The sequence below is a fragment of the Cryobacterium sp. genome (assembly GCF_026786305.1).
Classification (GTDB): Bacteria; Actinomycetota; Actinomycetes; order Actinomycetales; family Microbacteriaceae; genus Cryobacterium.
The window spans coordinates 1-47,853 of sequence record NZ_JAJAYI010000018.1; the positions used below are offsets into that span (position 1 = coordinate 1).

General features: G+C 65.0%; 54 protein-coding genes and 2 pseudogenes. 24 read left to right on the forward strand and 32 right to left on the reverse strand.

Annotated features, from left to right (window positions below; genetic code table 11):
- Positions 1-1,900: non-ribosomal peptide synthetase (locus tag LH475_RS01740; protein WP_297412719.1), on the reverse strand; the 1,900-nt coding region annotated here is incomplete at its 3' end.
- A 559-nt stretch (positions 1,901-2,459) separates the two neighbouring features.
- On the reverse strand, positions 2,460-3,107 hold the full coding sequence (locus LH475_RS01745) for a helix-turn-helix domain-containing protein (RefSeq protein ID WP_196844687.1): 648 nt from the start codon (positions 3,105-3,107) through the stop codon (positions 2,460-2,462).
- Positions 3,108-3,186: 79 nt separating this feature from the next.
- Between LH475_RS01745 and LH475_RS01750 the strand changes: the two genes are divergently transcribed.
- From LH475_RS01750 to LH475_RS01760, 3 genes are all read left to right on the forward strand, one after another.
- Complete coding sequence (locus LH475_RS01750) at positions 3,187-3,615, forward strand: nuclear transport factor 2 family protein (protein WP_297412720.1); 429 nt, start codon at positions 3,187-3,189, stop codon at positions 3,613-3,615.
- Positions 3,612-4,496 carry an SDR family oxidoreductase gene (locus LH475_RS01755; protein WP_196844685.1) on the forward strand — a complete coding sequence of 295 codons (885 nt, stop codon included), beginning with the start codon at positions 3,612-3,614 and terminating at the stop codon, positions 4,494-4,496. The genes LH475_RS01750 and LH475_RS01755 overlap by 4 nt, the downstream gene beginning before the upstream one ends.
- Positions 4,497-4,878: 382 nt before the next feature.
- Positions 4,879-6,342, forward strand: coding sequence for a cryptochrome/photolyase family protein (locus LH475_RS01760; protein ID WP_196844684.1), 1,464 nt, complete (start codon positions 4,879-4,881; stop codon positions 6,340-6,342).
- Positions 6,343-6,355: 13 nt separating this feature from the next.
- Here the strand turns inward: LH475_RS01760 and LH475_RS01765 are convergent, their stop codons facing one another.
- From LH475_RS01765 to LH475_RS01815, 12 genes are all read right to left on the reverse strand, one after another.
- Positions 6,356-7,066, reverse strand: coding sequence for an SDR family oxidoreductase (locus LH475_RS01765; protein ID WP_196844683.1), 711 nt, complete (start codon positions 7,064-7,066; stop codon positions 6,356-6,358).
- Positions 7,067-7,273: 207 nt separating this feature from the next.
- On the reverse strand, positions 7,274-9,715 hold the full coding sequence (locus LH475_RS01770; protein WP_297412721.1) for an HAD-IC family P-type ATPase: 2,442 nt from the start codon (positions 9,713-9,715) through the stop codon (positions 7,274-7,276).
- 396 nt (positions 9,716-10,111) lie between these two features.
- Positions 10,112-10,300, reverse strand: coding sequence for a Chromate resistance protein ChrB (locus tag LH475_RS14465; RefSeq protein WP_366145577.1), 189 nt, complete (start codon positions 10,298-10,300; stop codon positions 10,112-10,114).
- Between the two features lie 24 nt (positions 10,301-10,324).
- Positions 10,325-11,677, reverse strand: coding sequence for a multicopper oxidase family protein (locus LH475_RS01775; RefSeq protein ID WP_327012074.1), 1,353 nt, complete (start codon positions 11,675-11,677; stop codon positions 10,325-10,327).
- A gap of 107 nt (positions 11,678-11,784) precedes the next feature.
- Complete coding sequence (locus LH475_RS01780; RefSeq protein WP_297412722.1) at positions 11,785-12,018, reverse strand: SHOCT domain-containing protein; 234 nt, start codon at positions 12,016-12,018, stop codon at positions 11,785-11,787.
- 176 nt (positions 12,019-12,194) lie between these two features.
- Positions 12,195-13,121 (reverse strand): hypothetical protein, encoded by a 927-nt coding sequence (locus LH475_RS01785; protein WP_196843526.1) that lies wholly within the window; start codon positions 13,119-13,121, stop codon positions 12,195-12,197.
- Positions 13,122-13,152: 31 nt separating this feature from the next.
- Positions 13,153-13,785: a M23 family metallopeptidase gene (locus LH475_RS01790; protein WP_297412723.1), complete on the reverse strand. Its 633-nt coding sequence runs from the start codon at positions 13,783-13,785 to the stop codon at positions 13,153-13,155.
- Between the two features lie 34 nt (positions 13,786-13,819).
- Positions 13,820-14,617 carry a M23 family metallopeptidase gene (locus LH475_RS01795; protein WP_297412724.1) on the reverse strand — a complete coding sequence of 266 codons (798 nt, stop codon included), beginning with the start codon at positions 14,615-14,617 and terminating at the stop codon, positions 13,820-13,822.
- 197 nt (positions 14,618-14,814) lie between these two features.
- The gene (locus LH475_RS01800; protein ID WP_196843523.1) at positions 14,815-15,423 is read right to left on the reverse strand and encodes a DUF305 domain-containing protein; all 609 of its coding nucleotides are present in this window, start codon (positions 15,421-15,423) and stop codon (positions 14,815-14,817) included.
- Positions 15,424-15,518: 95 nt separating this feature from the next.
- On the reverse strand, positions 15,519-15,962 hold the full coding sequence (locus LH475_RS01805; RefSeq protein WP_196843522.1) for a hypothetical protein: 444 nt from the start codon (positions 15,960-15,962) through the stop codon (positions 15,519-15,521).
- Positions 15,963-16,299: 337 nt separating this feature from the next.
- The gene (locus LH475_RS01810) at positions 16,300-17,040 is read right to left on the reverse strand and encodes a DUF429 domain-containing protein (protein ID WP_196843521.1); all 741 of its coding nucleotides are present in this window, start codon (positions 17,038-17,040) and stop codon (positions 16,300-16,302) included.
- Positions 17,041-17,091: 51 nt separating this feature from the next.
- On the reverse strand, positions 17,092-17,313 hold the full coding sequence (locus LH475_RS01815; protein ID WP_297412725.1) for a hypothetical protein: 222 nt from the start codon (positions 17,311-17,313) through the stop codon (positions 17,092-17,094).
- Between the two features lie 80 nt (positions 17,314-17,393).
- Here LH475_RS01815 and LH475_RS01820 point away from each other — a divergent pair, with 80 nt between their 5' ends.
- Both LH475_RS01820 and LH475_RS01825 read left to right on the forward strand, forming a co-directional pair.
- Entirely contained in the window at positions 17,394-18,164 is a 771-nt protein-coding gene (locus tag LH475_RS01820) for a hypothetical protein (RefSeq protein ID WP_196843520.1), read from the forward strand.
- A 62-nt stretch (positions 18,165-18,226) separates the two neighbouring features.
- Positions 18,227-18,358 (forward strand): hypothetical protein, encoded by a 132-nt coding sequence (locus LH475_RS01825; RefSeq protein ID WP_297412726.1) that lies wholly within the window; start codon positions 18,227-18,229, stop codon positions 18,356-18,358.
- 123 nt (positions 18,359-18,481) lie between these two features.
- Here the strand turns inward: LH475_RS01825 and LH475_RS01830 are convergent.
- A pseudogene (locus LH475_RS01830) lies at positions 18,482-18,873 on the reverse strand (ABC transporter ATP-binding protein); the annotation flags it as partial.
- Positions 18,874-19,081: 208 nt separating this feature from the next.
- Here LH475_RS01830 and LH475_RS01835 point away from each other — a divergent pair.
- The 4 genes from LH475_RS01835 to LH475_RS01850 all read left to right on the forward strand — a co-directional run bounded on the left by LH475_RS01835 (position 19,082) and on the right by LH475_RS01850 (position 23,489).
- Positions 19,082-19,426, forward strand: a complete 345-nt coding sequence (locus LH475_RS01835; RefSeq protein WP_196843519.1) for an HPF/RaiA family ribosome-associated protein — start codon at positions 19,082-19,084, stop codon at positions 19,424-19,426.
- Between the two features lie 398 nt (positions 19,427-19,824).
- Positions 19,825-22,215 carry a trehalase-like domain-containing protein gene (locus LH475_RS01840; protein WP_297412727.1) on the forward strand — a complete coding sequence of 797 codons (2,391 nt, stop codon included), beginning with the start codon at positions 19,825-19,827 and terminating at the stop codon, positions 22,213-22,215.
- A gap of 59 nt (positions 22,216-22,274) precedes the next feature.
- Positions 22,275-22,958, forward strand: a complete 684-nt coding sequence (locus LH475_RS01845) for a TetR/AcrR family transcriptional regulator (protein WP_196843517.1) — start codon at positions 22,275-22,277, stop codon at positions 22,956-22,958.
- 12 nt (positions 22,959-22,970) lie between these two features.
- On the forward strand, positions 22,971-23,489 hold the full coding sequence (locus LH475_RS01850; protein WP_092107039.1) for a CarD family transcriptional regulator: 519 nt from the start codon (positions 22,971-22,973) through the stop codon (positions 23,487-23,489).
- A gap of 64 nt (positions 23,490-23,553) precedes the next feature.
- On the opposite strand, the gene LH475_RS01855 is transcribed toward LH475_RS01850, so the two are convergent.
- The 8 genes from LH475_RS01855 to LH475_RS01890 form a co-directional block, all read right to left on the reverse strand.
- Positions 23,554-24,831 carry a hypothetical protein gene (locus LH475_RS01855; protein WP_196843516.1) on the reverse strand — a complete coding sequence of 426 codons (1,278 nt, stop codon included), beginning with the start codon at positions 24,829-24,831 and terminating at the stop codon, positions 23,554-23,556.
- A 161-nt stretch (positions 24,832-24,992) separates the two neighbouring features.
- Positions 24,993-26,063: a YihY/virulence factor BrkB family protein gene (locus tag LH475_RS01860; RefSeq protein WP_297412728.1), complete on the reverse strand. Its 1,071-nt coding sequence runs from the start codon at positions 26,061-26,063 to the stop codon at positions 24,993-24,995.
- A 293-nt stretch (positions 26,064-26,356) separates the two neighbouring features.
- Positions 26,357-26,530 (reverse strand): CsbD family protein, encoded by a 174-nt coding sequence (locus LH475_RS01865; protein WP_297412729.1) that lies wholly within the window; start codon positions 26,528-26,530, stop codon positions 26,357-26,359.
- Positions 26,531-26,617: 87 nt separating this feature from the next.
- Positions 26,618-27,223: a hypothetical protein gene (locus LH475_RS01870; protein WP_196843513.1), complete on the reverse strand. Its 606-nt coding sequence runs from the start codon at positions 27,221-27,223 to the stop codon at positions 26,618-26,620.
- Entirely contained in the window at positions 27,220-27,828 is a 609-nt protein-coding gene (locus LH475_RS01875) for a DUF6286 domain-containing protein (protein ID WP_196843512.1), read from the reverse strand. The genes LH475_RS01870 and LH475_RS01875 overlap by 4 nt, the downstream gene beginning before the upstream one ends.
- Positions 27,825-28,148 carry a hypothetical protein gene (locus tag LH475_RS01880; protein WP_196843511.1) on the reverse strand — a complete coding sequence of 108 codons (324 nt, stop codon included), beginning with the start codon at positions 28,146-28,148 and terminating at the stop codon, positions 27,825-27,827. The genes LH475_RS01875 and LH475_RS01880 overlap by 4 nt, the downstream gene beginning before the upstream one ends.
- 125 nt (positions 28,149-28,273) lie before the next feature.
- Complete coding sequence (locus LH475_RS01885) at positions 28,274-28,468, reverse strand: DUF2273 domain-containing protein (protein ID WP_297412730.1); 195 nt, start codon at positions 28,466-28,468, stop codon at positions 28,274-28,276.
- The gene (locus LH475_RS01890) at positions 28,465-28,887 is read right to left on the reverse strand and encodes an Asp23/Gls24 family envelope stress response protein (RefSeq protein WP_196843555.1); all 423 of its coding nucleotides are present in this window, start codon (positions 28,885-28,887) and stop codon (positions 28,465-28,467) included. Before LH475_RS01890 ends, LH475_RS01885 begins: the two co-directional genes overlap by 4 nt.
- A 258-nt stretch (positions 28,888-29,145) precedes the next feature.
- On the opposite strand from LH475_RS01890, the gene LH475_RS01895 reads away from it, so the two are divergent.
- The 4 genes from LH475_RS01895 to LH475_RS01910 are packed head-to-tail and all read left to right on the forward strand — an operon-like array spanning position 29,146 to position 31,260.
- The gene (locus LH475_RS01895) at positions 29,146-29,664 is read left to right on the forward strand and encodes an RNA polymerase sigma factor (protein ID WP_196843554.1); all 519 of its coding nucleotides are present in this window, start codon (positions 29,146-29,148) and stop codon (positions 29,662-29,664) included.
- Positions 29,661-30,311: a hypothetical protein gene (locus tag LH475_RS01900; RefSeq protein ID WP_196843510.1), complete on the forward strand. Its 651-nt coding sequence runs from the start codon at positions 29,661-29,663 to the stop codon at positions 30,309-30,311. Before LH475_RS01895 ends, LH475_RS01900 begins: the two co-directional genes overlap by 4 nt.
- On the forward strand, positions 30,308-30,637 hold the full coding sequence (locus LH475_RS01905; RefSeq protein WP_196843509.1) for a hypothetical protein: 330 nt from the start codon (positions 30,308-30,310) through the stop codon (positions 30,635-30,637). The genes LH475_RS01900 and LH475_RS01905 overlap by 4 nt, the downstream gene beginning before the upstream one ends.
- Positions 30,638-30,678: 41 nt before the next feature.
- The gene (locus LH475_RS01910; protein ID WP_196843508.1) at positions 30,679-31,260 is read left to right on the forward strand and encodes a hypothetical protein; all 582 of its coding nucleotides are present in this window, start codon (positions 30,679-30,681) and stop codon (positions 31,258-31,260) included.
- Between the two features lie 36 nt (positions 31,261-31,296).
- On the opposite strand, the gene LH475_RS01915 is transcribed toward LH475_RS01910, so the two are convergent.
- A complete protein-coding gene (locus tag LH475_RS01915; protein WP_327012072.1) occupies positions 31,297-31,758 on the reverse strand; it encodes an Lrp/AsnC family transcriptional regulator in 462 nt (153 codons plus the stop codon).
- A gap of 172 nt (positions 31,759-31,930) precedes the next feature.
- On the opposite strand from LH475_RS01915, the gene ald reads away from it, so the two are divergent.
- Positions 31,931-33,046: an alanine dehydrogenase gene (gene ald / locus LH475_RS01920; RefSeq protein ID WP_196843506.1), complete on the forward strand. Its 1,116-nt coding sequence runs from the start codon at positions 31,931-31,933 to the stop codon at positions 33,044-33,046.
- Between the two features lie 116 nt (positions 33,047-33,162).
- Here the strand turns inward: ald and LH475_RS01925 are convergent, their stop codons facing one another.
- Positions 33,163-33,789, reverse strand: a complete 627-nt coding sequence (locus LH475_RS01925) for a LysE/ArgO family amino acid transporter (protein ID WP_196843553.1) — start codon at positions 33,787-33,789, stop codon at positions 33,163-33,165.
- Positions 33,790-33,863: 74 nt separating this feature from the next.
- Entirely contained in the window at positions 33,864-34,310 is a 447-nt protein-coding gene (locus LH475_RS01930; protein WP_196843505.1) for a MarR family transcriptional regulator, read from the reverse strand.
- A 57-nt stretch (positions 34,311-34,367) separates the two neighbouring features.
- On the opposite strand from LH475_RS01930, the gene LH475_RS01935 reads away from it, so the two are divergent.
- The 3 genes from LH475_RS01935 (at position 34,368) to LH475_RS01945 (ending at position 37,750) form a co-directional block, all read left to right on the forward strand.
- On the forward strand, positions 34,368-34,610 hold the full coding sequence (locus LH475_RS01935; protein WP_196843504.1) for a hypothetical protein: 243 nt from the start codon (positions 34,368-34,370) through the stop codon (positions 34,608-34,610).
- Positions 34,611-34,734: 124 nt separating this feature from the next.
- Positions 34,735-36,417, forward strand: a complete 1,683-nt coding sequence (locus tag LH475_RS01940; protein ID WP_297412731.1) for an aldehyde dehydrogenase family protein — start codon at positions 34,735-34,737, stop codon at positions 36,415-36,417.
- A gap of 46 nt (positions 36,418-36,463) precedes the next feature.
- Positions 36,464-37,750 (forward strand): GNAT family N-acetyltransferase, encoded by a 1,287-nt coding sequence (locus LH475_RS01945; protein ID WP_196843502.1) that lies wholly within the window; start codon positions 36,464-36,466, stop codon positions 37,748-37,750.
- Between the two features lie 224 nt (positions 37,751-37,974).
- Here LH475_RS01945 and LH475_RS01950 read toward each other — a convergent pair whose 3' ends face one another.
- Positions 37,975-38,439 (reverse strand): hypothetical protein, encoded by a 465-nt coding sequence (locus LH475_RS01950; protein WP_297412732.1) that lies wholly within the window; start codon positions 38,437-38,439, stop codon positions 37,975-37,977.
- 502 nt (positions 38,440-38,941) lie between these two features.
- Between LH475_RS01950 and LH475_RS01955 the strand changes: the two genes are divergently transcribed.
- The 5 genes from LH475_RS01955 (at position 38,942) to LH475_RS01975 (ending at position 42,827) form a co-directional block, all read left to right on the forward strand.
- Positions 38,942-39,904 carry a hypothetical protein gene (locus tag LH475_RS01955; RefSeq protein ID WP_297412733.1) on the forward strand — a complete coding sequence of 321 codons (963 nt, stop codon included), beginning with the start codon at positions 38,942-38,944 and terminating at the stop codon, positions 39,902-39,904.
- A gap of 259 nt (positions 39,905-40,163) precedes the next feature.
- Positions 40,164-40,379: a hypothetical protein gene (locus LH475_RS01960; RefSeq protein WP_196843499.1), complete on the forward strand. Its 216-nt coding sequence runs from the start codon at positions 40,164-40,166 to the stop codon at positions 40,377-40,379.
- Positions 40,376-41,443 (forward strand): ATP-binding cassette domain-containing protein, encoded by a 1,068-nt coding sequence (locus LH475_RS01965; RefSeq protein WP_297412734.1) that lies wholly within the window; start codon positions 40,376-40,378, stop codon positions 41,441-41,443. Before LH475_RS01960 ends, LH475_RS01965 begins: the two co-directional genes overlap by 4 nt.
- The gene (locus tag LH475_RS01970; RefSeq protein ID WP_196843497.1) at positions 41,440-42,387 is read left to right on the forward strand and encodes an ABC transporter permease; all 948 of its coding nucleotides are present in this window, start codon (positions 41,440-41,442) and stop codon (positions 42,385-42,387) included. The genes LH475_RS01965 and LH475_RS01970 overlap by 4 nt, the downstream gene beginning before the upstream one ends.
- A 35-nt stretch (positions 42,388-42,422) precedes the next feature.
- Positions 42,423-42,827, forward strand: a complete 405-nt coding sequence (locus tag LH475_RS01975) for a VOC family protein (protein ID WP_196843496.1) — start codon at positions 42,423-42,425, stop codon at positions 42,825-42,827.
- 89 nt (positions 42,828-42,916) lie between these two features.
- Here LH475_RS01975 and LH475_RS01980 read toward each other — a convergent pair whose 3' ends face one another.
- The gene (locus tag LH475_RS01980) at positions 42,917-43,768 is read right to left on the reverse strand and encodes a LysR family substrate-binding domain-containing protein (protein WP_196843495.1); all 852 of its coding nucleotides are present in this window, start codon (positions 43,766-43,768) and stop codon (positions 42,917-42,919) included.
- Between the two features lie 83 nt (positions 43,769-43,851).
- On the opposite strand from LH475_RS01980, the gene LH475_RS01985 reads away from it, so the two are divergent.
- Positions 43,852-44,289, forward strand: a complete 438-nt coding sequence (locus tag LH475_RS01985) for a DUF5997 family protein (RefSeq protein WP_196843494.1) — start codon at positions 43,852-43,854, stop codon at positions 44,287-44,289.
- A 113-nt stretch (positions 44,290-44,402) separates the two neighbouring features.
- Here the strand turns inward: LH475_RS01985 and LH475_RS01990 are convergent, their stop codons facing one another.
- A complete protein-coding gene (locus LH475_RS01990) occupies positions 44,403-45,065 on the reverse strand; it encodes an alpha/beta hydrolase-fold protein (RefSeq protein WP_196843493.1) in 663 nt (220 codons plus the stop codon).
- 129 nt (positions 45,066-45,194) lie between these two features.
- On the opposite strand from LH475_RS01990, the gene LH475_RS01995 reads away from it, so the two are divergent.
- Complete coding sequence (locus tag LH475_RS01995) at positions 45,195-45,779, forward strand: NUDIX hydrolase family protein (protein WP_196843492.1); 585 nt, start codon at positions 45,195-45,197, stop codon at positions 45,777-45,779.
- Between the two features lie 136 nt (positions 45,780-45,915).
- Here the strand turns inward: LH475_RS01995 and LH475_RS02000 are convergent, their stop codons facing one another.
- From LH475_RS02000 to LH475_RS02010, 3 genes and pseudogenes are all read right to left on the reverse strand, one after another.
- Positions 45,916-46,905 carry a nucleoside hydrolase gene (locus LH475_RS02000; RefSeq protein ID WP_297412735.1) on the reverse strand — a complete coding sequence of 330 codons (990 nt, stop codon included), beginning with the start codon at positions 46,903-46,905 and terminating at the stop codon, positions 45,916-45,918.
- Between the two features lie 96 nt (positions 46,906-47,001).
- On the reverse strand, positions 47,002-47,493 hold the full coding sequence (locus LH475_RS02005) for a GNAT family N-acetyltransferase (protein WP_196843490.1): 492 nt from the start codon (positions 47,491-47,493) through the stop codon (positions 47,002-47,004).
- Between the two features lie 118 nt (positions 47,494-47,611).
- Positions 47,612-47,853 (reverse strand): annotated as a pseudogene (locus tag LH475_RS02010) (hypothetical protein); the annotation flags it as partial.

Sequence of the window (47,853 nt, forward strand, 5' to 3'; positions counted from 1 at the left end):
CCGATGCCAGCTGGAAGCGGGCAAGGTTGTACCCCGCGACGGCGAGCAGCAGGTGCGCGCCACCCTGCAGAACGAACAGGTCGGCGTGAGTGCCGACGATGAGCACGATCGCGATCGCCCGCAGCACCGCGGGCGTCTCGAGACGCACCAGGCTGGTGACACGGGGACGAGTGCGCGGACCGACGGCCGCGTCTTGGGGTCCCGTGGGCCCGGCCGCGGCTTGCGCAATCGACTCGCCGTCGGCCGCTTCGGTGGCGAACACCGCCAACTCCCGAGCGGTGCGTGTCGGCCAGTCGCGGGGCAAGTCGCCGAGCATCGCCTCGAGCCGAAGCGACACCTCGATGTAGCTCAGGGAGTCGCCGCCGAGCCCGGCGAATGAATCATCCAGGCTCACCGCAGGGCGGGAGAGCATCGTCGAGAGGAGGTCGCGAATCTTCTCCGGCGAGACCGCGGCACCGCGGTTCGCGGCAGCGCCGGGCACCACGCTCGGTGCTGCGGCGGCACGATCCTGCAGCCCGGCAAATCGCACGAGCGCCGCGGTGTCGGGCTTGCCGCTCGAGGTACGCGGGAACTGCTGCACCGCATACGCGCCGATGGCGTGCATGGGCACGCCAACGAGCGCAGCGGCGCGCTCTCGCGCGCGCTGCGCCGTGCGATCCGACGTGGCGAAGAGGAGCAGCCGTTCCTCGGCACAGGCGGCGCGCACCTCGATTCCCTCGTCGGCGAGAAGCCGCTCGACCCGGTCAAGATCGACCCGCAACCCGAAAATCTTGACGAAGCGGTTCATTCGACCGACGATCTCATACAGTCCATCGTCGCGGCGGCGCGCGAGATCCCCCGTCGGCAATTCGTGCACGGTGCGACCGAGTTCGAAATCCGCCGGCGTCTCGGCATAACCGAGCATCACGTTCGGCCCCTCGTAGAAGAGCTCCCCTTCGTCCCCGTCCGGAGCATCCATACCGCCGACATCGATGCGGAAACTGCCACCCGGAATCGGTCGCCCGATCGCCCCGGCGGCGGCGGCGATGAATTCAGGAGGCAGAAAGGCCATCCGCGCTGTGGCTTCCGTCTGGCCGTACATTACGAACAGCTTGAATCCGCGTTCTTCGCCGAGACGGGCGAAACGACGAATCATCTCGGGCGCGAGTCGGCCACCTGCCTGGGTCAGGTAGCGCAGGCTCGGCACTGAGCGTTCGGCGAAACCGCTGGCCTCGAGTATCTCGAAGGTGTAGGGCACACCGGCAAACGAGGTGATCTGATGGGCGGATGCCTCCTGCCAGAACTCACCGTCGGTAACTGACCGCTCCGTGAGCATAACGCTCGCACCGGCGAGCAGGTGGCTGTTCACCACCGACAGTCCGTAGCAGTACTGCAGCGGTAACGTCGTCGCCGCGCGATCGCTCGGGCCGAGGCGCAGATATTCAGCGATGGATTCGGCGTTGCTGCGAACGTTGTCGACAGAGAGGCGCACGAGTTTTGGCGACCCGGTCGACCCTGACGTGCTCCCGAGCACGGCTAGGTCACGATGGAAGATGTGTCGGCTGCCCGGGTTTCGTTCCTTGAGCGTCCACCCCTGTGGGCCGTTGTGGGCGACGACATCGGGGCTGAACCGCTCGGTGAGGGCGGCTTTGTGGGACAGGCTCGCGTCGTCCGCGCCGCCGGAGACGAACAACACAGGGTGCCCGGCCTCGAGTGCGGCCAGATAGGTGACGATCGGCTCGAGCGCGTTGGCGGCGGCGATCATCACGAGGCGACGGGTCTCGCCGAGCTCAACCCTGCGCTTGCGAACCAGCAGGGAGAGTTCGGCGTAGTTGATGGTCGCGCCGTCGGCGACGAGGGCTGTAGCGTCAGGTCGGCCGTGGAGGAGAGACAGACCGCGAGCAGAGGCGATCGAGACCATGGATGAGTGATACCTTACGAGACGGACCAATGCTGCATCGGACTAAGGTAAGCATAACCTAACCACGGCCAGCGGTCGGCGCCCGCGAGTCGTCCCTCGCCAAGCATGCCGTGAAGACGACGACTGTCGGTCTTGGCCCGCGTCTGCAGCGTCTTCCGCAACCCGCCAATGCGACCAAACGTCGACTGCACCTCATGCCCATTGCCCAGACCTGAAACTACACGTCGTCCATGGCGGTACCACCTGGTTGCGCATCTCCGGTTCGAACGACCGCTGCGAACCGGAACCAACCTCGTCCACACATGCCAACCATGCTGTCGGTCCGACCTTATCGGTGATGAGCTGCGGCACCCGAGGTCCGACGCGGTCTCGCGAGCAGTCGGGCAGATTCCTTTGTCGGGTGCTGCGAAGAAGCGGGCCGGTGGCGTCAGGATTGACGTGTGAAGTGTCTCGTATCCTCGATGCCTCACAATCCATGGGCAGTTTCAAACCGTGGAAGCCGCCTCGACCGACTGACCGAGATCGATGACCGCGAGTGTTAGACGCCGGAAGCCATCGGTCAAACCGTTCTGCGCACCAAGGCTCCTGCCAACGATTCCCCGACGAAGCCGGCGAATCGTTCCAGGCTCCAGCCCCGCTGCAGAACGAGCAGCTCGTAGAGCTCGGGCGAGCTGTTCAACCACATGACGTCGATGGCCTCCTCAAGGCTGACATCGTCACGCAAGAACCCGCGACTCTGAATGAAGCGCGCGTTGTGCCCCATCCGTTCCAGGCGCTGCTTATTGCTCGCCACCAGGAGTGCGGACATGTTCTCATCAGTGGCAGCCGCGGCCCGCACGAGCAAGAGGATCGGCGTGACCGCGGAGGCGACCTCGGCGGTCAACGCGCCCCACTTGCGCATGAGCGACTCAGGATCAGTTTCATGCAGTCGCATTTCGTCGGATCGCTCGTACGCCGCGGTCGTCCCTCGGCCGCCCAGGCCACGTTCATAGATCGCGCGGACCATCCCGGACTTGCCACCGAAAATCTTGTAAATCGTCTCGACAGACACACCGGACTCAGCGGCGATCTCCGCGACCGTCGTCGAAAAATAGCCAGCCTCGAGGAACTTCTCCTCGGCAACGTTGAGAATCGCATTCCCGTTGCGCCGGGCCCGTGCCTGACGACCCCGGGAGTCATAACGACGTCGACTCTTGACTGTGTCCATAAATGGATCCATACTTTTGTATTAAATACATGCCACTGTATCAGAAAGGCATGAAGTGAAAGGATTAACCGAAACCGGCGTGGCGGATACCGTAACCAGACTCGTGCGGGCGATGAACGCTCACGATCTCGACGCCTTGGTGGCGTGCTTCGCTGATGACTTTGTGAATGAAACACCCGTTCACCCCGAACGGGGATTCAGCGGCAGCGAGCAGGTGCACCGAAACTGGAGCCAGATCTTCACCGGCATACCCGATCTCGAAGCGGAGGTGGTCCGGTCGATCGTCGACGGAAACACCGCGTGGACGGAATGGGAACAGCGCGGCACCCGGAGTGACGGCGCCACACACCTGATGCGGGGCGTCGCGATCATGACCGGTTCCGAGGGCGTTTTGACGCACGTGCGGTTCTACCTCGAACCTGTCGAACAGACCAGCGGCGACGTCAATGCCGCTATCGAACGAACAATGGGCGCCGAAGTCGAAGCTCCACGGGAGGAAATGTCATGATTCTCGTTGTCGGAGCCACCGGGCAGCTCGGTGGTCGCATTGCACGGAGGCTGTTGTATCGCGGTGAAAGTGTCCGCGCGCTTGTGCGTGACCCGTCCGCATCCGCAGGCCTGGCCGAAGCGGGGGCCGACATCGTCGTGGGCGACCTGAAGGACAAGGAGTCACTTCGCCGGGCGTGCGAGGGTGTGAGTGCGGTCGTCACGACGGCCAACTCGATGTCCCGGGGTGGCAAGGACACCGTCGATTCGGTCGATCTGACCGGAAACGCCAACCTCATCGATGCAGCGGCCGAGCGGGGCGTCAAGCGGTTCCTTTTCGTGTCCGCGCTCGGCGCCGACGTAAACAATCCCATTTCGTTCCTCCGAGCAAAGGCCGAGGCCGAGCAGAAGCTCCGCGACAGCGGTATGGCGTGGACGGTGCTCCAGCCCGACTTCTACATGGAGCTCCTGCCCCTCGCCATCGTCGGCGGTCCGGCCCTGGCCGGCCAGCCGGTCACGTTGGTCGGAGAGGGCCGGAGGCGGCACTCCCTGATCTCCATGTCGGACGTCGCCGAGTACGCGGCCCTCGCGCTGGGTCGCGCGGATGCCGAGGGGCAAGTACTCGTCATCGGCGGACCCGAGCCGGTGTCCTGGTGCGACGTCATCGCGGCTTTCGAGAAGGAACTCGGTCGCGAGGTGACCGTTCGTTTCATTCCGATCGGGAGCCCGGTGACGGGCATGCCCGACATGATCGTCGGGCTCCTGACTGCATTGGAAAACTACGATTCCCCACTTGACACGAGCGTGCTGGCGGCGCGCTACGGCATCACGCCAACCTCGCTCGACGACTTTGTCCACGGTTTCGTAGCCGCGGCCTCCCGCGCAGCCACGGCTCCGGCTTAGCTGCCGGACCTCGCCTCACGCTGGCTTCGGGGACCATGGCGGATTCTTTGGGATGCCACGGAGGATCTCCCAAATGACATGGAAAAAGTGCCCGGTCGGTACACGGGATCCCGGGCTACAGGAATGACCCGCCATGTTCATCCCCCTGCTTCCCAGTGTTTTCAAGGAAGTAGGGGGTTTTCTCTGATCGCAGAACGCACCGTGCCCGCATTCGGCACGCACTGATACGTACTGGGCCTGATTCCGGGCCCCTCCAACGGCATCCGGGTCGTCGTCGAACAAGGCGGCGTAGACGTCGAGGGTCTCGAGTTCAGTGACTCCCCAAGGCCAGAATTCGCTGCCACACCGGGGCCACAGCATCCACCTCACTAGACTGTGGCTCATGTCGCTGCCGCGCTTTCTGTTCGCCGACCAGCTCGGGCCGCACTTCGACGATGGCGGGCCGATCCTTCTGGTCGAGGCGGAGGCTGTGTTGACCCGTCGCCCGTACCACCGGGCGAAGGCGCACCTCATCCTCAGTGCCCTGCGGCACCGCGCGGCTGAGCTCGGTGACCGGGCCGAGTTCCTGTCTGCACAGCACTACCGGGACGTGCTCACCGGGCGCGAGCTCGAGGTGATCAATCCGACCTCGTGGGGCTCGCGCTGGCTCGTCGAGGAACTCGGGGCGGTCGTGTTGCCCAGCCGGGGGTTCGTCACCACCGAGGCCGACTTCCAGGCCTGGGCGGCGGGGCGTGGGTCTAAACGACTACTGATGGACCAGTACTACCGTGCGCGCAGAGCCGCGACCGGCACCCTCATGCGCGGGCCGGAGCCCGAGGGCGGGCGCTTTAACTTCGATCACGATAACCGTCAGCCACCGCCAAAGAATGCGGCGAGCCTGGGCCTACCGGACGTGTATTGCCCGGTTGAGGATGAGATCGACGCCCAGGTGCGGCTCGACCTGGATGCCATGGAAGCCGACGGCCGCGCTCACTTCCTCGGCCAGGACGGCCCACGCCGATTTGCCGCGACCCGCGCCGAGGCCCTTGCAGCGCTCGACGACTTCGTGGAGACACGTCTGTCCGACTTCGGACCATTCGAGGACGCCTCTCTGCTCGGCGACAGCGAGATGAGTCACTCCCGATTGAGCGTACCCATGAACCTCGGGCTGCTGCACCCGCAGGAGGTCATCGACGCTGTCGTGGCTGCGTTCGAGCGCGGTGATGCCCCGCTGCAAAGCGTCGAAGCCGTCGTGCGGCAGATCATGGGCTGGCGGGACTGGGTCTGGCACCTGTACTGGCACCTCGGTGAGGACTACGTGCGCCGCAGCAACTATCTTGACGCCCGTGAACCGCTGCCCCGGGAGTTCCTCGAGTTGGACGGCAGCGCGGTGCGGGCGCGCTGTCTCAGCCACGTGCTCACCGAGGTGGGGCGAACCGGCTGGGCCCACCATATCCAGCGGCTGATGGTGCTCGGCAACTGGGCGCTCCAGCGCGGATACCGGCCCGACGAGTTGACCGACTGGTTCACCAATGCGTTCGTCGATGGCGCGCCGTGGGTGATGCCCGCCAACGTCGTCGGCATGTCCCAGCACGCCGACGGGGGACTGGTCGCCACCAAGCCGTATGCCGCCGGTGGCGCTTATATCTCGACCATGAGCGACTTCTGCGGCTCGTGCACGTTCAACCCGAAGAAGCGGCTCGGCGAGGATGCCTGCCCGTTCACGGCCGGGTACTGGGCCTTCCTCGACCGCGTGGAGCCCAGGATTCGTGGCAACAATCGCATGGCGCAACCACTTGCCGGCCTACGCCGACTCAGCGATCGCGCGGCAGTCGTCGAGCAGGAGCGTACCCGCACCGACTGGTGAGCTGCGCAGCAGGTCAGGCTGCTGGCTGCGGCGAGAAAGCCCCGCTCGGCAGGTCGCGTTCGCCGGCGACGATGGCGTCGACGATGCGGCGGGCCACGTCGGCGGGGTCGAAACCGGCGGGCATGCGCGGTGCCGCTCCGGCGACGGGCCTCGTGGCCAGTCCCGTCTCTGTGTGGCCCGGTCGGGCGTCGATGATCCGGATGCCGTCCCGGCGCGATTCGCGGCCGGCGGCCTGCCCGAACGCGGCGAGGGCCGCTTTGGACGCGGAGTAGGCGGCCATGTTCGCTGTGGGGGATTCGCTGACGACGCCGCTCAGGGTGAGAAAGAATGGGTCCCGCTTCGCTGCCGCCGACTCGAGCAGGGCAGGACGTGCTGCGCGTAATAGGCGCATTGGCCCGAGCACGTTCACCGCGAAGAGGACGTCCATGGTCTCGTCGTTCATGTCGGCCGCGGGGCCGAAGGCAACCACCCCGGCCGCGTTGACGACACCGTCGAGCCGTCCATGGGCGTTGAGTGCGGCCGCGACGAGTTGGTCGTCCGATCCGGCGTCAAGCAGGTCGGCATAGACGAACGTGCCCGGCACAGCGAGGGCGCGCACTTTCTCCTCTGACCGCCCGTGAAGAGTGAGCAGCGCGCCTTCGCCGGCCAGAATCCGGGCGATCGCGGAGCCGAGGCCGCCCGACGATCCGACGACGAGAATGGATGATCCTGCAAGCGAAGTCATGCGCTCACCATACTGGTTGTGGCCGTGGAATGCCGCAGCCGCACCTCAGCTGGCGGTCACGTCCCGCGTGGTGTAACTTGCTGAGGCGTGACCGAGCATTCTTTCAATGGCGGTGATGGTCGCCCGTTCTAATCGCGAAAGGAGTCACGGGGACGGCTCGCCCAATCCTCCCCGAAAGCGGTAGGGATGACAGATCAATGTCTATGATCACCGGCGGCGGATTCGGTTGATGATTTCGATCCCCAAGCATCCCGGGATCGCGGCGCCCAGGCACACGAGAAGAAGGTCGGCGCTGGGCAGCTCGAAGTCGAAGAAGTCCCGGAGGACAGGCACGACCAAGCATCCGAGCAGGCCCACATACATACCGGTGACGATCAGGCTGCGCTTTTTATGCAGCGGTCGGCACAGTACGAGGAGTACCCAGAGGCCCACGACGGAGACCGAGAGGGCCGATGCCGTTTGGGCGGCGTCCTGCGTGTTTCCGACAGTGAGGCGGGCGTAGGCATCAACGGTCAGGATGACGACGGCAATGACGGCGCCGGCCGGGACGGCGAAACCGAGTGCGCGCCGGAGGAATCCGGGAACATAGCGGTGCTGATTGGGCAGTAGGGCGAGGAAGAACGCGGGGATTCCGATAGTGAGACCGTCGACGGCGGAGAGCTGGCGGGGCAGGAAGGGGAATTCCCAGAGGAGTCCACCGAAGGCCAGCGCCAACAGGATGGCGTAGACCGTCTTGGTGAGGAAGAGGTTGGACACGAGTTCAATGTTGGCGATCACGCGTCGCCCCTCGGCCACGACGTCGGGCAGATGGGAGAATGCCCCGTCGAGCAGGACAAGTCGTGATACGGCCTTGGTGACGTCAGATCCCGATCCCATCGCAACACCAATATCGGCCTGTTTGAGTGCCAGCGCGTCATTGATACCGTCGCCGGTCATGGCGACGACATGCCCGCGTTTCTGCAGGGCACGGACCATGTCCCTCTTCTGAGCGGGAGTCACGCGGCCGAAGACGTGGTGATCCTCCAGAATCGTTCCCAGCTGGTCAATATTCGTGGGCAGGTTTCGGGCGTCGTAACCGTCGCCGTCGAATTCGAAGCCCACCTGGCGGGCGACTGCTGCGACTGTGTTTGGGTTGTCTCCCGAGATAACCCGAAGTCCTACCCCCTGCTCACGGAAATAGGCGAGGGTCTGCAGCGCGTCTGCACGGACATGCTCACGAAACGTGATCAGGGCGACGGAGCGCAGGCCAGTGGGCAGTTGCTCCTGGTCGGTCTGTTCCGGAGTCATCGCGTGCGCGGTGCGTGCAAGAACGACGGTCCGGAGCCCGGAGCCCGACAGCTCCGACGCACGGCCGAGGGTCTTGACGTCGTCTCCATTGCCGTGGCCCAGGACCATTTCCGGGGCTCCGAGAACCCAGGACCCCGAGGCTGAGCCCGTGTCAAAGGTGACGGCGCTCCATTTTCTCGCCGACGAGAACGGCACGGTTGAGAGAGGTCGGAGTTGGCCGGAAGACGCAAAATGCGTGCGTAGGGATCGGGCTGTGGCATTGGCGCCCGCGTCCGCACCGAACCAGCCCAGCACCTCTCGCCACTCCGGGCCATCGTCGGCCGTCGTTTCGTGCGCCGCATCGAATGCAATGTCGCCCTCGGTGAGGGTCCCGGTCTTATCCAGGCAGATCACGTCGACTCGGGCGAGACCCTCGACTGCCGGAAGTTCCTGAATGAGAACCTGGTTGTGGGCCAGCTTCACCGCCGCGAGTGCGAAGGCAACACTGGTGATGAGCACCAGGCCCTGGGGAATCATGCTGACCGTACTGGCCACGGCGCTGACCACGCCCCGTCGCCAGGATCCGGATTCGATGGCCACGGTCCATCCGCCCAGTGCCTTCATCTGGCCATTGAGGACCAACGCCATCAGGGGAAGCAGCGCCCAAGAGATCCACCGCACGATGCGGTTGAGCGCGTTGCGCAGCTCCGAATTCACCAGGGAGAAACGTCGTGCTTCCGACGTCACCTGGTGCGCGAAAGAGTTCGCGCCGACCCGAATCACTCGAGCCGTGCCGCTACCGGCGACAACGCCCGAACCGGACAGCACCTCGTCTCCGGGCAGTTTGTCAACAGCCTCGACTTCACCCGTCAGCAGCGACTCGTCGATTTCGAGTCTGCGGGCCTCCACAATGGTGGCATCGGCCGGTATCTGGTCCCCTGCGCGAAGTACGAGGATGTCATCCATCACAACGTCCGCCACGGTGATGTCGATGACGGAGCCGGCCCTCAGGACTCGTGCCGTGGGGGAATACACGAGCGTGAGCTTGTCGAGGGCGCGTTTGGCACGGTATTCCTGCATGACACCAATCAGGACGTTGGCGATGACGGCGAATCCGAACAAGGCGTCCTGCCACTGCCCGAGTGCAAGCAATATCAGAAAGCATCCGCCGACAACCGCATTGAAAAGTGTGAAGAGGTTGCCGCGAAGTATTTGTCCCAGCGTTCGGCTTGACTTGCCAGGAGCCGGATTATCCAGACCGGCCAGCACCCGATTCCGCACTTCGTCCAGGTCGAGGCCGGCGCCGGAGGACTGCGTCGCGCCCGCCGCGGCTAGAGCCCGGCCCTCGTCGGGTGCCCCGAGGTCCGATCCGTGTCCAGTCATCCGGTCCGCCCGTCAGCGCCCTAATTTGATACCGTTCAATCTGCCATGGATTGGTGTGGACCTGCAGCGAATCGGGGGATCTCGTAGCTGGGCCATGCAGACGACCGCCGGTGCACCGACGAGGGCTGCGAGCACACCGAGCACACCGAGCACACCGAGCACATCGAGCCCCGCAGTGAGGCTTGCCGCAGCGGCCTGCCCTCCAACAAGCGGGGGGCGGCCCGATCGCGTCACCGAGGCCCCTCCACCGCTCGTCGGGACTGGAGTGTGTTGTGATCGGGCGAAGGCGTGTCGGCGTTCGGCTGACTGAGTGCCTTACTCGGCCGAACGGCCGGGGACCGGCGGCGTGTCGATTACGGGAGTGGTTTCGCGCCTGACCGGATACACCTGTTCGGATTATCCGTGCAAAATCTCCACCCAACCGTGCAAGCGCTGCTCGGCGGACTTCGCCTCGGGCAAGTGCAAAACGTCGCGCTTGTTCAAATCCCGGCACCAGCGCTGCAGCCTCTCCGAACTCTGTTCTCCTCCTCGAGCTCGCCGAGGGTGAACGTGTGCTTGGAGATCTCCGGCTCGAAGTTGCCGCAATCCGCAGCAAATTACCTGGTGCGTTCATACCGCCTGGATGATGCCCATCATGCCGGCGTCCTCGTGATCGAGGATATGGCAGTGGTAGACGGTTCGTCCGCGGAAGTCGTCGAACGCGACTCGAACTCGCACGGTACTGCGCGCCGGTATGTTCACGACGTCCTGCCAGATCACTGACTCCACTGTCCGACCACCTTGTTCAATAATCTGCATCGGCCAGACGTGCAGGTGCAGGGGATGGTCGAGTGTGCTGGTGTTCGTGAGCATCCACTCTTCGACGCTTTCGAATTGTACGGTCGCGTCGACACGGGAGGCGTCGAATGTTCGGTCGTTTATCGTGGCTGACATCATGCCGCCGTTCATGCCGCCACCCATTCCCATAGCGAAAACAAACTCGCGTTGAGCGGTGACGGTAGCCGAACGCAGGTCGTTTGGCACGAGCTGGTCTGGTACGTCGGGGAATTCCTCGGTACTGGCGCCATCGACTGCGAACGTGGCCAGCGAGACTTCAGCGGAAGTGGAAGAGCCGCCCCCCATCATGCCGCCGGATGCACCGCGGTCATAGGGGAGAGCACGAAGGGTGGATGTGCCGGCACGAGCGGTCACGAGTAGGTCGGCACGATTGCCCGGCGCTAAGACGACTTCGTCAACGTCGCGCGCGGATTCAAAGCGTCCAGAGTCGATTCCGAGGAGGGTGAGTTGCTGCCCATCGAGTTGAAGCCGCAGGTAGCGGGAGGTGCACGCATTGATGACGCGCCAGCGTTCCCGCTCGCCCGGACGAGCGCCCAGTTCGGGGGTGAGCTGTCCATTCACGAGCACGAGCTCGCCCTCGCGGCCCGACATTTTTTCCATCTGAGCGGCCGCTGGAATGGCGCCGGAAGCAGTGAAGGTGATATCGGAGATGACGAGCACGCGCTCCCGTGTGGCGGGGATCTCCTCGGCGTCATCCACAATAATGGCGCCATAAAGGCCACCGAATACCTGATCGGCGACGAACCCATGGTGGTGCGGGTGGTACCAGTACACGCCGGGCGGGTGAGCGGCTGGCAGCTCATACCGGTAGTCATAGGAGTCGCCCGCTTCGATCGTGACAAACATGTTGTCGCTATTGTCCTCAGGCGAGACGTGCAGACCGTGCACGTGCAGGTTGCTTGGCTCAGTCAGGCCATTATGCAAGCTGACGTTGAGGGTGTCGCCCGCACGCACGCGCAGTGTGGGGCCGGGGACGCCACCGTTGTAGCTCAGCGCACGCACGTCGCGGCCGGCAATGGATACCTGCTGAGACGAACACTCCAGGGCAACAGTGAGAACGCCGTTGGAACTCTGTAATTCGGGCGGCAGAACGAGGGCGTTACCGGCCGAAGGTTCAGGTGCCATTGGCGATCCTGAGCCTTGGCTCATGATGAAACCCGTTCCGCCGATGGCCACGCCACCAATTCCCACCCCGCCGAGTATGAGAGCGTTTCGGCGGCTGATGTCGACCATCATCGGCCGTCGCCGAGCACCCGTATCCGTTCGCGGTACTGCTCTGCCGTGACCTCGCCGCGAGCGAAGCGCTCGTCGAGAATTTTTCGCGCACTGGTGAGATCAGGCTGAGTCGAGGTGGATGTTGACGAGGGGTCGCTGCCGCCGTTTTTGGAGAGTAGTCGAATGACGACATAAACGAGAATGGCGATGCCGACCAAAGCCACCAGTCCAAACCCCCAGGACCACCCCATAGTTCCATTGCCCCACATCATGATGCGATTCCCTCCGTAATTCCTCAATGCTCCAGTATACCTCTAGGGGTATCTGGCTCCGGTGTGCGGCGCGTACGTCATGAATTTCTCATGTGTCCTTCAATCGATGATTCGGACGTCGGTCGGATGGCACATGTCGTTCGGTGGTGCATGGGTCAGCCGGCCAGTGATACCAGTGCGGTCCAGGTGTCGCCGCCATCGTTGGTGGCAGAGATACCGGTGGCGTCCGCGACAAGGATCCAGGGTGAGGTGCCGCCGACGACGGTGAACGCTTCGGGGGTGCGACCGGTCGTTCCGGTTTGTGTCCACGTGTCGGCGTCCTGCCGCCAGACTCCGCCGGTGGGGTCCAGTCCGACCAATCCTCCGCCGGCGTCTGCGTCGACGGAATCCACGAGGAGCAGCGTCGGCGCGCCAGCCAGCGGGCCAAACGTTTGGCCCGCATCGGAGCTCACCACGACGCCTGAGGCCGTCGTTGCATAGAGTCGATCGGCGTGCGCGGGATCCGCGCTCAGGTCGCGGAGTGCGAGGACCGCTCCTGACGACCAGGTGAGGCCGGAGTCGTCACTTACGGAGATGGTCCCGGCGGACGCCTCGTACCCATAGATGCGCAGGGTGCCGTCTTCGAGGGGGACGGCATCCAGATCGTGAAAATCGGCCTTGCCCGCTAGCGAGAGTGCCGTCCAGGATGACGCACCGTCGGTGCTGGAAATAAGTCCCAGGTTGGGAAGGGCCAGGTCGCTGTGTTCGGCAGGATCGGGGTGGCCCGACGCCAACAGCTGGCCGGGCGCGGCCACGGTAAACCCCATCGTGTCCTGTGCCCGGCCGACTATCTGCATCGGCTGGGTCGTGTCGGATCGTGGCGCCCCGGCCAGATAGGTCTCCGGCAGAACACCGGTCGGGATGAGCCACACCCCCTGGTGGGTGGCGGCATAGGTATCCCCCGTCAAGGGATCGGCGCCGAGGCCGTGCACGTGCTGGAAGGCGTTCGCGACCGAAGCGGTGCCTGGCGACACCGCGGCAGAGTCCGGGCCGTTGGCGGCGCACCCCATGAGCGCAATAGTACCGGTGAGCGAAACAGACACTGCAAGAATTCGGCGCCGGGACCCGCGACATCTAACCAAGGGTGACTCCTCGGTCGCTCATGAACGGCTGCGGATTGACGCGGGCACCATCGACCCGCATTTCAGAATGCACGTGACCGCCCGAGGAGGCGCCGGTCGTTCCCACAAGAGCGACGGTGGCCCCCGTGGACACCTGTTGCCCGCGGCTGACCAGCAGTGAGCTATTGTGCGCGTAGCCGGTTTGGGTACCGTCACCGTGGTCGATCAGGACCCAATTACCGTAGGAGCCGAGCTGATTCAGGAGGTCACTGGCGCTGGGCCCTTCCGAGAACAGGGACAGTGGCAAATCGCTGTTCCCCGAGCGTGCGAGACTGGCTGCCAGTGGAACGGCCTGCTCCCCCGAGACCGCGGCAGCGGCCGCATCTGCCTGGTCCTGCAAGTTGGTCGCCCGCAAGGTCGCGCCGTCGAACGCGCTTTGCGCGGTCTCGCTCGTGGTCGCGCGGTGAGGCGCTTCCGCACGCGCGGCATCCACTTCGGCCGTGAGACCGGCGATCAGCGCGGTCAAGTCCGTGACCTGCGCTTGTGTGCCGGCCTCAGACGATCGGGTGCTTTCTACATCAGACCAGCTCGGGTATTCCATTGCCGCGGCCGGCGCCGCGACCCCGAGTAGGGTCGGAATCGTCATGGCCGCGATAGCGACTCGTGTGCCACCTCTGTGCTTAGCCAAGAGAGACGCCCCGGGCGTTCATGAATGGTTCCGCGTCAATACGTTCACCATCGACTCGGGTTTCAAAATGCACGTGGCAGCCACTCGACGCACCCGTCGTGCCCACCACGGCAATGATTTCACCGGCCACGACCACCTGCCCGGCGTCGACGAGAAGCTGACTGTTGTGGGCATATCCGGTCTCGACGCCGTTGCCGTGGTCGATGAGAACCCAGTTGCCATAGGAGCCCTGATAGCCCGAGTCGACAACCGTACCGCCGGTCGCGGCAAAGACGGGCTGGCCACACGGAGCGGCTATGTCGGTGCCGTTGTGGAAGTCACCCACACCGTCAACCGGCTTGTTCGGGCGAGAACCGAACGGGCTCGATATGCGGCCCAGGACGGGTAGCGCCCAGCCTTGATCGCTGAGTTGGCCCGGGCTCAGGCTGGCCCACTTCCCATTGCTGGCGGTTTCGGTATAGGACGCAGGTTGGGGTGCTTCCGTGATCGAGAACCCATCGCGTTGAAAAGGAACGGATGTTGTACCGGCGGCAATGACGCTTTGTGAATCGTCCACCTCGGCGGCGACCGTTGCTGCGGCTTGCGGGGGTTTTGAGGCCACAGCAAGCGCGGGCAGAGACGTGCTGATCGCGAACAGGGCGATCATCGCCATAGCGCTACCGGCCGCAGCACGCTGGCGAAGTGAAACGGGTCGGGGAACCGCCCCTGCCAGCGGTGTGGCAGATTTAGCCGGGGCGGAGCGTGCCGCGCGCAGCCTGGACTCCATCGCGCGCATGTCACGACGAGACATTGGTGGCAGTGCGCCCGATACTTGCGGTGCGGTGGCGACGTGACCGGTGTTATCCACAGCGCACGGCTCCAGGAGCACACGTCAGTCGAGGAATTTGAGGGCAATGCATAAATATGTCCTTGCAGGTGATTCAGAAAATGGAAAATGGTCGTCAAGGGCGGGTCTTCACTGAAAGAACCCGCCCCGAACGTGCCGCTCTAGAGCGAGGCGAGAAGCTGAGCCATGACGGCGATTTCAGCCGTCTGAGACGAGACGATGCTGGCAGCCATCGCTTTCGCATCCGCATTCTCACCGTTATCAAGTTCGAGCTGCGCCATCGCGACCGCGCCTTCATGGTGCGCAGTCATCTGTTTCAGAAAGAGCGTACTGGCCTCTGTTCCCGAGGCTTCCTGGAGCGCCATCATGTCGGCGTCGGACATCATTCCGTCGGAGCCACCGCCCATGCCCGACATGCCGGACATGCTGTCCTCTTTTTTGCCCCACGCCGACAACCAGTCCTTCAACTGGGTGATCTCCGGTTCCTGGGCGGTCTTGATCTCGGTCGCAAGGTCGGTCACGCCCTGGTCGAGACCGTCTTTGGCGAGGAGGTCATCGCTCATTTGGACGGCTTGCTCGTGGTGGGGAATCATCAGCTGTGCAAACGTCACGTCGGCGGCGTTGAATGCGGCTGAGGTTTCGGTGGTGGTGGAGCTGGAGCTGGAGGAGTTCGTCGCTGCGGTGGGGGGACTCCCACCAGCGCACGAGCTGAGAGTGAGAGCTGCCGCCAGGGTCACAGCAGCGTAGAAAAAGGTTCGCGGTTTGAGCATCGTTCATCCATTCGTCGTCAAGTATCAGAAAACCTGCGGCCGAGGTCACGGCAAAGAACCGAAGCCACGTACTGGCCACGGAACTGCATCACGGTCTAAACGCGACTGATGGAGAGAAGACTGAGGCTGGGTCGGTGTATCGGTAGGGCGCTGGTTCGCCATGAGTTCGGAATGACGCCACCGGCATCGAGCAGGCGGCGATACATGGCGGGCAGCCGGGTCAGGAAAACCATGGAAACGAGGGTGAGCAGCAAAGCGCACGTCAGCGCGAGCAGCGCGCAATCGAGCATTCCACCTAAGCGGCCGGAAGAAATCGCTGCGACGACGGGGGCAGCCACGACAGCTGCCGTACCCACAATCGCATCCGGTTGGCCAGTGATCGCCGATGAAACGGGAACCGGGGTGTGCATGGCATGCCCGGTGGCCTCGGAGTGCATGGCGAAAATCGTAAAAAGCAGAGCCGTTAGCGCAAGCAACGATACAAAAGGCGACAGAGAGACGGATGAAACCATTCGTCGCAGCGCACGATCCAGCGTCATGTCACCTCCCTCTGCATTCAGCCCAAGAACAGATCACCCATGGCACCTCTCGTAGGGTACCGCACGGCCGGTGGCGAATCCTGAATGCCCATATTCGAACGGGCAGAAACGCAAATCCTATCGAAACCATACTGAATCGATGAGGTGACGGGGCGCGCCAACGCCGCCGAATTCCTCATTCGAAAACAGGCTGGACGCTGCGCCCGCTCGATCCTGCGCGGTCACAATGACCCTGGGGATGCCAGCCAAGCGCAGGTAAACCCACCACACGGTGGTACATCGACGCAGACACGACGCCGCGGACCCGATACGAGAGCATCATATCGACGGCGATCAATTATCGGAGGAGAGCGGCCAAGGGGCCAGAGGGGAGCACGATCCAGCCCTCTCGCCGGGCACGATCGAGCATGGATGATGGGGGCGGTTCGTAAAGCCCCAGTGCGGCACTTCGTGCTGCCAGTGCTGCGATCACAGCGTCGAAGGCATCCGCTGAGGTGATCATCTGCGGCGCGAACGAACCGAGATCGAGCCACGGTGCGGCTTGGAGAATGTGCCGCAGGAGCTGCAAACGAACCGCAGGATCTGTTCGGTACCCGGTCGTCGAGAAACCCCATAGTCGAAGTGATGCGCCCGGGTAGATTTCTGCGACCAATCCAGACCCTGACCTGTCGACCATGACGCCGGCCTCGGCGATCCTGGACAGTAGCCCGGCGCACCGCATAGCGGTGAGTCCGAGTCGATCAGTGGAGACGCTGAGCGGCCAGCGGCCGGTTCTTTTTCGCACTTCACGGTCAGTCTCGCGGTAGGCAAGGGTGCGACGCCAGGCCATTCCGCCGTCGACTCCGGGCAGGCTTTGGTCGCCGCTGGCATGAGCCACCATGAACTGCACGAATTCGTCGGGCCAGCCGAAGGCGCAATCAATGCCGAGTTTCTCCACGGTGCCAGCGTTCTCGGCGATGACCCCGTCTGCGACGCCGAGCTGAAGCTGACACAGGGAGGCTTGCGTTTCGCTCCAGTCGATGACCGCGAGGGCGGTGCCTTTGGGTTCGGCAGCGAGATCCACTCCGGCAGTGCGCATGCGCTCAGTTTACGGTGGGACGTGATCCTGGCAGCGACTACCTGGCAGCGACTACCTGGGCTCTTCCTTGTTGGCGACCGTTTCGATCCAGTCGGCCTCCTCGTCGGACAATAGGTAGACCCCGGAATGTTCGCTCTCGCTATCGGTTGCCGTGGGCCCGTGGGCCCGTGGGCCCGTGGGCCCGTGGACCCGCGCGATGTCGGCGACGATCTCCGGCGGCACGGCATCACCGTTATTCTCCATCAGCCACTCCCGCGTCGACGGCAGCAGCACCCAAATATGCACGTCGGTTGAACGAAGCGGTGCCGCCGGGGTGCAGCTCGGCGCCGTCGTAGGATCGATAAACTCGAAGAATGTCAGACCAGCACTTCGAGCAGGATGAAACCCTGCGCCTGCCGACCATCCAGTTTCGTGTTGTTCTTGATCTCGGCACCCGGCTCGCCGCGGCCATCACCCTGCCCCCGGAACTGGCCCACCCCGACCTGTTCGCCGACCGTGACGACGAGGGCGGGGCGCTCAACCTGTCGATCGACTACGACAGCGGCCAACTGCACGTGCTGCTCGACGACGCCGGTCCCAGCTTTCACTACCACGGCACGGCCGACCCGTTCGAGAGCCCGTGGCCGAAGGACCAGACCGAGATTCTGCTTGAATGGGCGCTCCTTCTCGTGCAGGAGGTTGATGCTCAGAACGAGTTGCTCGACTCGATCTTCGAGGCCGCCGAGTGGTTCGAGCAGGGTTTCACGCTCTACGTCCCCGAGACCGAACCGACCCAGCTCGAACTGATCGAGGTCGGCATCATTGGTGAGCTACTGACGTTGCCGTGGCTGGGCTCCGGGCGGGTAGACCACGAGCACATCGACGGCGACGACCACCCGATCGCCCTGCTCTGGAACGTGATCAACGACGACCCCAACGTACCGATCGCCCGCGCTTGGCTCGACCCGGAAACGGGCGAGCCACGCACTGCTGCGGAGCCCGGGGTGGACTGGAACGCCGTCGCCATGAGCGAAGACGAAGTGCTGCAGTGGCTCGTCGGCATTTACACGAACCACCACGTGGCGCCGACGCCGGAGGCCCAGATCATGCGCGCGGCGCTTGAGCGCATGGGCGGCATCAGCTGAATCGGCGCTGACCTTTTCGCGGCGCCGGGGTCAGCACGGCGAGCAGGCGTTCCAGGGGCCCCTTGCCCAGAGAATACCGCCACCGCCACAGACGCGCCGACACCGACGAGGGCAACCTGGGTTTTTGGCCGGCCCAGATCGGAGCGCGCGATGATGAGGCCGGCCAGGAGCACGCCGAGGAGAAACAGGAATAGCACGCGCATCAAAATACCGTTGACGCGATCGGAGCGCAGGCCGCACGCGAGCAGATGCTGCGACCCGGTCACCCGTGTCGGACCTGATCTGCAGGAAAACAGGCTACGGGGTCACGCGGCGAATCACCCGGGCTGGTTCTTGCTGTCGGCCAGCGCTCCCGCGGGATCGAGGGTCAGCGTTGTCGTGAGGCGCAGCCGGGCCAGAAAGTCGTCGTCGTGGCTGGCCACTCTGATCGCCCCCAATAGCAAAGCAGCGCCTCGAGGAGCTGATCGACACTCCGCCGATCGGCGTTGTTGGTCGGTTCGTCGAGTACGAGTAATTGCGGCGGCGGATCGGCGAGCAGCAGCGTCGCGAGCGCCACTCGAAACCGTTCGCCGCCACAGAGCGTGCCGACGGCACGCTCCACCGTCGCCCCGCGCAGGAGAAAGCGGGCGAGCTGGTTACGCACCTTTCCGGCCGGCACCGAGGGCGCCAGCGCGCACACATTGTCGAGAACGGATGCCGCATCGTCGAGCATTGTCGTTCCGCGAAATGGATGAGTTCTTCGGTGTCGCCATGGGTCTCCAATGATGTCGTCGGCACGAACACCGGAGCCGGATGCGGATAGGGAACGGGGTCGGCGCAGGGACTGCTGAGCGGATGCTGTGTCTCAGGAACGCCGCTCGCACGGAGTTCGGATCGGGGAGCGGTAGCCTGAATGATCAGCAATTGAAGGAGTGATTATGCAGGTCATCGTGAATACCGACAGCAACGTCAACGGCACCGAGCGGGTCGCTGGAGCGCTCGAAGCGATTGTCGAGGAGTCCCTCTCGCGCTACGGCGACCGCTTGACCCGGGTTGAGGTTCACCTTTCCGACGGCAGCGCCGGCCGCAGCAGCGCCGACGACATCAAGTGCACGCTCGAGGCCCGCCCCGCCGGCGGAACGCCGGTCGTCGTGACCGAGAACGCCAACGCCGTGGAAGAAGCCCTGACCGGTGCCCTGCACAAGATGAAGAGCCTGCTCGAGACGCACTTCGGTAAGCTGGATACCCGCAAGGGCAACCTCCCAATGGGTGAAGTCGGCTAACTCGACTCAGTCACCGCCTCGCCGCGAACCAGGGCCCATTAGTTCCTAACCGCGGTGAGAGCAGGGTGCCGCAAAGTAGCTGCGTTCAGCGCACCCCGGCGGTATGGCGAAGACGGCGGAACCGGCGGGCGTCATCCACACGTTGAATCGACTACGAACATGACGGCACCGAGCTTCGTGATGCCGCCAGTGAAGCACATCGATACTGTTTCGGGGGCATTACTGACGTGCCCGGTTTCGGCCGGAGTCGTTGACGGTGCCGAATCGAGCGCGGTCACGCGAGTCTGACAACAGCCCGCCAGAAGGCAGGTCACCGGCCGGGCGGCCTGCGGCCAATGGTAACGTCTCCTAGGTCTAGCAACTGGATTGACGGTCCACGCCCCCCCTGCAAGGAAATAATGCCCCAACAACTGAATCTTTCGAAGAACCTTCCACGCACATCGACGGGGCTGTCAAGCGAGATACTGCAGGATCTGCAACAGCTCGCCCGCACGCCGTCCTTGCTCGTGGCCTGCAACTATGGCGGCACCCTGTCGCACCACGTCGCCTCCGACGTGCCGTCGGTGCTTCTAGCGGAGTCGGCGACCGCCCTGCGCGCCCTCGCAGCCCTGCCCAACACGCATACGGCCGTCATGTCGGGCCGCCCGCTGCGCGACCTCGCCGCAGATTCCCGACTGCCCCGCGAGGTGCACCTCGTCGGGTCGAACGGTGGCGAGTTCGACTCGGAATTCTTCGATGCCCCCGAGCCCTTCCATGAGTCTCAAGACTCCGGTGTGGCCCTCGACCGCCTGCGCAACCGCCTCGGCGTGAGCGCAGCCCTGTTCGCCGGCGATGCCGCGAGTGACGAAATGGCCATGAATACCCTGCACGGCCCCGACCTCGGCATTCGCATCGGCGGCGGCGGCGATTCCGTTGCCGCCCACCGCATCAGCGGCCCCGAAAAGCTCGCCCAGCTACTCGCCCTGCTCTTCGAACTGCGCAAGGACTGGCTGTTCGGCCAACACGTCGTGGCCATCGAACGCCACTCCATGCTTGGCGACGGCACCTCGACTGCCCTCGTCACGCCGGAAGCGCGCATCTGCTGGATGACGCATCCGCTGCCCGATTCTGGCTCGTTGTTCGCGAGCATTCTGGGCAGCGAAGAGGCCGGACACTTCTCGATCGAGCCGGTGAAGAAGAGCCGCGTACTCGGCCAGCGCTACGTCGACAACACCATGATCGTCGAAACCCGCTGGGCTGACGTCACCGTCACCGACTACATCGAGCCGTCGCCGCTCGGCATCACCAACCTCGTGCGCAAGCTCACCGGCACCGGGCTCGCCCGCATCGTCTTCGCACCGAGGCCCGACTACGCCGTCGCCTACTTCAACATGCACGCTGCCGATGGTGTCGTGACCATCACGGGCACCCCCGACCCGATCGTGCTCACGGCGGCGGGCGTCGAGTTCACCGTTACCAGCGACGGCCGTAACGAAACGGCCACCGCCGTCGTCGACCTCTCGCACGGCGCCATCATGCTCAACCTGCGTTGCGGCGACACCGAGCCGTATCTAGCGGATGCCGTCGGCGAGGCCACGAGGCGCGGTGCGGTTATGAACGACTCCCGTTCCTGGGTGAACACCCTGTCGTTGCCGAGCGTCAAGCCGTCGCTCGTTAGCCGTTCGGCCCTCGTGCTGCGCGCACTCTGCTACGAACCGACGGGAGCGGTGCTCGCCGCCGCAACGACGTCGTTGCCCGAGGGAATCGGCGGCACCCGCAACTGGGACTACCGCTACTGCTGGCTGCGCGACGGCTCGATGACGGTCAAGGCGCTCGTCGACCTCGGCTCGACCGGCGAGGCCGAGTCGTTTTTACGCTGGTTGGCCGGGGTCGTGGCGGACAGCCCCGGCGCGCAGTGGCTGCATCCGCTCTATTCGGTCACCGGCTCGTCGCTGTCAACCGAGGCGAGCCTCGAGTCGCTGCCCGGCTATGCCGGCTCGCGCCCGGTACGCATTGGAAACGCCGCCGACAATCAGGTGCAGATTGACGTGTTTGGCCCTGTCGCCGAATTGATCGACACGCTCAGTGCCCGCCAGGGAACGCTCTCGGACTTTCAATGGCACCTGCTGACCGAGATGGTCGACGCCGTGACGATTCGCTGGCAAGAACCCGACCACGGCATCTGGGAGGCAAGGCGCTCGCCGCGGCACCACACCTACACGAAGACGATGTGCTGGGTGACCGTGGACCGGGCTATCCGTACCGCTGGTCGGCACGGGCGCGAGATCGGCGACGGCTGGGAGCAGCTCGCCGCCACGATTCGTGACGAAGTGCTGCGGGAGGGCTGGAGTGAGCAAGCCCAGTCGTACACCGTGGCCTACGACAGCCCCGATCTGGACGCCGCCGTGCTGCACATCGGTCTGTCGGGACTGCTCGACGTGACGGACGAGCGCTTTCAGCTGACCGTCAGCGCGGTGGAGCGCGAACTGCGCGTGGGCCCGACGGTGTTCCGCTACCGCTACGACGACGGCCTGCCCGGCCTGGAGGGCGGATTCCACATCTGCACCACCTGGCTGATCGAGGCCTACGTGCTCACCGGGCGCTTCGACGAGGCCGAGGCCCTGTTCAACCAGCTGATCGCCTTGGCCGGCCCGACCGGGCTGCTCTCCGAGGAATTCGATCCGGCCACCGAAACCCACCTGGGTAACCACCCGCAGGCCTACTCGCACCTCGGCTTCATCCGCTGCGCACAGTTGCTCGACGAGTATCGCGGGCGCTCAAGCGCTCATGGCGAACTTTTCATTGCGTGAGTTAGCCGTGAAGTTGGCCCCGTCTCGGACATGTGTCCGAAAAGTGTTAGTATAAAGGAATGACTTCTTTGACTGCCCCCCGCCTCCAGGCGGGGGAACTGCAGCCAGAAGGTCAGGCTGAGGTGCAGCCCGGGTCGAAGTTCACCCACGACCCTCGGGCGGAGCGCACCAGGCAGCTCATCTTCACGGCGATTCGTAGCCTGATTGCTCAGCCGACGGCATCCGTTTCGGTTGCCGACATCGTGCGCCTGGCCGGCATCAGCCGCAGTTCCTTCTACGCGCACTTTGCGAGCCTCGACGTGCTCGCTGCTGAGCTGCTGCAGGCGCAGTTCGCCGACGTTGGCGCGGCCGGCCTTGAGTTGCCGCGGGCACAAAGCGGCCAAAACGCCTCCCGGCTCGGTTATGCCCGTCTCGTGGCCCACATGGTCGAGAATTTTCCCCTGTACACGAGCGTGCTTGAGCTGCCGTTGACCCGCAGTGCGCACGACCAGATCATCGAGGCCTACGCGACCCGCATGCTCGCATCGGTGCTCGTCTTCGACGACGCGGCGAACGCCGAACTCGTCACAACCTACGTCGCCGGCGGCGCGCTGACCCTGATCGGCGCGTGGATGCGAGGTCACCTCGACGTGTCCGACGATGAGCTCGTCGACCAGCTCGTGGCCCTGCTGCCCGGTTGGTTGCTAGCACCCCCGACCCTGTACGCAACGCCTGTTCGCGTTGCATCACCCACACAAAACTGAAGGCGCATTCTTATGAAGATTGAAATCGGCGAAACCCTGGTCTACCCCCACCACGGCGCGGTCACCATTACGGCCCTCGCGACCCGCACCATCAAGGGCGTCGAGAAGCAGTTCATGACCCTCAACGTGCATACGAGCGCACTGACCATTCAGCTGCCGGTCGACAACGTCGAACTTGTCGGCGTGCGCGACGTCATTGACGCCGCGGGTGTCAGTGCCGTGTACGAAATTCTGCAGAACGCCTTCACCGAAGAACCGGGCAACTGGTCACGCCGCTACAAGGCCAACCAGGAGAAAATGGCCAGCGGCAGCGTTTACCGGGTCAGCGAGGTCGTGCGCGACCTGTGGCGCCGCGACCAGGACAAGGGTGTGTCGGCTGGCGAAAAGCGCATGCTCGAAAAGGCGCGCCAGATTTTGGTCTCCGAGCTCGCCCTTGCCCAGGGCCTGACCGACCAGGAGGCCGGCGACCTGCTGCTCATCGAAATTCAGAACTATGTCGTCAGCGACGAGCCGGTCGAAGTCGCCGTCTAGCCTGACAGACGAGCACCCTCGTTCGCCTCGCGAGCGAGGGTGCTCGTCTGTGTGCACGCCCGAATCAGACCAGGGCGGCGCAGAGCAGCAGTGCCGGCCACGAGGTGACGAGCACGACAGCCAGATAGACCAGATTGCGACGGGTGAGTTTCACGCTATCGATGCCGTAGCGCGCACTCAGCAGCATGGTCAGACCGGTGATCGGACCGACCGCGGTCGAGACACCCCAGCCGATGCACGCGGCGAGCACGAACAAGGTCGGATCGGGAGAGAGTGGATGCACGATCGTGGCCACGATTGCGACCGACACCACCGGGTGCACCCCGATGAGCGCGAACAGGATCATGGCGAGCATCATGGCCCAGGCGACGGGAACGGTGAAATCTGCCACCGGTAGCTGAAGATCGAACAGGGGAAACAGCATCCGCAGACCAACCGCGAGCACCCCGGCCGAGGCGAAGAGCGTGACCTCGCCGCGCATCTGCGGCAGATCGTGGCGAGCGTGCCTGGCGAGCGCGCCCGGCGCCTTGCGACCATTCAGAATCAGCAGGCCGATCAGGGTGACGCCGAGGCCGGCCACCAGCACGATGCGCGGGACCGGAACGGTGGGGGCACGCTGGTGCGCGACGACGACCAGGGCCACGAGGGCCAAAGGAACGCGAATGAGCGCCCAACTCAGCGAATACCCCGTATAGGCGGGCAGTTCGCGGCCCCATAGGTGAAAGATATCCCAGACGCTCAGGCCGATCGCGACGAGGGCGAGGCCTAGCCCGAGGAGAATAAGCACGAGAGAATTGGCTCCAGGAACGAGCGTGGTGGCCGCCGCAGCGGCCGCCCAGAACGGCGACCAGAATGCCGCGGCCGAAAACGACCGTGACAACAGTGCGGCATCGGCGAGCCGCAGCGCGGAACGGCCGCGCAACTGGTCGCCGACGATGCCGACCGCGCCGATGTTGATGATGGCGCCCAGCGCGTGCGTGGCGAGCGCGGTGCGCAGCACGGCGAGCCGGCCATGCAGGCGGCTGCGGTTGGTGGGCGAGATTGGGGTGACCAATCGCAGAAACGACACCGCGGTGAGCATGCCGATGAGGTCCTGATTGACTGAGAGCAGGTCGCGGCCGTTGATCTGGCCGCCCAGCTGAACACCCAGCAGAACGGATACGACACCCACCGCAATGAGCACGGCCGCAATCATGCGCTGGGTGCGGTTAACCAGAACCAGCCCGACTGCGGCCGCCGCGATGGTGAGCCCACCGGCCACGAGCGTCGCGTCGGGGAGCACGACCGAGATCCCCACAGCCAGGATTAGTCCGCTCAGAAGCAGTGCATAGAGCAGTCGCACCTGTCGCCCCTTTTCGGTTCAGCCTCGCGATCTCGGCTGGACGCGACGTATCCATCCAAGCAGCACGATCGCGTGTCACGAACCTCACCACGTTCCGGGCCCGGAAACAGGGGCCCGGAAACAGGGGGAGGGGATGGAGAACCCGGATTGATGTCGGCTGGTCAGGTTTTGGGACCGGAACGCTCGCTGGCGTGTGTTTTGCGGATTCGACGGCCGTCGGCGACGGTTTGCATCTCTTTCAGGGCGGCCTTCTGGCTCTTCTTGGTACCGCGCGGTGGCAGCTGGATGGTCTTCTCGGCGGCAATGCCGGCCCGCAGCTGGCGGCCACGCTCGAGTTCCGCGTCGAACTCCGCACCGAACAGCAGAGCGAGGTTGGTCAGCCAGAGCCAGAGGAGAAAGATCACGATGCCGGCCAACGATCCATAGGTCTTGGCGTAGTTCGAAAAGGTCGTGACGTAGAAGCCGAAACCGAGGGATGCGACCACGATCGCGACGAGGGCGACCAACGCTCCGAGGCTCAACCAGCGAAACTTCGGCTGCCGAACGTTGGGTGTGAAGTAGTAGAGCACCGCAATCAAGAGCACGACAGCGGCAGCGAGCGCCGGCCACTTGGCAATGGACCAGACCACCTGCACGGTCTGACCGAGGCCGAGGGCGGCACCGACGGCATCCGTTATCGGGCCGGAAATCGCCAGAATGAGCACGACCACCAGGAGCAGAGCGATGCCGATGACCGTCACAAGAAGCTGCGTAGGCTTGAGCTTGAGAAACGATCGGCCCTCGTCGATCTCGTAGATGCGGTTCATGGCCCGGCTGAACGCGCCGACATAACCGGATGCCGACCAGATCGCCACCGCGATACCCGCCACCAGAGCGAATCCCGCCGACGGTGAGGTGCTGAACTGTTCGATCGGCCCGCGAATGACGTCGAGCGCATCGCCCGGGGCGACCGAGGCGAGGATGGTCAGCAGGGTGTCGGCGGACTGCCGCCCCTGCCCGAATACCCCGAGCAGTGAGACCAGGGCGATGAGCGCGGGAAACAGCGACAGCACGGCGTAGTAGGTGAGTGACGCCGCAATATCGGTGCACTGGTCGGTGCCGAATTCGCCGAACGTGCGTTTGACCACGTACTTCCACGAGGTTCTGCCGACATCGGTGGGTGAGTCGGGCGTGTGTGCGTCGTCCGGCTCCGGGGCGTCGGCGAGTTTCTGACTCTGACCTTTGTCAACCATGGGAGTCTCCTGCTCGAATGAAATGAGACCGGCGTCGCGAAACGGTAGGGCCATCGCGATCCCCGGCGGTGGAAATCTACTGCATTCTGACAAATCTGGCAGTGTGGGTCGCGGCGGTCCTCGCAGGGGAGGAGGCATGCGCATCGAACTCAGAATTGTCGGCGCCGGAGGCCGACGAGGTTGTATACAGGTTGGACATTGTGCTTTCTTTCATGGCGTGATCATCGGCCATAGGGCCGAGGGGAGTAGTGGTGCGCGGCAGACCTCAGCGCCGGCCGCGCACCGGGGTGGGTTTAGTCCTTGAAAACGTCCTTGACGTCTTCGCCGACCTTCTTGGCTCTCGCCGCGGTCTGGTCGGCGCGGCCTTCGGCGACCCTGGAGTCGTCGTTGGTGGCCTTACCGACGGCCTCGGTGGCCTTGCCCTTGAGGTCCTGCGCGGCGTTCTTGATCTTGTCGGCTGCACTCATGGTGTTCTCTCTTTCGTGTTGTGTTTTCAGGGGCTGTTCGGCGCGGGCGCGCCGAACGTGGGTAGTGGGAGCGGCATCCGCTGTGATCTAGCGGATGCGTGTGGTTCGGCTGCTGCGCACCCGAAAGCCTCCGCTGATCTGCACCAGGGCGGGGATGCGCAGGCCGAGTAGTGCGTCAAGGGCGTTGAGGGCCTCCTCGACGATGCGCACGACGTCGGTCGGGGAGGTTCCGCGACGGCAGGTCACCGAGACCTTGAGCACGGCCGCACGCATGACCCGATACGTCGAGATGCGGGTCGACAGAAACTCCGGATGCTCGCTGAGCGCCTGTCGCAACGCCTGCTCGGCAACGGCCGAATCGATCTGGGTAGTGCCCGAGTCCATGGTCTGCTCGCTGATGAGGCGGCCGACATGGCCGCGGCCCTGGCGCAGAATGAAGGTGAGCAGCAGGACCACGACCGCGACCAAGAAGGCAAGGGCAACGATCCAGAGCCAGCTGTGCATGGTTCCAGCCAGTGGTGTGGCCTGAAGCCAGCTCGTGACGGTCGCCCGGGTACTGTCGGTGACCGAGCTCCAGGCCTGCTGCACTGCGGTTTGAGTGGCGAGCACACCGAGTAGAGCAGCTGCGGCGAGCAGGAGCAGGCCAGCCACGAAAACAACGCTGCGGTTGAGCGCGCGGTTGGTGTTGTTCACGCCCCGACCTTTCCGCTAACGGCTACGATCACGCGGGTGTGCAGAGTCGGTCGCAGGTGCAACCCCTCGAGCTGGTCGCGCACTGCGCCAAGCACCGTGTCGCGGTGCACTGGCTGCCCCGACGTCGGTACCAGGTGCACCGTGGCGAGGCGGCGCGAGATGCTGACCCGGGTGCTGTCCGGGTCGACACCGCCAAAACGAGCGGCACGGCCGGCGAGAGCGGATGCGATCACCTCGTCATCGACAACGGTCACCGTGCGCTCGGAGTCGATCAGATGCCGGGCCCGGCGCCCGGGCGACACGGCGACGACCACGAGCACGAGGCCGATCAGGGCGCAGCTGACGGCACCACCGGCGAGCATCGCGGTGGGTGCGGTCGGAGCGGATGCGGCGCCATCTGCAAGACTGGCGGGCGCATCGAGCAGGGCCGGCTGGTCGATGAGGCGCAGCACGATCTCGGCGCCCAGCCAGATGCACAGCAGGATGACCACGACGGCCACCGCGATGGCCGCGGCCGACCGGGGCGAATGCAGTTCTCGGCGACTGATGCGCCCGTAGGTCGCCGTGAACGATCTCGACGACGAAGCATTGATCTCCGTGCTCATCGCACGCGCCGTTCCGGGGTGACATCCACCGCGGTCAGGCGCACGGTGATCCGGCCAATATTGGCACCGGTCAATTCGCCGACGCGGCGCCGGATTTCAGCCTGGGACGATTGGGCGCGAGCCAGGATGGTGCCGCCGGTACGCGCGATGACGGCCGGTTCACGAGTGACGCAGCGCAGGGAAACGACTCGAATTGAACTTCGGATCGTGAACGCGAGTATGCCATGGTCGTCGCCGAGCTCGACGGCGACCTGGTGGGGGTTCACGCCGAGCGACTCCGCGGTGACAATCGAGACGATCTGGCGCAGCGCGTGCGGCACAATGCGCGTGCGACCGTGATTCGTGCGCGGCGGGACTGCCGGGGCCTCGGCAGCCGGAGTGACTGGCTCCGGTACTTGTGCTGTGCCATCAAGAAACCATCCGTCTCTGGAATCTGTCGCCACACTCACGACGAGGAGCGCTTCCCCTGAAACACTCCGATCAGTGAGCTCAGGTCAAGGCGGCCGTCAACCACACGGCCGACGAGGGCGCCGACCAGCATGGCCGAGCCCACGAACAGAAACGCCCAGAAGCCCAGAATTACCCAGGTCAGCGCCAGGATCGCGCCGACCAGCATTCCAGTGCGGGTTGCGGTGGTCACCGGAGCGCGGCTTTGTTCGGTTCAGTAACGGCGGCATCATCGCTCGGCAGGTGAATGTCCACGATCGTCACGTTCACCTCGGTGACCTCCAGACCGACGAGGTCTTCGATGGCGCGAATGACATTTGAGCGGATGTCACCGGCGACCTGCTGCAGCTGCACCGGGTAGTCAGCGACGATGGTCACGTCCACGGCCACCTGCGTCTCGCCGACTTCGACGGAGACGCCCTGGCTCACATCGGTGCTGTTCATGGCCTCACGAATGGCACCGAGGGCACGAGCCGCTCCGCCACCGAGCGCGTGCACACCGGACACCTCACGGGCGGCGAGGCCGGCGACCTTGGCCACGACGCCGTCATTGATGACGGTTTTGCCGGTGCTCGTGCCACTGAGCGGTTCACCGGCCAGCGCGGTACCCATTGGGGCGCGGCTGCGCGGGGACTTGCTCGAAGCTGCGGTGCCGTTGTTAGCATTGGTGTTGAGGACTTCCATGGGAATAGCTCCTTCGTGGGTGGCAATTTAGTGAAGCCGGATCGGATTGTTACCTATAGGACGAAACCTGTGGCATATTCGTCACGCGAAGATGAGAAATATTTCTGGAGCGTTGCACGAGGAGGGAACGTGCCCGGCACGGTGCGTGAGCAGGTCGCGTCGCCGCTCGATACCGCGAGCGATCAGATGCTCGCCGACCGCGCCGCCGACGGTGACCTGCGAGCCTTTGCGGTGCTCGTTCGCCGGTACGGCCCGCTGATGCGGGTCTACGCGACCCGGGTTCTCGGCTCGAACGACGAGACCGACGATGTGGTGCAGGAGTCTTTCATCACGGCCTGGCTGCAGCTTGGCACGCTCGACGATGGCAGCGCGGTGAAGAGCTGGCTCATGCGCATCGTCAGCCGCAAGAGCATCGATCGGCTGCGCGCTCGCCGCCCGCACGTCAACATCGACGACACGGATGCCCCGGCGCCGGACAGCCACGCACCGCACGCCCTGGCTGAGGCCGAGTCCCAGACGGAGGCGCTCGCGCGGGTGCTCGCCGCCCTCCCCGAGGATCAGCGGCGCTGCTGGACCCTGCGCGAACTCGCCGAGTACAGCTACGGTGACATTGCCGCCGAGTTGAACCTGCCCGTATCCACCGTGCGTGGCCTGCTGGCACGAGCCCGCAAAACCCTGCTTCGTGAGATGGAGGAATGGCGATGACTGAACTGACACCGGCAGACCGGCGCTTCGTCGAATTCGACGTGGACGACACCGATCGGGAACAGGCCGGTCTGAACGGCCACACCATCGAGCAACTCAGCGACTACCTCGACCGCGGTCGGGTGCCCGCCGACCCGAGCATCGACGATTCGCCGGACTGCGAGATCGCCCTGCGCGGTCTCGAACGCCTCCGCCGGGTGCAGTTGTCGCTGCTCGACCGGGACCTGAAACGGGAGTCGCTCCGCGATGACAACTGGGTCGCGTCGATTCTCGACAACATCACCCTGGAGGCGCACGCGGGTCGGGACATTCCACTGATCCACCCGTCGCCGACCGCGCGACTCGTCGTGACGGAGGGCGCGGTGCGCGGAATTCTGCGGGAGACCGGTGACAAATTGCAGAACGTGCTCGTCGGCCGCTGCGCGCTGTTCGGAGACGTTGGCGTGCCCGGCGTACCGATCACAATTTCGGTCGATGTAACCGTATTCCCGGAAGAGAATATACCGCTGGTGGCCGACCGATTGCGACAGGCGATGTACGCCGTGGTGGCGCAACACACGAACCTCGTCGTGACGGCCATCGACATCACGGTGACTGACCTGTCTATCGCGCCCCAAGCATCCGCCCAAGGACAGGAGCACACGTGAGCGCAATACTTCCCCCAACCGACGAACTCGATGTTCTCGTGCGCCAGGTAGCCGGTGTGGATGTGTTGTATCCCGCCGGTTCGATCGTTGCAACCGTGCTCACCGCAACCATCGAAGCCGTGGCGCATCGCCTTCCGCTGGCGCCGAAGGTCGTCATGGAACAGCGTGCCGACGGCGTGAAGGTCACGGCCAAGATTGGCATCAGCGCCGCCTGGCACTCCGGCGATGTGTCTCGACGCGTACATGACGCCATCGCCGCGCAGCTGCGGCAGAGTGGCAATCCGCCAGTCGCGCAGATCGAAGTGATCGTGGCCCGCATCGGCTAGGCATCTAGCCGATCGAGGGGAGCGGTGCTACCTTGCCCCAGATGAAGCAGAGAGAGATGTTCCTGCAAGCGGATTCCGCGTTGCGCTTTGTGATCGACCGGGTCACTTCCGCACAGCTCGACCTGCCGGCGCCGGCCGAGTGGTCGCGTACAGCGAACCCGACCCTGCGTGACATTCTCGCCGCGCACGCCGAGGACGAAGCCTGGCTGCCCGCGGTGCTGGCGGGACGGACCATCGAGGAGGTCGGCGACACCTACACGGGCGACCTGCTCGGCGACGATCCGATCGGCAATTACGACCGTATCAACGAGACGACGACACAGGTTGTCAGGGGCGATCTCGACCCGCGCAGGGTCGTGCACCTCAGTTACGGCGACTATCCGCTCGCTGAAGCACTGCAGCACACCGCCCTGTACCGCGCGTTCCAAGCCTGGAGCATCGCGCACCACATTGGCCTCGACTACTCACTGCCCGACCCGCTCGTTGAAAACCTGTGGGAGCAGATAGCGCCCGACATCGAAATGTGGCGAAGTTTCGGCGTGTTTCCAGCCGAGGTGGCGGTGCCGGCGAACGCGAATCGCGAGGTTCAGCTGCTCGGCAAGGCCGGATACTGGCACGACTAGAACGGATGCCCAAGCCGCGAGCGGTAGCGGTGCTCACTATTCGGGGGCGACGCCGTTGTAGAAGTGCTCGAACACCATACTCGTGCGGGTGGAGGCGACCGCGGGATTGGCCGAGAGGTTTTCGAGCACGAAATCGCGCACGTCGTCGGTGTCGTGGGCCGACAGGTGAATGATGAAATCCTCGGACCCGCCGAGAAAAAACAGCTGCACGACGCGCGGCATGACGCGGATCGAATCGCGAAAGGCCGGGATGTGCGTGCGGGCGCCCGCCCGGATGCTCACGCTGATCAGTGCTTGCAGGCCGAGTCCGAGCGACTTGGGGTCGACCATGGCCGTGAAGCCCGTGACGATTTTGCGGCTGACCAGCGAACGCACCCGAGAGACGCAGGTCGATTCGGCGATGCCGGCCGCGCTGGCCAGCCGGCTGTTCGTGGTGCGGGAATCAGCCTGCAGCGCCGCGACCAGAATGCGGTCGACCTCGTCGAGGGTCTCGATCACCCGAATCCTCTTCGTTTCTACCATCGCGCATCTCCAATCGGCCGCATATTCCGTGGAATATTCTCGAAGTCTGGCAGATTCTACGGATTTTACCTAATGGAAACGAATCAATAGCAGTCTTACCTCTATCACAGCCGAGTCGTTCGGCAGCAGCAACCGAGACGGAGCACTTATGTTGGTCGGCATTCCCACAGAGATCAAGAACAACGAGAACCGCGTCGCGATCACCCCGGCCGGCGTCAACGAGCTCACCCGCCGCGGCCATGAGGTCATTCTTGAAAAGGGCGCCGGACTCGGCTCAAGCATCACCGATGATGCTTTTCGCCTCGCCGGGGCATCCATTGTCGACACCGCCGCCGAAGTGTGGGCCGCGGCAGACCTGCTCCTGAAGGTCAAGGAGCCCATTGCCAGCGAATACCCGCTGATGCGCCAGGGCCAGGTGCTGTTCACCTACCTGCACCTCGCGGCATCCGCTGAGTGCACCGACGCGCTGCTTGCCTCGGGCACGACCGCGATCGCCTACGAAACCGTGCAGCTCGCCGACCGCAGCCTGCCGCTGCTCTCGCCGATGAGCGAGGTTGCCGGCCGCCTGTCGGTGCAGGTCGGCGCGTACCACCTGCTGAGCGCCAACGGTGGCAGTGGCATTCTGCTCGGCGGCGTACCCGGAACCCCCAAGGCCAAGGTCGTCGTGATCGGCGGCGGCGTCGCCGGCGAGCACGCCGCGGCCAACGCGCTCGGCATGGGCGCCGACGTGACCATCATCGACCTGTCCCTCGCCCGCCTGCGCCAGCTCGAAGCTCGCTTCAACGGCGAGATTCAGACTCGTGCCTCGACCCAGTACGAGATCGCCGAGCAGGTGCGGGAAGCCGACCTCGTGATCGGCTCCGTGCTCATTCCGGGCGCGCAGGCACCCAAGCTCGTCACCGACGACATGGTCGCCTCGATGAAGCCGGGTTCCGTTCTCGTCGACATCGCGATCGACCAGGGCGGCTGCTTCGAGGGCTCGCACGCCACGACGCACGATGACCCCACCTTCGCCGTGCACGACAGCGTCTACTACTGCGTCGCCAATATGCCCGGCGCCGTGCCGGCCACGTCGACCCGGGCGCTGACCAACGCGACGCTGCCCTACGTCCTCGCGCTCGCCCAGAAGGGGTGGAAGAAGGCCATCGCCGAAGATGCCGCCCTCGCCAAGGGCCTCAACACCCACAACGGTCGCATCACCAACGCGCACGTCGCGTCAGCGTTCCACGCCGAGCTGCTGACGGTCGCTGACGCGATCGCCTGACGCGATCGCCTGACGCGCGTCGGTGCGTCGATCGCCCATTTCTACCGAGAGTCCTCGTTCAAACGGAGATTCTCGGTAGTACTGCGGGCATCCAGCCTTCGCTCTCGTGGCGCGGCTCAGATGCCGATGGCCATTCGCACGCCGAGGGTGATCATGACGACGGCGATGAAGCCGTCGAGAATTCGCCACGATCCGGGCTTGGCGAAGAAGGGGCGCAGCATCCGCGCCCCGAAACCGAGCGCGAAGAACCACAGAAAGCTCGCCACAACAGCGCCGCCGCCCCACCACCAGCGTTCGGCTGCGCCCTGCTGGTTGGCGACCGAACCGAGAAACACGACCGTATCGAGGTAGACGTGCGGGTTGAGCCAGGTCAGGGCAATGGTCGTTGTGACGGCAACTTTTGCGCTGATTCCGGTGCTCGCCGACGCGACGAGGTTCTTCGGCCGAAATACCCGCACGGCGGCGAAGACCCCGTAGCTCAGGAGAAACCCGACGCCAGCCACCTGCACGACAATCAGAAGCGCGGGAGCGGTGCCGACGAGGGCTCCGATGCCGAGGATGCCGGCGAGGATGAGCACGGCGTCGGAGACCGCACAGATCAGCACGGCCACCAGAACGGTGCGGTTGTGGGCCTCTATACCGAGGCGCAGAATGAACGCGTTCTGTGAGCCGATGGCGACGATGAGCGCGAGCCCGGTCAGGATTCCAAAGAGCGCGGGCAGCAGGGTCTCGGCGAGGTGCATGAGTACCAATGTAGGCACGGGTGGCGACGGAGGCGAGCCGAGCCATCCGCTCCAATGCGGCGTGGCGAGCGCGACTAGTGTGCGCTGGTTGCGGCGATGACCGCGTGCAGGCTCTCGCGCAGGGCTGCCAGGTCATCCAGTGGCAGGTTGAGCGCTTCGACGACCCGCGGCGGAATGGTTTCGGCCACCGCGCGCAGAGCCGTGCCGCGCTCGGTCAGGGTGATATCGAGGGCGCGTTCGTCGGAGAGACGGCGTTGGCGGCGCACGTAGCCGGTGGTCTCCAGTCGCTTGAGCAGGGGCGAAAGGGTGGCGGGCTCAAGGCAGAGGGCCCGGCCGAGGCCTTTGAGCGTGCGCGGGCTCTCGTCCCAGAGGGCGAGCATGACCAGATACTGCGGGTGCGTGAGCCCGAGTGGCTCAAGAATGGGCCGGTACAGGGCGATGACATTGCGCGAGGCGATTGCCAGGGCGAAGCAGACCTGGTTGTCGAGAGCGAGGGGGTTCTCGAGCGTTGACGATGTCATGGGGCGTTCCGTTTCGACCGATTGTTCTGCGTGCTTTTAGTTAGTACACTAACAGTTATGACACACGGCAAGGAATCCCGCTCGCGTATGAAGGGTCCCGGCGGACTGACGGCTTGGCTCAATGGTCATCTGTTTCCCATACTCGGGCCGCCGCCGGTCGGTCCGAGCGGGTCAGATCTGTTGCCCGCGGCGCCCGCGCCCGTGCGCGGCTGCCCGGTCTGCGCCCAACCGATGGACCAGCACGACATCGACCGCACCGGCGAGCGCACCCAGCTGCACTGCCCTCCTGTCGCGCACTAACCTGCTGCCTCGAACGGATGCCTGCGCCGGGTTTCGGCAGGCGGCACCTGTTGGACTGCTGGCACGGTGAACGAGCGCCCTGTCCCGGCGGCGCACTAGGCTCGGTGTCAATAACGGGAGATTGATGTCCACGACGGCGTACCGCACTGACCTCGACCGCGCGATCGCCGAATTGAGCGCCGGAAGTGAGCGATGGGCGCAGACCACCCTCGTGGCACGCGCCGACCTGCTGGCGCGCACCGGGGTATCCGTTTCTGGCGAGGCCGAGCGCTGGGTGGCCGCGGCGGCCCGCGCCAAGGGTGTTGAACCGTCGTCAACACTCATCGGCGAGGAGTGGCTGACCGGGCCGTATGGCGTGCTCACCGCGCTGACGGCGCTGGGGCGCACCCTTCGATCGCTCGCTGGTGAACGCAGCCCGCTCTTCGGTCGACGGTTTGGACGCGCGCCGGGCGGTCGCGTCACGGTTGCGGTGCTTCCGTACCGCGCCTATGACGGACTGCTGCTGCACGGCTTCCGTGCGGAGGCCTGGCTGCGGCCGGGCGTGACCGCGGCGCAGGCCCGGTCCCGAGCCGGATTGGGGCAGCTCACGCCCGCAATGACCGGCGGGGTAGGCCTCGTGCTCGGTGCCGGCAATATCTCATCGATCGCACCCCTGGACGTGCTCTACGAGCTCCTGGCGCACAATCGCGTGTCGATTCTCAAGCTCAACCCGACCTTCGACGGCTTGTTGCCGGTCTATCGGGCGGCGCTCGCCCCCCTCATCGACGCGGGCCTGCTGCGCATCGTCACCGGCGGCGCCGACGTGGGCAGCTACCTCGCCCACCACCCCGGCATCAGCCACGTGCACATAACCGGCAGCGCGGCCACGCACGATGCGATCGTGTTCGGTGGATCCACACCGGATACTCCGCGCCTCACGAAGCCGATCAGTAGCGAACTCGGCGGTGTCTCGCCGATCATCGTGCTGCCCGGGCGGTGGAGCGCCCAAGACCTCCGTTATCAGGCCGCACACGTGGCCACCATGCGGCTGCACAACGGCGGTTACAACTGCATCGCCGGTCAGGTGCTCGTGCTGAGTGCCACCTGGCCGCAGAAGGCCGCGTTTCTCGGCGAGGTTGCAGCGGCCCTGGCCGCCGCGCCGGCCCGGCCAGCATGGTACCCCGGCAGCGAGGAGCGGATGCGCGCCGCCCGGGCCGCCTATCCCGCCGCGCGGTCGGTGGCCGGCGGGCACCTGCTCGTTCTGGCGGGGGCATCCGCTGCACAGGAAGATATGCTCACAACAGAATATTTCGCACCGGTACTCGGCGTGCTGCAACTGCCGGGCAGCGGCCAAGCCTTTCTCGACGCCGCCGTCGAGACGGTCAACCGTGATTTTCTTGGCACACTGGGCGCCAATATTCTCGGGCTACCGGGCACGATTCGTCGGCTTGGGCCGGGGTTCGAGCAGGCCGTGGCGCGCCTGCGCTATGGAACCATCGCCATCAACGCCTGGACCGGCGTCGGCTTCCTGTCGGTGGCGGCACCGTGGGGTGCGTTCCCGGGCCACACTCTCGACAACGTGCAAAGCGGCATCGGCGTGGTGCACAACGCCCTGCTTCTCGATGAGGTGGAGCGAACGGTGGTGCGGGGGCCGTTCCGGCCGTTTCCGCGCTCGATCGCCCACGGCGAATGGGCGCTGTTGCCGAAGCCGCCGTGGTTCGTGTCAGCCCGAAGCGGCTCACTGACCGCCCGCCTGCTGACCGACTTTGCTGCCCGCCCGTCGGTGCGGAAGCTCCCGCGCATCCTCGCCGCCGCTTTTCGTGCCTGAGCGGGTGCAATAGATTGGCAGCACACCCACTGATGCGAGGTTCACGATGACTGGCTGGCGACTGCGCGATTTTCACTCCGACGACCTGGACGGCATTCTGCGTCTGTGGGAGGAGATCAAGGCCTCCGAAACCGAGCCGGTCTACGGTCTCTCCGAAGTGCTCGCTTCCTGTCAGAAGGATCACGCCGTCGTGGCGGTGCACGGCGATGAGGTCGTCGGCGCCGCCGTCGGGCGGGCCGCCCACGCCCAGGGCTGGATTGTCTTTCTGGCCACGGCGGCGAAGTGGCAGAGCCAGGGCATCGGCACGGCCATGCTCGCCGCACTCGAAGCCCGCATGGCCCCGTACGGCATGACCAAGCTGTCGGCGCTCATGCCCGAATCGGAGGCCAAGATCGATGCTTTTCTCAACCGCGGTTTCGAGGTGAAGAAGAACCTGCGGTACTTCGAACGGCACATTCCCGTGCAGCGCGAGGAGCTCAAGCTACTCGTCGAACTCGGCGGGCGGCTGCTGCCGCGCGACCTGTGGCAGAAGGTCGGCGGTATGGCGCGTGAGAAGGAACTGCTCGAACGCCGGTTGGTCATGCCGCTGGCCAAACCCGAACTGGCAGAGCAGTATGGTGTCTCACCGCCCAAGGCCGTTGTGCTGTTCGGCCCTCCCGGCACCGGAAAGACCACCTTCGCCAAGGCCATCGCCTCCCGCCTGGAATGGTCATTCATCGAGGTCTTCCCGTCGCGTCTCGCGGCCGACCCGCAGGGCCTCGCCGGCGCACTACGAGAAACTTTCCTGAAGATCTCCGAGCTCGAACACGCGGTCGTGTTCATCGACGAGGTCGAGGAGATCGCCGCCCAGCGTCAGGGCGAACCGCCGTCGACCATGCAGGGTGTGACCAACGAGCTGCTCAAGATCATCCCGGCCTTTCGCGAACAGCCGGGGCGCCTGCTGGTGTGTGCGACCAACTTCATTCGCGCGCTCGATTCCGCCTTTCTCCGTCATGGACGCTTCGACTATGTTGTGCCGATCGGGCTGCCGGATGTCGCTGCTCGCCAGGCCATCTGGGAGCGCTACATTCCGCAGGCTGTGTCCAACGAGGTCGACCTCGCCGTGCTGGTCGAAAAGAGCGACGGCTTCTCGCCGGCCGACGTCGAGTACGCCGCTCATCGGGCCTCCCAACACGCGCTCGAGAAGGCACTCTACAAGGTCGGAGACGGGCCGGTCATAAACGGCCCGAGCACCGAGGACTATGCCATCGCAATCTCCGAAACCCGCAGAACCGTGTCCGAAGAGGTCGCTGCCGAGTTTCTCGAAGACATCGAACGCCTCGCCCGGCTCTAGGCAAGCGGATGCTGCGGCGGCGATACCGACTCAGCTTCGCCTCATCGCGCGGCGGCAGTCAGTGGGCAGGCGGGCCTTGCACAATTGCGAGTCCAGCGTGTGACCCGGGCCCGGAGTGAAGCGCCCGACAGCGTGGACGTGTCCCTGATCGACGGAGCTTGGCAGGCCGGGTGTCGGATACCGCCATCGATATCCGCTTTCCACGGCCCCGTCGTGAATGGGATCTAGCGCACCGTGCGGCGGTGCAGCGCGACGGCGACGAGCGCCTGCCAGATCACGAAGCCCTCGACTACGAGTGAAAGAAGGCCAAGCGGTTCGAGCCAGTTCCCGATGTCGCCGGTGGCCATCGGCATGCCGACGGTGCGATTGACGATGAAGCCGACCATGACGGCGGCCGACAGCGCTGCGGCGGCCAAGAAGTCGATTCGAGAGCCGACGACGAGCACCCGCTCGATTATGACCGCCGAGGCGATGATCAGTCCAACGTAGGAGAACGCCAAGTAGGGCGTTTCGGCAAACTTACCGGGTAGATCGAGAATGTGGATCGCAGCCACGACGGCGAGCGAGAGCGCGACCGTGATGCGGCGAGTGAGCAGATGCTGATCGATCAGGCGCGCGCCCGTGTTCTCCGAGTGCACTGCTGTGGAACGCGCGCCTTGGGCCGCCGATCGCGGGGTGGTCGTAGTCATGATTTCCTCTCCATGGGGTGGCTCCCCTCGAATACCTTGACAGGCAAGGAGCCCCCATGGCCGAATCATGGGCGAAACATAGCATTCTCCGTGTTTGCTGTCAGGCTGAGACGACGATTCTGAGATTTTCACAGGACGGTGCGGGTTCGGATGGCGGCAGCGCAGATCTTGGGGTAGTCATCGCATCGCTCGCCCCGGTGGTGATGAAGGGGTTGATCAGATTTCAGCGCATAACGGCAGGTTGAGAGTGTCTTTCCCACGCCGGCGGGACCCGATCGAGCTGGGCGATGGCGGCGTGCTACTCTGCCCTCGCGTCGCCTTGGATAGGTGTCGCGGCGTGCTGCTTTGCTCATGCGCCGCCCGTGATAGGTGTCGCGGCGCGAGACGGAGTGAAGTCGATCGAATTGGCCGTCCCAACGACCGGAGGGGAGTGCAGAGGCGGGCGACCCACGTCAGCTTTGTCCAACCTGACATCCCTCTTCCTGGAGGGAAGGAGAACATCATGCAAGGAATCAAGCCTGCTGGCATCGCAGCCCTAGGACTGACGCTCGCATTCTCACTTTTCGGCGGAGTCAACGCCGCGCTGGCAGCACCGCCGTCACCGCCGTCACCGCCGTCACCGACGACCGTCTACGACGCCATCCCAAGCCCGTTGCCCCCGAACGTGGCCAGTCTCGGTTTCCAGGCGACTAGCACCTCAGAGTTTGGCGACTACGTACACCTCGCCGGCACGAACCGGATCCTGAACACGGTCACAGTCACGATGAGCGACTGGGCCCTGTATTCCGACTACTCCACCGACGCCCGCTACACGGGCAACTCGGCCACGTGGACCCACCCGGTCACCGTGAACGTCTACGGCAACCACCTCGACACCAACGGGGTGCCCGACACGCTGCTCGCGACCAAGACCGAGAACATCAGCATCCCGTGGCGTCCGGCGGCGGACCCCACCTGCGTCACCCCGACGGCGTGGCGGGGCAGTGACGGATCGTGCTACAACGGCTTCGCGTTCAACGTGGACTTCAACCTCAGCAGTCTGAGTGCCACGCTGCCCAACGACGTCATCGTGGGCATCGCTTTCAACACCCAGAGCTACGGCGCGGCACCACTGGGAACGGTCGGCCCGTACAACTCGCTGAATGTCGGCATTCCAACGTCCCAGACTGCGACGGTTGGCACCGATGACAGCCCGGACAACGTCTTCTTGAAAACGTCGTTCGCCGCCTTCTACGCAGACGGCGGCACGGCCGGTGTCGGCATCTTCCGTCAGGACACGAACTGGGCGCCGAACGGCACCGTCTCCATGAAGATCACGGCCTCGCCGGCCCTGGTCGCTCCGCCCACGCGCAAGAGCCAGTGCCTGAAGAGCGGCTGGATGATCTTCAACAACCCGTCGTTCAAGAACCAGGGTGACTGCGTCAGCTTCGTCGCCTCCGGAGGTAAGAACACGGCCAACGGCTGATCCACAGCCCGCCGCACCAGCCTCGCGTCAGGTCCCCAGCCCTCATCGGACTGGGGACCTGATATTTGCACGTGGGTGCACAGCTTCTGGACCGGTGCCGATGCGCGCGCACAGTGTCAGGCAGCGACCGGTCCGGTGACCGTTTCGCTCCCGGGCACGCGGGCGGCTTTTCATAGTCAACTCGATCGGCGCCGCCCCGCCACCTGAAGATGAAAGAACACCGCCATCTGTGAGTGAAAGCCACACATTCTGTGAATAAATGTCGACGGCCGTTCTTCATCCCGATAACCTGATTCCACGTAACGGCACCATCGAGCGCTCACATCGAATTCTCGACGAGCTGGTCAAGGAACCGACGATCGACGCGCACCGGTCCGGGGCGCAATCGTATCCAGCCGTTGTCGAAGGTGGAGGGCATTATTACCATTGCATCGACCCGTATTGCACCACCCGATACCGCAAGGACACCCCGTGATCATTGAGGCCCAGGGCCTGACCAAGACCTACCAATCCAAGACTGGGCCGGTGCACGCGCTCGCCGGGCTCGACCTGCAGGTGCCGCGCGGCACGGTCAAAGCCCTCCTCGGCCCCAACGGCGCCGGAAAGACCACCGTCGTGAAGATGCTCACGACACTGATCAGACCGGATGCCGGCACCGCTGTTATCGACGGAATCGACGTCGTCCGTCACCCGAAGTCAGTGCGTCGCATCATCGGGGTATCCGGCCAGTATGCGGCCGTTGATGAAAATCTCACCGGTTTCGAAAACCTCGAGATGGTCGGTCGGCTCTACCATCTGGGCGGCGCGGCAGCCCGCAAGCGGGCGCAGGAACTCATCGACCTGTTCGAGCTCACCGCCGCCGGCAACCGGCCGGTCAGGGGGTTTTCCGGCGGTATGCGAAGGCGAATTGACCTCGCTGGCGCACTCGTCATTAACCCCAAGGTGCTTTTTCTCGACGAGCCAACCACCGGGCTCGACCCGCGCAGTCGCATCGCCCTGTGGGACGTCATCAAGCGCCTCGTCGCTGACGGCACGACCGTGTTGCTGACCACGCAATACCTCGAAGAGGCCGACCAACTCGCCGATGACATCGTCGTCATCGACGACGGCCGCGTCATCGCCGAGGGCACCTCCGATCAGCTCAAGGCGCAGATCGGTGGGCACCGTGTGGTTGTGGCGCTCGTCGATGCCGCCGACGGCGCGGCTGCCCGCGACGTTCTCGCCCGGTACGGTTCGGGCAACCCGTCGGTCTCCACCGACGGGCGCGGAGTCGAGGTTGCCGTCACCGACGGCCCCACCGCGCTGCAGAACATGCTCGCTGACCTGCGCGCCGCGCAGATCAACCTGCACGATGCGGGCATGCGCCGCCCCACCCTCGACGACGTTTTTCTCAAGCTCACCGGCCACAAAGCTGATCTGAGCGCGACCGGGGACGATCCCGATGCCGACGGGTCCAAGCTGTCGAAGCGGGCGCAGGCCAAGCAGGTACAGGCGCGCGCGGCGAAGACCGAAATGGCAGATCTGGAGAAAATGAAATGAGCCCCCGGCACACCGCGGTCCCGGCCGAGTCCACCACGCCCGAGCCAACCCGTTCGGAGCCGACCCGTCCGGAGCGCACGACGACCGCGACTGGCCTCGCGCCGGGAGAATCCCGAGTGGGTACCCTGCCCCCGCTGCCCACCTGGAACCCGTTGACGCTGTGGTACTCCGACGGCTGGACCGTCACCAAGCGCAATCTGATCAAGATCAAGCGCTCGCCCGACGTGCTCGTGTTCGCCGTGATCCAGCCAATAATGTTCGTGCTGCTGTTCAGCCAGGTGTACGGCGGTGCCATTGCGGTTCAGGGCAGCGACTACACCCAGTTCCTGATGGCCGGCATCTTCGCGCAGACCGTCGTCTTTGGGGCCACGTTCTCGGGCGCTGCGATGGCGCTCGATCTGAAGGAAGGCATCATCGACCGGTTTCGGAGCCTGCCGATGAACGCATCCGCTGTGCTGATCGGACGCACCAACGGCGACCTCGTCCTGAACACCATTTCGATGGTGATCATGATGGCCACCGGTCTCGCGGTCGGCTGGCGGGTCACCTCGTCGCCGCTCGAGTTTCTCGCCGGAGTCGGGCTGCTGTTGCTGTTCGGCTATGCATTCAGTTGGGTCATGGCGCTCCTCGGCATGAGCGTGAAGAGCCCAGAAGTCATCAACAATGCGTCATTCCTGATTCTGTTTCCGCTGACCTTCGTGTCGAATGCGTTTGTGCCGAGCGAAACCCTGCCGACCGTGCTGCGCGTGTTCGCCGAGTGGAACCCGGTGTCGTCGCTCGTTCAGGCCGTGCGGCAGCTGTTCGGCAATCTGGGCACGGCGCCGGTTCCCGATATCTGGACCATGCAGAATCCGGTTCTGACCGTGCTCATCGGCATCACCGTGATGCTGCTCGTGTTCGTGCCGCTGTGCATTCGCAAGTTCGCGTCGATCAGCTCCCGCTGACCACGCTCCGTTTCATCGACAAGGGAGTCACCCTCATGGTCCAGCACCCGACCGAGCACTTCGTCGGAATCGTCGCCGGCTTCAGCGGATTCGCGGTTTTCGACCTCGACGCCGCGCGCACCTTCTACGCCGAAACCCTCGGCCTCGAGGTGACGGTGGGGGAGATGGGCATGCTGCGCATTGCGCTTCCCGGCGGAGCGACCGTCATCATTTATCCGAAGTCGGACTTCGTGCCGGCCACCTACACGATTCTCAATTTTGCCGTGACCGACCTCGACGCCACCGTCGACGAACTCACCGAACGCGGTGTGGACTTTCTGCGCTACGACGGATTCGAGCAAAACGAGAAAGGCATCGCCGCCGGCGGTGGTCAGGGACCTGACATCGCCTGGTTCACCGACCCCTCCGGCAATATCCTGTCGGTGCTGAAGAACCCGTAATTCCCCGCTGGTGGGCCTGTCTGGAGCAACGGGCGTGCACGTCCGTGATCTCGACCAGCTCGACCAGCGATGTCGACCGACGGCGCTGGTCAGCGACCGCGGCTCTTGCCCTTGTTGGGGTTCTTCGTGGGCCTGGTGCGGCCGGGCGAATTTTCGGTCTTCTTGCGCACGGCAGGCTTGGCCTTGGCCGCCGCAACCCGAATCGCCTTGGCCGCAGCCTTCGCTTTGTCGGTCTTCTTGGGCTTGCGCGGCGGCTTTGGCGGGCGTCCGTCATTGCGCACGGGCCCTGCGTCGGCCTCAGCGGATGCCGCGGAATCCGCTGCCGCCGCACCGGTATCGATGCGGGAGCTCGCCACTTTGCGTCCGCGCACGATGCCGATGAATTCCTCGATGTCGTCGGTGGTCTCCCGGGTGATCCAGGCCAGAGCAATCCGGGTGTCGGCGACATCCGTCACCGGGCGCGACACGACGTCCTTGCGGCCGTACAACCGGGCAATCGAGTGCGGCACGATGATGATGCCGACTCCGGCCGCGACCTGCTCCATGGTCTCGTCGAGGTCACGCATCGGCGGCAGGGCCCGGCGGGTGCCGTCACGCACCTCCTCGGCGAGGTCGCGCCATTCGGGCACCTCGTCGGGGTCCTGCAACAGGTGTTCGCCGGCCAGGTCGGCCAGCAGCACGGTCTCGGCCTGCTCGATCGCGTGGCCTTTCGACGCGACGACGACGGGAATCTCGTTGTACAGGTTGATGACGCTCAGGTGGGTTTCGTCGATCGGCAGTCGTACGAGGCTGACTTCGGCCCGACCCTCGTGCAGCACCGCAATCTGCTCGACGGTCTCGGTGCGAAACACCCTCAGGGGAACATCGGGGCGGCGGTCCCCCCAGATACGAGTCCACTTGGTGGGGGTCACACCGGCGACGAAGGCGATGGAAAAGCTCACCGGCATCCTTTCTCGGGTAGTTGAGGGCGGCGCAGAGCACGAATTGCCCTAACCAGGGCACTCTCAGGCTATACGCTTGAACAATGAGTTCCGAGAAGAAGCCCCAGACCATGAAGCCCGCCACGGCGGCCCAGAAACTCGGGATTCTGCTCGACGCGGCACCGGCCGAGTTTCATACCGAATTCGTCAGCCGCACCGAGCTCGCCGAGCTCATGGCGAACCCGCCGGAGTGGCTCACCCTGCTGCGCTCCAACGGCCCGCACCCGCGCCAGGTCGTCGCCGCCAAGCTTGGCGTCTCAATCTCGGGCCTGGCCCGCAGCGAGATCACCGAACCGCTGACCACTGCCGAAATCGCTGCCCTGCTGCAGCAGCCGCCCGCGTGGCTCGTGCTGGAACGTTCCACCCAGGCCGGCGTGCGCGCCGACCAGATCGCGGTGAAAGACCGCGACGCCCACCGCGCGGCCAAGAAGGCGCATGTCGAGCGCCAGGCTGCCCAAGAGCAGGCCAAGCGCGACCGCTGACCGCGACCGCTGACCGCTGACCGCTTAGCGCTTCTAGCGCGGTTCGTTGAGCCCTGCGTGGTCGCGGGCGGGCGGCGGATGCCGGCCAGCGGCATCCGAGTGCCTGAATGCGTCTAGGCGGCCGGTTCGGCCGCAGTCACCCGGTACTGCGTGCGCAGAAAGTTGACCACGTCGCCGAGTTCGGTCTGCGAGATCGAGTGGGGAAGCCCCTCGTAGATGCGCTCGGTCAGTGTGCTGTGCCCGGGCAGCCAGGACTGCGTGCGTTCGATCGCACTGGCCGGAATCACGCCGTCGGCGGTGCCGCGGCCCCAAAACACGGGGAGCGGGTGCTCGGCCAGCGCGGTGTCGCCGCCCTGCGGGGCGCCCGTGACGAAGCCGGAGAGGTTCACCGCGAAGCTGAAGCGGGCGGGCGCGACGCGCAGCAGTTGGAGCGCCATAGCTCCGCCCTGCGAGAATCCGAGCAGGCCGACCGTCCTCGGCCTTTGCGGAAGGGCATCCAGCCAGGCCAGAACAGCTGCGACGGCCGCGTCGACCGACGCAGTATCGGGATTGCCCGACTCGCTGATCGGAAACCAGGCCCAGCCGTCGCCGACGGGCAGCGGCGCGCGCAGCGCCGCGATGACCGGTTCGAGCGGCAGGTGCGGTGTGAGAGAGAACAGGTCGCCCTCGTGCGAGCCGTAGCCGTGCAGGATGATCAACAACGGACGGTCAGTCTGGTCGGCGCCCGTCGCCGACCAGAGTACGGCAGCCGTGTCGATGGTGGTGCTGGTGGTCATGAGGGTCCTCCCAGTTTCTCGCGGCGCGTGGGCGCCGTGCCCTCCCATACTTTCACTGCTCGATCTGCTTCTGGCACCGCGGAGCGGAACAGGTGCGCCAGCGGGGCCGGTGTAGGACAGAATGGGGCTATGAGCGTGCGAACCCCTGACCCAGACCCGGACTGGACGCCGAAGCCCCCTGCGGGAGCCCCGAACACGAATCCGGGTTGGCTGAAAGACGTCGAACTCGCCGAGATCCGCCGTCGGCTGCCGATTCTCTACATCGAGGCCGTGCCGGTGCGGGTTGATGGCCTCGGCCAGGTCGTGGAGGTCGGTGTGCTGCTGCGCGCCCGCCCGACCGGCGAAATGACCCGCACACTGGTCTCCGGGCGGGTGCTCTATGGCGAAACCCTGCGCGACGCGCTGTTCCGCCACCTTGAAAAAGACCTCGGCCCGATGGCGTTTCCGCAGCTGCCGGTCAGTCCGGTGCCCTTCACGGTTGCCGAATACTTTCCGATGCCGGGCATCACGGCCTACACGGACGACCGCCAGCACGCGGTATCTCTCGCCTACGTCGTTCCCGTCACCGGCACCTGCGACCCGCGCCAGGACGCCCTGGAGATCACCTGGATGACCCCGATCGATGCCGCATCCGAGGCCGTCTCGGCCGAAATGGAAGGCGGCCGCGGCACCCTGTTGCGCGCGGCCCTCGCCTCGGTGGGCCAGCTGTACTGACGACAGGTTCGCCGAACGGATGCCGCTCGTCGGCCGGGCGCACGGCATCCCCTGGGCGGTGTCGGCGGGGCGGTGTCTGCCGGGCGGTGTCGGCTGAACAGTGCGGGGACAGTGCCGGTTGGAGGGCCGAGTGTGCCTACTCGGGCAGGGCTGAACCGAGGCCGAGCGTGTTGAGAAACAAGTGCACATAGCGATCGACATCGACGTCGAGCGCAACCTCCGCGGCCTCCCACTCCGTCGCCAGGCCGTGCACGATGTCCTCGCCCGGATGCGTGCGTTTGTCGACCAGCGTCTGGCCGCGACCAGAGCCGGAGAGTTGAATGCGCAGCGGCAGCAGTGCGGTCTGCAGCGCATCCGGGTCGACCAGGGCGCACAGAGCGCCGGCATCGCCGATGAGTCCGGTGTAGTCGGAATTGCGACCAGACCCGAGCGCGATACGGTTGGCGAGCAACTGGCCGACAACATGGCCGAGCCGCGAGTCGCCGTGCACGAGAGCGGACGCGATGTGCTCCGGAACCGAGACCTGGTTGAACACGTCGAGACCGTACATGAACGTGGGCACGCCGGAGTCGAGCACGATGGCCGCGGCTTCCGGGTCATGCCAGACGTTGAACTCGGCCACGGCGGTGGCATTGCCGACCGTGGTGGATCCGCCCATAAAGACGATGCGCTCGATGTTGTTGACCACGTCGGGGTACTGGCGCAGCAGCAGCGCCAAATTGGTCTGCGGGGCGAGTCCGACCAGGGTGACCGGGTGCGGGCTGGCCTGAATCAACCGGTGCATGAGCTCGGTCGAATTGGTCGACTCCACCCGTCGGTCGCTCGGCGGAAGCTGCAGCGTGCCGAGGCCGCTTTCGCCGTGTACGTGCGCGGCCGACCGGGCCGGTTCGAGCAGGGGGCGTCGAGCCCCCGCGGCGACCGGGATGGTCGGCGCGTCCGCGACGTCGAGAATGCGCAGGGTGTTCTCGACGACACGCTCGAGCGAGGCATTGCCGGCCACACAACTGATCCCGAGCACCTTGATTCCGGGGTGCGCAAGCGCGAACAAAATGGCCAGGGCGTCGTCGACACCGGTGTCAACGTCGAGGATGACGGGGATCGCCTCGGGTGCCGTGGAATATGTCATCCGCTCACCCTATTGCTTCGCGCGGGCCCAAAAACCACGCGCGGGTTGTGGGCTGAACGTTCAACAAAACCTTTCCCGTGATCAGGCCGAAACCGCCTAGCGAACCAACCGCACCTCGTGCAGCTTTTCGCCGAGCACCTCTTCGGTGCGTTCGTGGCCGTCGGCCAGGTACCCGTTGCGGGCATAGAACGCGTGTGCCCGGGGGTTGTCGGCGGCGACCCAGAGCGACGACGCGCCGGGATCGACAACGGAATCGAACAGCTTCTGGCCGATCCCCATTCCGTGCTGGGCGTCGAGCAGATACATGAAGAACAGTTCCTGCTCGGTGGGCTGGTCGTCGTCGCGGCTCGGTCCGCTGCCGGCGAAGCCCATGATCTCGTCGTCGACGAGAACGACGCTCTGGCGGTATTCCGGCCCCTGGGTGGTGAACCGACGCCACATGGTCGCGAGGCGCTGGGGCCGCAGCTGGGACAGTGCAGCCTGGCTGAGTAGGTGATCGTAAGTTTCATGCCAGCAGGCGGCGTGTACGCGGCCCAGGCTTTCGGCATCCGCTTCGCTGACGGGTCGAACGACGACTGTGGTGTTCATGATTCGACACTAACCGTCTTTGCGGGTGCCATCTGACACACGCACCTTGGTACGCGCACAAGAAAACGGGCCGGTCTCCGTGGAGACCGACCCGTTTTTTCACGCGGATGCCAGCGGACTAGCCCTGCGAACGGCGGGGAGCCGAACGGCCGGTTCCACCCGAGTTCGGTCCGCGCACGAGCCCGCCGACCTGGAGGCTGCCGACGCGGGCTCCGCCGGAACGGCCAGCGGCCGAACCGGAGCGGGGTGCGCTGGAGGCAGCGCCGGTCGGACGACCGGAACGTTCGCGACGAGCGCCACCGGCCGAGGTCGTGTCGCGGTTGGCGCCACGGCCGCCGCCGTTCCGCTCGGTGCGGGCAC

Coding starts and splice junctions, on each gene's coding strand:
- LH475_RS01745 (WP_196844687.1), bottom strand. CDS start 3,107: ATGGACACAGTCAAGAGTCGACGTCGTTATGACTCCCGGGGTCGTCAG.
- LH475_RS01755 (WP_196844685.1), top strand. CDS start 3,612: ATGATTCTCGTTGTCGGAGCCACCGGGCAGCTCGGTGGTCGCATTGCA.
- LH475_RS01760 (WP_196844684.1), top strand. CDS start 4,879: ATGTCGCTGCCGCGCTTTCTGTTCGCCGACCAGCTCGGGCCGCACTTC.
- LH475_RS01765 (WP_196844683.1), bottom strand. CDS start 7,066: ATGACTTCGCTTGCAGGATCATCCATTCTCGTCGTCGGATCGTCGGGC.
- LH475_RS01770 (WP_297412721.1), bottom strand. CDS start 9,715: ATGACTGGACACGGATCGGACCTCGGGGCACCCGACGAGGGCCGGGCT.
- LH475_RS01775 (WP_327012074.1), bottom strand. CDS start 11,677: ATGGCACCTGAACCTTCGGCCGGTAACGCCCTCGTTCTGCCGCCCGAA.
- LH475_RS01780 (WP_297412722.1), bottom strand. CDS start 12,018: ATGGGGTGGTCCTGGGGGTTTGGACTGGTGGCTTTGGTCGGCATCGCC.
- LH475_RS01790 (WP_297412723.1), bottom strand. CDS start 13,785: ATGACGATTCCGACCCTACTCGGGGTCGCGGCGCCGGCCGCGGCAATG.
- LH475_RS01795 (WP_297412724.1), bottom strand. CDS start 14,617: ATGTCTCGTCGTGACATGCGCGCGATGGAGTCCAGGCTGCGCGCGGCA.
- LH475_RS01800 (WP_196843523.1), bottom strand. CDS start 15,423: ATGCTCAAACCGCGAACCTTTTTCTACGCTGCTGTGACCCTGGCGGCA.
- LH475_RS01805 (WP_196843522.1), bottom strand. CDS start 15,962: ATGACGCTGGATCGTGCGCTGCGACGAATGGTTTCATCCGTCTCTCTG.
- LH475_RS01810 (WP_196843521.1), bottom strand. CDS start 17,040: ATGCGCACTGCCGGAGTGGATCTCGCTGCCGAACCCAAAGGCACCGCC.
- LH475_RS01820 (WP_196843520.1), top strand. CDS start 17,394: ATGTCAGACCAGCACTTCGAGCAGGATGAAACCCTGCGCCTGCCGACC.
- LH475_RS01835 (WP_196843519.1), top strand. CDS start 19,082: ATGCAGGTCATCGTGAATACCGACAGCAACGTCAACGGCACCGAGCGG.
- LH475_RS01840 (WP_297412727.1), top strand. CDS start 19,825: ATGCCCCAACAACTGAATCTTTCGAAGAACCTTCCACGCACATCGACG.
- LH475_RS01845 (WP_196843517.1), top strand. CDS start 22,275: ATGACTTCTTTGACTGCCCCCCGCCTCCAGGCGGGGGAACTGCAGCCA.
- LH475_RS01850 (WP_092107039.1), top strand. CDS start 22,971: ATGAAGATTGAAATCGGCGAAACCCTGGTCTACCCCCACCACGGCGCG.
- LH475_RS01860 (WP_297412728.1), bottom strand. CDS start 26,063: ATGGTTGACAAAGGTCAGAGTCAGAAACTCGCCGACGCCCCGGAGCCG.
- LH475_RS01865 (WP_297412729.1), bottom strand. CDS start 26,530: ATGAGTGCAGCCGACAAGATCAAGAACGCCGCGCAGGACCTCAAGGGC.
- LH475_RS01875 (WP_196843512.1), bottom strand. CDS start 27,828: ATGAGCACGGAGATCAATGCTTCGTCGTCGAGATCGTTCACGGCGACC.
- LH475_RS01890 (WP_196843555.1), bottom strand. CDS start 28,887: ATGGGTACCGCGCTGGCCGGTGAACCGCTCAGTGGCACGAGCACCGGC.
- LH475_RS01895 (WP_196843554.1), top strand. CDS start 29,146: ATGCTCGCCGACCGCGCCGCCGACGGTGACCTGCGAGCCTTTGCGGTG.
- LH475_RS01900 (WP_196843510.1), top strand. CDS start 29,661: ATGACTGAACTGACACCGGCAGACCGGCGCTTCGTCGAATTCGACGTG.
- LH475_RS01910 (WP_196843508.1), top strand. CDS start 30,679: ATGAAGCAGAGAGAGATGTTCCTGCAAGCGGATTCCGCGTTGCGCTTT.
- ald (WP_196843506.1), top strand. CDS start 31,931: ATGTTGGTCGGCATTCCCACAGAGATCAAGAACAACGAGAACCGCGTC.
- LH475_RS01925 (WP_196843553.1), bottom strand. CDS start 33,789: ATGCACCTCGCCGAGACCCTGCTGCCCGCGCTCTTTGGAATCCTGACC.
- LH475_RS01930 (WP_196843505.1), bottom strand. CDS start 34,310: ATGACATCGTCAACGCTCGAGAACCCCCTCGCTCTCGACAACCAGGTC.
- LH475_RS01935 (WP_196843504.1), top strand. CDS start 34,368: ATGACACACGGCAAGGAATCCCGCTCGCGTATGAAGGGTCCCGGCGGA.
- LH475_RS01940 (WP_297412731.1), top strand. CDS start 34,735: ATGTCCACGACGGCGTACCGCACTGACCTCGACCGCGCGATCGCCGAA.
- LH475_RS01945 (WP_196843502.1), top strand. CDS start 36,464: ATGACTGGCTGGCGACTGCGCGATTTTCACTCCGACGACCTGGACGGC.
- LH475_RS01950 (WP_297412732.1), bottom strand. CDS start 38,439: ATGACTACGACCACCCCGCGATCGGCGGCCCAAGGCGCGCGTTCCACA.
- LH475_RS01955 (WP_297412733.1), top strand. CDS start 38,942: ATGCAAGGAATCAAGCCTGCTGGCATCGCAGCCCTAGGACTGACGCTC.
- LH475_RS01960 (WP_196843499.1), top strand. CDS start 40,164: ATGTCGACGGCCGTTCTTCATCCCGATAACCTGATTCCACGTAACGGC.
- LH475_RS01970 (WP_196843497.1), top strand. CDS start 41,440: ATGAGCCCCCGGCACACCGCGGTCCCGGCCGAGTCCACCACGCCCGAG.
- LH475_RS01975 (WP_196843496.1), top strand. CDS start 42,423: ATGGTCCAGCACCCGACCGAGCACTTCGTCGGAATCGTCGCCGGCTTC.
- LH475_RS01985 (WP_196843494.1), top strand. CDS start 43,852: ATGAGTTCCGAGAAGAAGCCCCAGACCATGAAGCCCGCCACGGCGGCC.
- LH475_RS01990 (WP_196843493.1), bottom strand. CDS start 45,065: ATGACCACCAGCACCACCATCGACACGGCTGCCGTACTCTGGTCGGCG.
- LH475_RS01995 (WP_196843492.1), top strand. CDS start 45,195: ATGAGCGTGCGAACCCCTGACCCAGACCCGGACTGGACGCCGAAGCCC.
- LH475_RS02000 (WP_297412735.1), bottom strand. CDS start 46,905: ATGACATATTCCACGGCACCCGAGGCGATCCCCGTCATCCTCGACGTT.
- LH475_RS02005 (WP_196843490.1), bottom strand. CDS start 47,493: ATGAACACCACAGTCGTCGTTCGACCCGTCAGCGAAGCGGATGCCGAA.